Below are 57,671 nucleotides of genomic sequence, written 5' to 3' on the forward strand. Positions count from 1 at the left end.
TTGTGAAAAACACGGTGCCCTGCTGATTGTGGATGAGGTTATATGCGGCTTTGGCCGGACCGGTAAACCATTTGGTTTTATGAACTACGGTGTAAAGCCAGATATTATTACCATGGCCAAAGGGATTACAAGCGCCTATTTACCACTTTCAGCAACTGCCGTTCGTAAAGAGATTTACGAAGCCTTTAAAGGGACGGAAGAATATGATTACTTCCGTCATGTGAATACCTTCGGTGGAAATCCAGCAGCTTGTGCACTTGCTTTGAAAAATCTTGAAATTATGGAAAAGGAAGAACTGTTTGATCGTTCAAGAGACCTAGGGGAACAGTTATTAAATGATTTAACTAATCTTCTCCAGGATCATCCCTATGTAGGGAATGTGCGTGGAAAAGGATTGTTAGTTGGGATTGAACTAGTTAAAGATAAAAATACAAAGGATCCTTTGGACGCTGAACTGGTCAATCAAGTTATTGCACATTGTAAGCAGGCGGGGATTATAATCGGTAAGAATGGAGCAACGGTAGCTGGTTTTAACAATGTTTTAACCCTGGCTCCACCATTGAATATTGAGCACAAGGATTTACAATTTATCACTAAAACACTAACAGAGGCCATTGGAAAGCTTGAATAGAAGATATATGAGAACATTTGTCACCTTACATTTTGTAATTGACAAATGTTCTTTTTTTCATGAAAGAAAATGTTCACGAAATGGACAATACAGGTAAAATCTAGTTCAATTCTATAATCAAGAGAAAAAAATGTCGAAATACTTCGAAAGAGTGATTGACAGAAATGGAGCATCGGTTATAATTGAATTAGCAAATGTTCATCCAAGATTTACATAATTTCATTTATCTTTATTTTTTTATCAAAGATGTAACCGTTTACTTGTTTGAAAAGAAAGGGAGTTTCAAATTTTCATATTATTTAAGATTAGGTGAATGTACTTATGGCGGATGAAAAAATTTCGCGCCTCGTTGAAGTGGCTAAATTGTATTACCAATTAGACTATAGTCAACAGGACATCGCGAAAAAGTTAGGTATTTCCCGCCCCACCGTCTCAAGGCTTTTGATGCAAGCCGTCCAGGAAGGCGTTGTTCATATTAAAATATGTGATCCGGCTGAGGATGTTCAGGAACTCGCAGCACAGGTTAAGGAGCTTTTTCAATTAAAACATTGTATTGTTGCTCCAATCCCTGAGTACGAAGATGAACTGATAAAAGATAAGCTAGGAGAAGTTTCCGCGGGTTACTTAAATGACATTGTCCAAAGCGGCGATACCATTGGAATTACTTGGGGAACAACCCTTTTTCAACTAGTGAAAAATTTGCAGCCTAAGAACGTGAAGGATGTCACTGTTGTCCAGCTTAATGGTGGGGTGAGTTACTCAGAGTCAAACACTTATGCTTCAGAAATTATCAATGGATTAGCCAATGCATTTCATACGACACCTCATTTTTTACCTGTTCCTGCTGTAGTTGACCACATTGTTGTCAAGCAAGCAATCATTGCGGACAGGCATGTCAACAAAATATTAGAACTAGGGAAACAGGCAAATATTGCTATTTTTACAGTGGGTGAGCCGGGGGAAAACTCTACTTTGATGCATGCAGGCTATTTTTTAGACAATGATGTAGAAATTCTCAGATCGAATAATACGGTTGGGGATATATGCTCTAGATTTATTGATATTGATGGGCGAATAAGCCATGAAGCTTTAAATGATCGAACAATCGGTATTGAACTCTCCCATTTAGCGGAAAAAGAGTTTGGCATTCTTATTGCAGGAGGAAATTCAAAAATTGATGGGATCTTTGGCGCCTTAAAGGGCAAGCATGCAAATGTTCTCATAACCGACCAATATACTGCCAAGGCTTTACTCGAAATGGGAGGTGATTAGCATTAATGGATAAAGAAAAAATTAGAGTACTTGTTGAAGAGATTGTCAAAGCCACTCTAAAACAACCAAAGCAAATACCTATAGCAACTTCGAACCGGCATATTCACTTATCTCCAGAACATGTGGACAGATTATTTGGAAAAGGCCATCAATTAAACAAGCTGAAGGATTTGTCACAACCAAATCAATATGCAGCAAAGGAAACAGTCACATTAATTGGTCCTAAGGGTAAGATTCAAAATGTCAGAGTTCTTGGCCCTGCTCGGGGAAGTACACAAGTGGAAGTATCCTTATTTGATGGTTTTACATTAGGTGTAAAACCTCCTATTCGTAACTCCGGCGATATTAAAGGATCAGGGGCTATTACGATCCAAGGACCACGAGGACAAGTCACGATTAATGAGGGTTTGATTTGTGCAGCTCGCCATATTCATATGCATACAAGTGATGGTGAAAGTTTTGGTGTTTCTGACGGAGATCGTGTTCAAGTAAAAGTCGAGGGTGAACGCGGAGTTATTTTTTCAAATGTACTCATTCGTGTTTCACCAAAATACAAACTTGAAATGCATATCGATATTGATGAAGCAAATGCAGCAAACATCAAAAATGGACAGATTGGTGAAATTGTAGCCATTGAAAGTCGAGTGCAAGTGAGCGGGGGTTGATGCTGGTGGATATCCAATCACAGGTTAAAATATTAGTCCAGCAAGTGGTCGAAGCTTACTTAAAAGATAAAATACTAGAGAATGAGAAAAAGCCGATTGCTATTCTATTAGGTTATCAATCTCCAAATCCTACTTGTGTTTTGGAAGCGATTACCCCGCTCCTTAATACTTACGAAGTAAAATTGATTGTATCAAAAGAGTGGGCTAACTCATCTTCAACTTTTAACAATCGACCATTTGTTTTATTAGAAGAGATTAATCAGCAAGAATTGACTGCGATTATTGAAGAATCATCCGTACTTGTTATTCCTGCTGCATCTTATCAATTGTTATCCAAGCTGGCATTAACAATGGACGATGAACTGGCAGTTTGGGTTGCTATTCAATATCAATTACTTGGAAAGCCGGTTGTTATCGCAAACAATGGAGTAGAACCCAATGTTTATCAACAAATTCATGCTCCACATACTGTTCAGGAGCGCATACAGTCTTACATAAGACAAATTCAGACCGACCAGGTGAAATGGGTACCGTTAAATAAGCTTACTCAAACGGTGGAACATCAATTTACTGCTTACGAAGAAAAGCAGTCTCTTATTCTAGCGAAGCATGTGGAAAAGGCCTTTCACACAGGATTAAAGGAACTGATTGTTCCGCTAAAGAGTAAGATTACTCCTTCAGCAAAGGATTTAGCGAAAGAATTAAAAATTGTGATTACGAAATCAGACGCTTGAAAGGAGGGACGCAATGATTATTTGTAAGGTAATTGGTTCCATTGTATCCACCACTAAAGCAGAGAAGTTGACTGGGAAGAAACTTCTTATTGTACAGCCATTAGATATGAAGAGTATCGAGGAAGACGGAAAACCACTCGTTGCTATTGATACTGTAGGATCTGGCGTCGGAGAAGTTGTATTACTAGTCAGTGGAAGCTCAGCAAGACAAACAGAAATTACAAACGGTGTCCCCGTTGATGCGGCAATTGTAGGGATTGTCGATCAAATTGAAATACAAGGGTCATTAACCTTTAATAAAGGAGGTAATTAATTTTGCAGATAAATGAAACCGATATCAAAAAAATGGTTGAACAAGTGCTTCAGCAATTAGGTCAAAATCAAACAACTGATGCACCTGCTTCCCAACAAAATGATATTAGCTTAGGCGATGGAGTGTTTGCTACTGTTGACGAAGCTGCAGATGCAGCAAAAGTTGCATGGGAAAAGCTTCGTAAACTTCCATTGTCAACAAGAAGACAAATGATTGAAAACATGAGAGAAACAAGCCGCAAGCATGTTAATGAATTGGCACAGCTTGCAGTAGAAGAAACAAAACTTGGTAGAGTCGGAGATAAAGTTGCCAAAATTCTTTTAGCAACAAATAAGACACCTGGTGTGGAAGATTTAGTTAGCACCACTTATTCTGGTGATGATGGTTTAACACTTGTTGAATATGCACCAATCGGAGTATTTGGTTCCATTACACCTTCTACGAACCCGGCAGCAACCGTCATTAACAATTCGATCTCATTGATTGCAGCAGGTAATACGGTTGTTTACAATCCACATCCAAGTGCAAAACAAGTTTCAATTAGAACACTTAAACTTTTAAACCAAGCGATTGTAGCTGCGGGCGGTCCTGAAAATACTCTAACATCTGTGGCAGCACCTAATTTAGAGACGTCAGCACAGGTCATGAACCATCCAAAGGTTAACGCACTTGTGGTTACAGGCGGAGGACCTGTTGTAAAGGCAGCGATGTCTGTTGGTAAAAAAGTAATTGCAGCAGGGCCAGGTAATCCTCCTGTTGTTGTAGATGAAACAGCGATTATTTCAAAAGCAGCAGCAGATATTGTTAAGGGTGCAAGCTTTGATAACAATGTTCTATGTACTGCTGAAAAAGAAGTATTTGTTGTTGACAAGGTGGCTAATGCACTTAAGGCAGAAATGGTAAAGAATGGGGCTATTGAACTTAAAGGCTTCCAATTCGAAAAACTACTTGAAACAGTCCTTGTGAAGAAAAACGATAAGTTTTATCCAAACAGAGACTACATTGGAAAAGATGCCTCTGTTATTTTACAAGCTGCTGGCATTCAAGCAGGTCCAAACGTGAAGCTCATTATTGCTGAAACGTCAAAGGATCACTCATTAGTGATGACAGAAATGTTAATGCCAGTTTTACCGATTGTCAGAGTTCCTGATGTCGATAAAGCGATTGAGTTAGCCGTTATTGCTGAAAAGGGTAACCGTCATACAGCGATTATGCACTCACAAAATATAACCAACTTAACAAAAATGGCACAAGAAATTCAAGCTACGATTTTTGTTAAAAATGGTCCGTCTGTTGCTGGACTTGGCTTTGAAAGTGAAGGATTCACCACACTAACCATTGCAGGCCCAACAGGTGAAGGATTAACCAGTGCTAAAACATTTACACGCCAGCGCCGCTGTGTTTTAGTTGATGGATTTAGAATCATATAGTGGGGTGTTTGTAATTGGCTAAGGCAAAAGAAGAAAAAACCGTCACTTCACAAGAAGAAAAAGTAAAAAAACAAGAAAAACCAAAATTAGAGGTTATAACTAAAGGAGGAAATAAAATGAGTCAAGAAGCATTAGGAATGATTGAAACAAAAGGTTTAGTAGGTGCAATTGAGGCAGCAGATGCTATGGTTAAAGCTGCAAACGTAACGTTAGTTGGAAGAGAATTAGTTGGTGCTGGTCTTGTTACTGTAATGGTTCGCGGTGATGTAGGTGCCGTTAAGGCTGCAACAGAAGCTGGTGCAGAAGCAGCTCAGCGTGTGGGCTCATTACTATCTGTACATGTCATTCCACGTCCAAACGGAGATGTAGAAGGTATCCTACCAAAGACTGAATAAGGGGCAACATGATGGAACAATCCATTGAAAGCTATATCAAAAATTTGGTAAGAGATGTCATTGGTCAGTCTCTAGGTGAACTTCAGCTTCAAAACGATCGGCAAACCTATGTCATTGCCAATTGGAAAATGAATAAAAATCTAGCTGAGACTGCTGAATTCTTCCAAAAAATAAATAGTAGTAATGAAGTTTCAGTAGTTGTTTGTCCTCCGACACAGCTCCTGTATCCAGCCCATCTGTTTATCAACCAATCAAAGAAGTCCATTGGGTTGGGTGGGCAAAACGTACATTGGGCAGATAAAGGTGCCTATACAGGGGAAACATCCATCAGTATGTTAAAGGATGTGGGCTGTGATTATTGTATCATCGGGCACTCCGAAAGAAGACAATATGCAGGTGAAGATGATCAACTAATTAATCAAAAGGTTAAGCAGGCGATTCAGGCTGGTATTACCCCCATTATCTGTATTGGCGAAACACTAGAAGAAAAAAATTCAATGCAAACAGAACAAGTTTTATCAACTCAGCTATTCGGTGCATTGAAAGAAATTGCTTCAAGCAATTTTATTCTAGCGTATGAACCGGTATGGGCAATTGGAACAGGTCAATCTGCTACAGCTCAACTTGCCCAGCAAACCCATGCTTATATTCGATCAATTTTAACAAATATGATTGGACAAAAAGCAGAAAGCATCTCGATTCTTTACGGTGGATCTGCAAATGAAAGCAATGCAGCCGAGTACAGTGCAATGCCAGATATCGATGGCGTACTTGTAGGAGGAGCTAGCTTACATGCACATTCATTTGATGAAATTATCAATGTATTTGCCAAAGGAGAACAAAATCAATGAAAAAAGTGGCAATCGGTTGCGATCATGGTGGATACGAACTTAAAGAAAAGTTAAAAGCCTATTTAACGGAATTAGGCTATGAATATTTAGATTATGGATGTAAGGCTAATGAATCAGTAGATTATCCAGACATTGCTTTCCTTGTAGGTGAAACAGTCGCTACAAATGAAGAGTATGTAGGGATTATGATAGATGGAGTTGGCGTTGGTAGCGGAATGGTATTAAATAAAATACCAGGTGTACGCGGTGCTGTTTGCTGGGATTTATCATCGGTAATAAACAGCCGTGAACATAATAATGCAAATGTGCTTTCCATCGGCGGTCAATTTATTGGTGAAGGTCTTGCCAAGCAATTAGTAAAAACATGGTTGGAAACAGATTTTGCTGGCGGACGTCATGATCGTCGAGTAACGAAAATCATGGAAATAGAAAGCCGTTTCTTAGGGCGTTAATTTTTCGAAATGGCTTGTTAAAGAACATTTTTGGTTTTTATACCCTGTTGATTGGAGCGGAAGGCGCGAAGACTCCTGTGGGAGTATGGTTCAGGGGAGACCCCGCAGGCGCAAGCGCCGAGGAGGCTCGCCGAAACACCCACGGAAAGCGAAGCTCCTGGAGCGGAAATCAACAGACATGTTTAATAAAGCCTTCGAAATAGACTTTTAAGGAATTCTAGAAAGCAGGTTTTAAAATGTTTGTAGCCAAAGTGATTGGAAATATGGTCTGTACACATAAAAATGAAAATTTAAAAGGGTTAAAGCTTCTGATTGTTCAACCAGTAGATGATCAATTGAATGATAAAGGCAAACCACTTGTGGCTATAGATACGATTGGACAATCAGGAGAAGGAGATCTCGTTTACTTAGCAAAAAGCAGAGAATCTTCCTTACCACTTAACAAAGATTTGGTCCCGTCAGACGCGGGGATATTAGGAATTATTGACTACTATAATGTGACTAAATGAATGGAGGAAATATAAATGAGTAACGCATTAGGAATGATCGAAACTAAGGGTTTAGTAGGAGCTATTGAAGCAGCAGACGCAATGACAAAAGCAGCAAACGTGACATTACTTGGAAAAGTAAATGTGGGCGGAGGCTTAGTATGTGTAATGGTTCGTGGTGATGTTGGTGCAGTAAAAGCAGCAACTGAAGCAGGTGCGGATGCAGCTGGGCGTGTTGGAGAATTCTTATCAGTTCATGTAATCCCAAGACCACACTCAGATATCGAGAAAATTCTTCCTGTAGCAAAATAATGAAACTAGCAAAAGTAGTAGGGAATGTCGTTTCAACGATTAAAACACCCAGTCATCAAAATAAAAAGCTCATGGTTGTCATCCCAGTTGACGCATCAGGTAAAGAATGCGGTGATGCAATGATTGTGTTTGACCGCTTTCATGCAGGGGTTGGCGATTATGTGCTGATACTAGAAGAGGGTGGATCGGCAAGAGATATTTTAGAAGACCCAAAAGGTTCTTTTGATGCGGTCATTGCCGGTATCATTGATCGATTACATTAATGTGAGGTGAGCACGATGCAAATTGAAGCATTGGTTGAACAAATAACAAATCAAATTATGCAACAATTAACGAATAAAGAAGAGTTAAAAGAAGTAAAACAAGTTTCTTCTGGAAACGTAACATATAAAGAAGGTTCTTCATCTAACATCATTACAGGTCCTTCTGTAGCTAGAATGATTGACCACACACTATTAAAGCCTGAAGCATCTAAAGAGCAAGTTGTGAAGCTTTGTGAAGAAGCGAAAGAACATAAATTTGCCACAGTATGTGTAAATCCTTACTGGGTTTCCACAGCTGCAAAAGAACTTAAAGGCTCTAGTGTAGGTATTACAACAGTAGTTGGCTTTCCATTAGGTGCAACAAGCACATTTGTCAAAATCGCTGAAACTCGTGATGCGATCGCTAACGGAGCAACAGAGATTGATATGGTCATCAACATTGGTGCACTTAAATCAGGTGATTTCGAAACAGTGAAAAAAGACATCGAAGGTGTTGTGTTAGCTGCGAAAGGTCATGCTCCTGTAAAAGTAATCATTGAAACAGGACTTCTTGAAATTGAAGAAAAGAAAAAGGCTTGTATTTTAGCAAAAATGGCTGGCGCGGATTTCGTTAAAACCTCAACTGGTTTTGGCCCTGGTTGTGCTACAGCAGAAGACATTAAGTTAATGCGTGAAGCTGTAGGTCCAGACTTGGGAGTAAAAGCATCTGCTTGTGTTAGAGATTTAGATACAGCTAGAAAACTAATTCAAGCTGGTGCAACGAGAATTGGTGCTAGCTCAAGTATTGCCATCATTACTGGCGGTCAGGGAACTGGATACTAATTAATTAACGAGTAAATGAAAGTTGTCATGTTCAAAGAATAGTCGAGAGGCGGATCTTCTTTACATTTGGGTCTGTCTCTCAACTTTCTATTCCTCTTAATCTAAAAAGTATTGAAAATTTTTAGATTGTTTACTATAATTATATTTACAAAATGTAATCGCTTACATACACGAGGAGTGTTTATAATGAACAATATTGGACATCAACTAAAGAAAATAAGAGTAAATCGCGAAATTGAAATAGAAAGACTTGCCTCTTTATCTGGTTTAGATGCCGATCTGATTACGGCAATAGAGGATGGCGAGCTTGATGTACAAATATCAACCTTAGCGAAAATTTCTGAAGCATTAAACTGCTCGTTCTCCATTGGAGATGTATCAATCTAATCCACTTAAAATCGCCCTTAAGGCGATTTTTTTATGTAAAAAACAAATTGACTCATATGGTTGAGACCGCTATGAGTCAACTTGTTTTCGATTATCTAAATCTTTTCTTTCTTGGTCTAAAGCGATAATTATCATCACTTTCAAACACATTGATATTACCATCTAGATTTTCCTTATCTCTATATCCCATATCTGAATCTAATTTTCTATCTTCTTCTTCAACAAAATTAGCGTCGTCGCTTCCATCTTCAACTTCAACTTCAAGCTTCATATTGTCAATTTCTTCTTGTGTATGGTCTTCAACTATAATACTATCAGTTTTGTCATCTACAGGTACGTCAGATTCGCTAACCTCTTTATTAGTCAAAAGCTCATCATCAATATTAGTAGAATGATCACCTTCTTCCTCAATTACCTCCTCGTTTTCAACAGAGGTTCCAAGTTTTTCTTTTTGAATTTTGTCAAGAGTGTCCTTTCTCCTGACTGCTATCCCAATTATCTCATCAATCAGAGCTGCGAATTGCTCAAAGTCGACATTATTTTCACCACTGTTTTGTATTACACTAAGAAAATCATCATAAAAAATTAGAAATTCTTTTTCGTACTGTTCTCGATCCATCTCTCTAAAACTTTTTCCATTAGTCCTAATAAAACCAAGGATTAACTTTGAAATGACTGAAGATGTTGCTTGTAGTTTTACCTGGTCAACTTCAGAATCACTATTTAAATAGTAATTAATATCTCGAAGTGTTTGATAATAGCTCTTAAAATTCCGAGTAATTTCTAAGTATTTTAATTTACTCATTTGGACATTCCTCCTTTTTTTACAACCGCCAAAATTATCTTTTTGTTTTAGGGCTATAAATAGACTATTCTTATTAAGAGGTAAATGTTAAAGGAAGAGAAAAATGACTAATACAATATCATACATAAAAGAATGGCAGCAGGCACTGCAAAATGAAATAAATTATTTGAAAAAATACGGTAGTAATAAATTTCTTGTCACAAATGGGAGACTGCTGTCTACAGAAGGTTCCTATACGTATTACTTTGATACATCAGGACCTTTACAAATTCCTGTGAGTTCTACCATTAAGATTGAATGGGGAAGCATGAAACAAAATGGACGTGTGCTTTCCTCTGAGGGAAGAGGGGTGATGGTTGACTTAGAAAAGTCATTTGGTGATTTAATCCCGGAAGCCTATTTGTGTCATGATCCGTGGGAACTGCTTGAACAGCTTATCGAGAGGCTAGATGATATCAAAAAAAACAAACAAAAGCGTCTTCGTGTCAAAAAATTGATGGATCCCTCCATGCCAGCGAAACATCCTGTTGAAAAGATAAAAAGCAATGTACACGAGTTAGTTCTACGGTCAAAATATAATCCCATAACTTTTGTTTGGGGTCCCCCGGGAACAGGAAAAACCTATACCTTAGCACGTGTGGCGGCTAATAAATACTTTCAGGATAAACGGGTGCTGGTTGTATCTCATAGTAACCAAGCAGTAGACGTGTTAATTAGTGAAGTTACCTCTTTTTTAAAAAAGAAAAGTCGTTTTCGTGAAGGAGAGGTACTACGCTATGGGGGAAATACAGGTGGACTACTTTCCAATCATGAAGCCATCACTACGAGTCAACTTCTTCAGCTCCATAGTCCTATGCTAGCTGAAGAGAAGGATATGCTTACAGAGGAAAGAAGGAAGCTAAAGCAGGATTTGGCCAGTTCCTTTAGTAAGCGAGATACAAATTACCTTTTAGAGTTAGAGACAAAAATGGCACGAGTGCTTGATAAAATCCGACAAAAAGAAATCGAATTCATAAAGGATGCATATGTAGTTGGGGCAACCCTTGCAAAAGCAGCATCTGATTCCGCCATTTTTGAAAAGGAGTTTGACGTTATCATCCTTGATGAAGCCAGTATGGCCTATGTACCCCAGGCTGCCTTTGCTGCTTCACTCGGGAAACGTGTGATTATTTGCGGTGATTTTAAACAATTGCCGCCGATTGCTTCTTCACGGGATCACCTGGTAAGCACGTGGCTAAAGGAGGACATTTTTCATCGATCTGGTGTTGTTGAATGGGTAAATAATGGCAGGATCCACCCCCATCTTTTTTTATTAAAAGAGCAAAGGAGAATGCATCCAGATATATCAGCCTTCACTAACAAGTATATATATCATTCACTAGTTGGTGACCATGAGAGTGTCCGCTCCAGCAGGAATAGTATTGTTGAAAAAGCCCCTTTTCAGGGCAGAGCCTCTGTTCTTATTGATACAAGTTATACTGGTGGGCATTGTATACAAGAGCGAACCTCTCATTCTCGAATGAATCCATGGCAAGTATTATTGTCGTTTCAATTAATTCATGAATCCTACCAGGCTGGTTTAAAGTCGATTGGTTATGTTACTCCATACCGTGCTCAAGCTCAGCTGATGAATCTTTTATTAGAAGATATTTATGAAAAAGAACGAGTTTCAGCCGATATTATTGCAGCAACTGTCCATCGCTTTCAAGGCAGTGAACGTGATGTGATGATTTTTGACTCCGTCGATAGTGAGCCTCAAAGCCGTGCAGGCATGCTTCTTACCGGCAAAGATAGTGAACGATTAATCAATGTAGCAATCACAAGAACAAAGGGTAAGTTTATTCATGTTAGCAATCGGTCATTTATTCGTAATCATGTGTATTCTGGGAAAACACTGAGACAGTTGGTGGAACACCAAGAACTTCACCAACAATTGGTTGGCACAGTGGATATCGGTAAGTGGCTTCGGAATCAGCACCCACGATTGCAATGGATGCACGGACGTAAGCTTGATAGGGTATTTAAAGATATCGAAATGGCTAGGTCGTCAATTGTGATTTCTTTACCATCCCAAACGGTTCTAACGGAAGAATGGAGGGAGAGGTTAAGAAACCGAGCACAACAGGTGAAATTAACGATAATTTCGGATGATGAATGGCCGGAGCTTTTGGTAAATGAAAGAGTAGACGAGGGTTTGTCGTTTCCATTTATCGTCATCGATCAACGGTTTCTTTGGTTGGGGTTGCCTTTAGAAGGGCTGAAAGGTGTTAGACCGCCATACATTGCGGTAAGACTTGATTCCGAGAAAGTATCTGAATATCTTTTAGGGCAGTTTATGAAAAGAGAGTAGAAATTGCGGCGTTTTTAGCTTCAGTTTCTACTCTTATATACAAATTTTCTGTATTTGAGGTAATCCAGCCAGAAAAATTCTTACTTCCGATTAAAATGTTAAATTTATTATCGAATTTTGAGAGTTTATTCGCGAATCCAATTTTACTGTGTCACTCGTTCACTTATTTCACCATGAATCGTTGAATTTACTCTAACATGTTGTTCAGAATTTCTTACCTTAAACGTCAGCATTAAACCTACAACTAAACACAGAGAAGAAAATAAAAAAGCGCTTTTGAAGCCGCCGAAATCCTCGATCAACCAGCCGGCCATGGTAGGACCAATAAATTGTCCCACTGCAAAGTAAAACGTAACATAACTAAAAGCTAATGGCATGTCAGTAGGCCGAACATGGTCCATACTTGAAGCCTGTGTTAACGTAAATAATCCGGTAGACGTGCAGCTTAATATAATGATATGGAGGGTAAAGCCTAGGAGCGTGGTAAAGAAAATAGGCAGTGCCATAGAAAATAAGGTCAGGCCCATTGTTAAAATGAGCGACGTTCTCCGTCCGATTTTATCAGAAATAAATCCCCATATTGGTCCGCTAAAAATAGACAAAATTCCATTCAATGCCATTAATTGCCCGGCAAACTTTATGTTAATGCCTGATTCAATCATAAAGCTCATGATAAAAATCATCTGGACAATGTAAGTTACACCAACAATTCCATAGATTAATCCAACATTAATCACTTTCGGATTTTTATAGATTTCTTTTGGCGAATCTTTCAGGCTGTTCTGTTCAAAAGCCAATTCAACTGGTGGGTTTTTTATAAATAATAAAGTTAGCAATACAACACTTAACCCAATAACTGCGAATACTCCCCAGGCTATTCTCCAACCTATCTCGGAATTTAAGCTACCAAGGTAGGGAACGATGATTCCCGCAAAGAGGATACCAATACCTGCCCCGCTCGTTGTTAAACCAATGACAAATCCCTTTTTTTGCGGGAACCAGGCAACAAGTAAGGAGATAAAAGGGGTATAGGTAAAGGAGGTTCCAATCCCTAATAACAGCATAAAAAGAAAGGTTACAAGGAATGAAGTAGTAAACGTAAGCCCAGCTAAGCCTAGCGTAACCAGAGAAATTCCAAGTAAAATAGTCCGTTTACTACCCCATCTCGATGCAAGGATACCTGCAAAGATAATGGTACTTAAATACCCTAAGGAAGTGGTGGTACCGAGGTAACCTGCTTCCTTATAGGTTAGATGAAGGCCTTCTCGCATAAACGGAAGAATCACTCCATAAGAAAGTCTTGCAAATGCTAGAACAACAACAGTTGTTAACATTCCAATAATGGCATAAACCAATAAACGTTTATAGCTGCTTTTTTCCATTAAATAACCTCCTATTTCCCAAGACCCAATTCAACTTATTTTACTTATCATTTTATTCGGGTACCTAAATTTCTATGTGAACAATTACCTGTTAAGCCTCCGAAGAACTATTACCTTATTAATCTAAAAAATCTGTCTTGACAATTTACCAATTTCTATGGATAATCAAATAAATTGAAAAATTGAAAAAAGGTATGGGATTAGTAAATCATTGGAACGTGTTAGAGAATGAAACCCACTGGCTGAAAGGTTTCTCACGGAAAAATAATTGAACCTGCCCTCACATGCTGCTTATGCAAACATAAGCCGTCCTCCCTCGTTACAGGTTCAAGTGGATGTAGGCGCAAGTTTCCTGCATCAATAAAGGTGGTACCGCGGAAACGATTCTTCCGTCCTTTTATAAGGACAGGAGAGTCGTTTTTTTATTTTAATAAGGAAAGGTCCGAAGACAGATGAAAAAACAGCTGGTGGTAGTGAAGATTGGAAGCAGCTCACTAACAAGTGCCTCGGGGCATATTTCAGAAGAAAAAATACATGATCATGTGAAAGCACTGTCCTATTTAAAGGAACAGGGGCATGAGGTTATTCTCATTTCTTCCGGAGCTGTTGCTGCAGGCTTTGGAACGCTTGGATATCCAACACGACCTAAAAGTACAGCTGGTAAACAGGCAGCTGCAGCTGTCGGGCAAGGTCTACTAATGCAACATTACATTCAACTGTTTAAAGAGTTTGGTATCATTCCAGCTCAAATTTTATTAACACGAGAAGATTTTTACAGTCAGGTCCGGTTTCAAAACTTATTTTCAACGATGACAGAGCTTCTTCAACGAGGCGTTTTACCAATTATTAATGAGAATGATTCCGTGTCAATTGAGGAATTGACCTTCGGAGACAATGATTTATTGTCAGCACTGGTTAGTGGTTTTCTACATGCCAATGCATTAATTATTCTAACGGATATCAATGGACTCTACGATGGAAATCCAAAAGTGAATAAAGAGGCAAAAAAATATCATTTTATCCCAGAAATATCCGAACAACTCATCGCAGTTGCCGGAGAAAGTGGGTCTTCTGTCGGTACAGGAGGGATGAAGTCAAAGCTGCTTGCTGCAAAAAAAGCATTATCCCTTGGCGTCAGTGTTTTTGTCGGTACCGGCACGGGAAAGGAAAAACTGGTCGATATCTTAACTGGGAAAGGAGACGGGACATATATTGGAGGACCCTTCCAAACACAAATGCAAATGAAAAAGCAATGGATTGCTTATCATTCGCAAGTCGGCGGTGTAATTGAGATTGATGAAGGCGCAGAAAAAGCCATTGTGTTTCATGGAAAGAGCTTGTTGCCTGTTGGAGTTACTAATGTCATCGGCGAGTTTAATGCCTTAGACGTTGTCATGGTTAGAAACAAAAAAGGGAATGTCATAGGCAAGGGGCAAATTTATTATTCTTCTAAAAATCTATTAAAAGTGAAAGGCTTACCTGGTGAACAATCGAAAGGGTATTCAATCAATAAAAAAGTAGAAGTGATACATCGTGATAATTGGGTCATTATGCCAAAGGAGTGAGTGGGAGTATGAGTGAATTACTAGAGAAAGCCAGTCTTTTAAAAATTGCTTCGAAAACATTAGGAATGCTTTCATCCATCGAAAAAAACGAAGCGTTAGAAAAAATCGCTGATCATATACAATTTAAAAAGGAATGGATTGTCAGTGAAAATGCAAAGGACATTGAGGCCGGGAAAAAAAACGGACTATCAGACTCTTTAATTGATCGACTCTCATTAACAAACGAGAGAATTGAACAGATTGTGGCTGGAGTTCGTCAGTTAATACATTTAGAGGACCCAATCGGTGAAACGATTGACGCTTGGGAACGACCAAATGGACTTCGAATTGAAACGATTAGGGTTCCACTCGGGGTTATCGGGATGGTATACGAGGCTCGACCGAATGTAACGGTTGATGCAGGGTGTCTTTGTTTGAAAGCTGGAAATGCGGTTCTTCTAAGAGGTAGCTCTACCGCTATTCATTCCAATAAAGCCCTCGTCCATACTATGCAAGAGGCACTCGAAGGAACGGCGATTCCAAAGGATGCGGTCCAACTATTGGAAGATACAAGCCGTGAGACAGCCTCTGAAATGTTTAAGTTGAACCTATACCTAGATGTCCTCATTCCTCGAGGCGGAGCAGGACTTATTCAATCCGTTATCCAAAATGCTACTGTTCCAGTTTTAGAAACGGGCGTTGGAAATTGCCATGTGTATATTGACGAATCAGCTGAAGAAAAAATGGCAATTGATATTGCTATCAATGCCAAATTACATCGGCCTTCCGTATGTAATGCTGCTGAAACGTTGTTAATTCATGAAAAATGGCCTTATAAGTCGGAACTCTTAAGAGCCCTTTATGACCAGGAAGTAGAACTTCGTGGGGATGAAGGATTAGCAGCTACTTATCCGTTTGTACAGCAAGCCTTAGAGGAGGACTGGCACAAAGAATACTTAGCACCAATATTAGCAGTTAAAGTGGTTAGCGATGTAAAGGAAGCGATTGAACATATTGATCGTTATGGTACGAAGCATTCGGAAGCGATTATAAGTGATAATGAGGCAAATGTTCATTTGTTTTATCAATCGGTTGATGCGGCGGTTTTATACCATAATGCTTCTACCCGCTTTACAGATGGGGAGCAGTTTGGCTATGGGACAGAAATCGGAATTAGTACGCAAAAGCTTCATGCAAGGGGACCAATGGGCCTAAAGGCAATTACAACGACAAAAACAATTGTCCGTGGTACAGGTCAAATTAGGTTATAAATCTAAGATACCCTAAAAATATCAAACAAGTAAGGGCGATGTAGTCCTTACTTGTTTTTGTTATGAATTCATTTCTGCTATACTTAAAATACAAACATACATTCTTATATTATTATTAGTTGGTGATCATGTGACAAATACGATTCAACTATCTGTTCGGAAGCTTGTAGAACATGTTTATCTGGCTGGTAGCATAGATAACCGTTTCCGCTCCCAATCTTCTCTATTAGATGGAACAAGAATTCATCAATCAATCCAGAAAACTTATAAAGATGGTGATCAGAAAGAAGTGTATCTTCGTTCAGAAATTCCCTTTGAAGAGTTTACCTTTCTTATTGACGGCCGTTGTGATGGACTTTTGTTTCAGGATCATGTCGTTACGATAGATGAAATTAAATCTTTTTCAAGACCACTTGAAGAACTGAACTTGGAAGGGGTCCCTGTCCACTGGGCACAGGCAAAAATGTATGCCTATATGTATATGCTGGATCATGAATTACAGGAAATCACCGTTCAGCTTACCTATGTACATGTGGATACCTTAGAAAAAAGGCAGTTAAAAACCAATTGTCATTTTTCAGAGCTTGAGGCGTTTGTCTTTTATGTGATAGAAAAGTACGCCCCCTATGCAAGATTGATGCACATCCATCGATTAAAGCGAAATGGGAGTATAAAAGATCTCTCTTTCCCTTTTGAAACGTATCGTGCAGGACAAAGGAAATTAGCGGGAGCAGTGTATAAATCCATTTTAGATGAAAAGAATCTTTTTGTTAAAGCACCAACCGGAATTGGCAAAACGATATCTACCCTCTTTCCAGCAGTTAAGGCTGTAGGGGAAGGGCATCTAAGCCGTATTTTTTATCTTACAGCAAAAACAATTACACGATCAACGGCAGAGGAAGCTTTTGCAAGGATGACATCACACGGGTTATGTATGAAAACTGTCACGATTACGGCTAAGGACAAAGTTTGTTTTAAGGAAGAGACCAAGTGCCAAAAGGATTATTGTGAATTCGCTGACGGGTACTATGACCGCATCAACGTAGCTATTCTTGATATATTATCCAATGAAGACAGACTGACCCGTGAAGTGATCGGTGACTATGCACGTAAGCATTCTATTTGTCCATTTGAATTTTCGCTTGACCTTTCCTATGCCGCTGATGGTATTATTTGTGATTACAATTACATTTTTGATCCACGAGTATCCTTAAAACGCTTGATTGAAGAGCAAAAGAAAACGACTGTTTTACTGGTAGATGAAGCACATAACCTCGTTGACCGGGGGAGGGATATGTTCTCAGCATCACTAAATAAAGAAATGTTTCTACAATTGAAAAAAAATTATAAAGGGATCGATAAAGAAATTTACGAGTCTGCCAACAGGATCAATACCATCTTTATTTCAATGAAAAAGGATATGGACAGAGAGAATGAAATGGTGTTAGAGGTTTTAAATGAAACCTTCGTAAGTCATCTTATTGATTTTGTAAAAAAGGCAGAAGAAATGCTTATTAAAAATGCATCTCCTGATTTATTGGAAGCCTATTTTAAGGTGAATCAATTCATAAAAATTGTTGACTTTGTTGATGAGCATTATGTCATTTATGCAGAAAAAATTAAGAATGATTTGCTGGTCAAGCTCTTTTGTATGGACCCGTCTAAGCTCCTTGCACAAATGGGGAAAGGTTATCGGACAAAAGTATACTTCTCAGCTACCCTTTCACCGTTACCTTATTATCATGAAATTCTTGGCGGAAATGAGGGGGATTATCTACTCTCTATTCCTTCTCCTTTTTCAAAGGAACAGGTGGATATTTTTATTAAACCATTATCCACCAGATATCGTGACCGCGAAAAGACAAAAGAGAAAATCATTCGTGTGTTACTGGCATTGGTAAAACAACGACCGGGTAACTATCTTTTCTTCTTTCCTTCCTATGATTACTTACTAACTGTCTATGAAGGGTTTAAGGCAGAGGACCAAGAAACACAAACGATCATTCAGGCTTCAGGAATGTCTGAAGCAGAGCGGGAACACTTTCTAGAAACCTTTAAACCTGAATCAGAAAAGGGAGTCCTAGGATTTGCTGTTCTCGGCGGTATTTTTTCAGAGGGAATAGATTTAATCGGTGATCGATTAAACGGTGTTGTCATCGTAGGAGTCGGATTACCTAAAATAGGTTTTGAGAAAAATCTCATTAAGGATCACTTTAATAAAAAGAACAAGAGTGGATATAATTATGCCTACATTTATCCAGGAATGAATAAAGTGTTACAAGCTGGAGGAAGATTAATTCGCTCTGAAAACGACCATGGAACCATCGTCCTGATAGATGATCGATTTTTGCACAACCACTACCAGAGCCTTCTGCCCGAGGAGTGGAATGAGTTTACTATTTTATAATAAAGCGATAGTTGATAAGCTGCCTAAAAATAGGCAGCTTATTTTTTAAAAAAAGGTGACAAATAGGTGAATCATCACATATAATTAAACAAAAGTTGCGCGAGGTAAAAACTTTGAAAGTGGGGAAAGAGAGATGGATAAACCTAAAACAATGAAGTTGGTTCAAGGGGAAAAGGGAAATTTAATAAAAATAACATCCTTAAATTTAGATGGTGTGATGAGACGAAGACTGTTAGATTTAGGCTTTGTGAATGGAGCGTTAGTAGAAGTCGTTCGTAAGAGTCCATTAGGAGACCCTATTGCTTTTCGTGTGAGCCAAACAACGATTGCCTTACGAAAAGAGGAAAGTTCCAAAATCGAGGGGGAGCTGATTTCTGATGCGGGATGAATATCGCATTGCATTAGCAGGAAATCCGAATACGGGTAAAAGTACCTTATTTAATGCTCTTACTGGGCTTCGTCAGCATACAGGGAATTGGGCAGGAAAAACAGTTTCACATGCACAAGGAAGTGTTCAGTATAAAGACAAAACCTTTCATCTGATTGACCTTCCTGGGACATATTCACTTTTTTCTAACTCAACAGATGAAGAAGTAGCACGCAATTATATTGTTTTTGAGAAACCAGATATTACGCTTGTAGTTCTAGATGCCACCTCATTAGAAAGAAATTTCAATTTGGCATTACAGGTGCTAGAGATGACAAAAAACGTAGTGATTTGCATAAATTTAATCGATGTTGCAGAACAGCGTGGAATTCATATAAATGAAAGATTGCTGACAAATCGATTAGGTGTACCAGTTATTAAAATTTCTGCAAGGAATAAAAAGGGGTTTCCTATGCTCCTAGATACGATAGACCGGATTGTGACAGGAGCAATAGAATGTAATCCGGTACAAATCACGTATCCTGATGAAATAGAAGAAAAGATCAAACAAATTGAGCCAAAAGTTCAGGGAATTGTCGGGAATCATCTTTCTGCCCGCTGGGTTTCTTTAAGATTACTAGATGGTGATGAGGCTTTACTCAATGAACTAAGTAAGCGGTTAGTGGTAGCTGAGGAGGTATAGAACATGAGTCTTCAAGAGCTTTATTCAGAAGCACGAAGTTTGTCAACATCAGAGCTTAGAGATGAGATTGTCCAACATCTATACGACCGAAGTCATAAATTATGTCATGAAGGCATTTCTTACACGAAATCAAAACAGGATTTGCGTACGGAAAAACTGGATGCAATCTTTACCTCACCGATATTCGGATTCCCGATTATGATTACCATGCTAGGTGTATTGTTCTATTTAACAATTGCTGGAGCGAATATTCCTTCATCAATGTTAGCAGAATTTTTTGGAATCCTTGAGGGGTATCTTACTTCATTCTTTCAGTTCATGCATGCACCTGATTGGGTTCACGGTATATTAGTTCTTGGGTTGTATCGGGGAACCACGTGGGTCATCAGTGTGATGTTGCCGCCAATGGCAATTTTCTTTCCAACCTTTGCTCTCCTTGAAAACTATGGTTATCTGCCAAGAGTTGCCTTTAATATGGATCGTTTGTTTAAGCGGGTTGGAGCACACGGTAAGCAATCCTTAACGATGGCAATGGGCTTTGGCTGTAATGCAGCAGCTGTTATATCGACACGAATCATTGAATCTCCAAGGGAGAGGATGCTTGCCATACTGACAAATAACTTCGTACCATGTAACGGCCGATGGGGAACATTGATAGTATTAGCATCTCTGTTCATGGCTGCTAATTTTACAGGTGGATTAAAATCGCTAGTTACCACAGGGGTTATTGTAGGAATTGTATTATTTGGAATTATCGTCACATTTTTTGTCTCATGGGTTTTGTCAAAAACTGCTTTAAAGGGAGTACCTACACATTATACTCTAGAGCTCCCACCCTATCGTAGGCCAAAGATTTTTGATACGGTGATACGTTCCTCTTTAACTAAATCGTGGTCGGTATTAATACGTGCGGTTAAAGTGGCTGCGCCAGCAGCCATCCTCACATGGGTGTTCGCAAACATCTATATCGGTGATACAAGTATTTTGATGTATGCGGTGGAATTTCTAGACCCGTTTGGAAAAATGCTCGGCCTTGACGGGTATATTATGATGGCATTTATTCTTGGTTTACCAGCTAATGAGATTGTCTTACCTATCCTTTTAATGGGATATTTATCTACAGGTTCCTTAACTGAAGTTGATAATTTAGCGGACTTAAAGAATATTTTCCTTGATCATGGATGGACGTGGCTGACCGCGTTAAATATGATGTTATTTTCACTATTGCACTATCCATGCGGAACTACCTTGCTTAATATTTACAAAGAAACAAAAAGTAAAAAATGGACCGTCATGGCTTTCCTTATCCCAACAGTCATCGCCATCTTGGTCCCATTAATCATTACCCAAGCGGTAAGAATACTTGGAATTCTATAAAGTAAGAAAGACACCTGAATGAACTCTCAGGTGTCTTTCTCATGAAATGGCTATTTTCTTTTTTTTATCTCTTCCGTCACTACGAATGCAAGGTCATCATTTCCAAACAAGGATAATACACCTAGAAGAGTTTCATCTGGCACTTCACCAGCTTCTTCCTTCGGTACGGTTAACTCAAGGGCTTCCCTCAATGCAGGGTTGGTTGCTTGGTTAGGGTAAGCCCTTATGTATAATTCTTCCGGATTAAGGTTGTGATTTATGCACCATTGGGCAAATACGAGGATCATCATTTTCTCTTCCCCGCGATAGTTTTCAATGATCTTTTCTTCTACCTCTTTTTGATTCATTTGAATTCTCCTTACAAAAAACTTACTACCCCAATTATATCGGATTTTTAACTATGTTGCTGAGATTTTTGATAAGTATCATTACTAACTTAGATTAATTTCAATGGTTTTATGAGATACTGTTTGAAGGTAGAAAATTTTCCTTAGGGGTGAAATGAACATGAGTAAAATTGAAATTGGTGAGATTTTTACAATTAGTGATGAAAATGACGATGAACAGGAAGTAGAAGTACTTGGAGTTATGACGATTGAAGGCTCAGAGTATGTGGCCGTCGCATTTGCTGACGAAGTGAAACAAGAAACGGAAGAGGATATTGATATCTTCTTTTTAAAAGTTGATGAGGATGGAGATTTTACAGCGATTGAAAGTGATGAAGAATTTGATAAGGTATCTGAGGCTTTTGATGATATGATGGAAGAAGATGATGAATAGTTTACTTTGGGAGAGAGGTATACCTCTCTTTTTTTGATTGGCTTTGTTAAAGAACAGTGTTGATTTTTATACCCTGTTGATTGGAGCGGAAGGCACGAAGACTCCTGTGGGAGTACGGTTCAGGGGAGACCCCGCAGGCGCAGGCGCCGAGGAGGCTCGCCGAAACGCCCACGGAAAGCGAAGAGCCTGGAGCGGAAATCAACAGGCAACTTTAATAGAGCCTTTTGATTATAAATCTGCTGGAAAATTTATGTATGTAAATATTTTTATTTGGCATACTAACATGGAGAATATCTACAAAGGAGACTTTCATGTTTATTGAAGAGGGTTCAAAGTATCAAATTTCCCAAAGTATCAAAGGTTTTTTCAATTCTGCTGAATTAATGACAGTGAAAAGTAATAATGGTATCACGGTCCAATTCATTCTTGGCGATAGTAAGGGTCATGGGTCCATGCCAGTTGAACATATGAATTACTTATTGAAAAGGTCTAATTTAACGCAAATCCCGAGTAAACGAGCTTTATTGAATACGGACCAAAATGAGGAACAGATTGGATAACATGTATATAAAAATAATTATGGCATTGCTCTGAAAAAGCAATGCTTTCTTTATGGTAAAATTGGGTATATATATGACAAGAAGAGTGGAAATGGATAGGAGTGAGGATGATGGATGTAAAATTTCAAAAACTTGAAGGTTCATCGATTTCATATGTGGATAAAGGAGAAGGAATGCCAGTTGTTCTTCTTCATGGTTTTTGTGGTAGTTCTCGTTATTGGGAAGAGGTCATACCAGAATTATCAAGAAACTACCGGGTAATTGCACCAGATTTGCCTGGGCATGGGGAATCAGAAACACTTTCAAATGGTTCGACGATTGAAGCGATGGCAGATCGGATAAAAGAACTTATCAATGGTCTAAATTTAGAGAAGGTAACGATGTTCGGGCACTCTTTGGGAGGTTATATTACCCTTGCTTTTGCTGAGAAATATAGTGACCAATTATATGGATTTTCTTTAGTTCATTCCACTGCATATCCAGATTCAGATGAGGCTAAAAAGGGAAGACAAGGAAACATTGAAAAAGTGATGCAGCAGGGAGTCCGTCCTCTAATTGATGGGCTAGTACCGAAGCTTTTTTCTCCTGAACATACGGATGAAAAATATGTAGAAACGGCAAAAGAGATTGGTTACGGAACGACACAAGAGGGTACCATTCATGCATTGCAAGCGATGAAAGATAGATCTGATCGTATTCATGTATTAGAAAATACAGATTTACCTGTCCTATTATTAGCAGGGGAACAAGATCAAATCATCCCAGCAGAGAAAACATTTTCAGTAACCAAACCAAATATTACCCATTCATTGATTCAAGGTTCTGGCCATATGAGTATGTACGAGAATTCAAAGGAATTAATTAGAGAGATACAAGCGTTTTTGTCCAGGGTTTAAAAGCAATAATAAAGGTTCCCGTAACTAATGGGAACCTTTATTTTAAAAGAGTGCAAATATAGCTTGTAATTGTGTTTCCTTTTCTTGAGGAAGTAGTATAGGTTCTTCGGTCGTCGGATTGACAGCTCCTTTAAATTCACCATTAACAAATCCAGCAATAATCGTTTGTCCTTCACTAGTATAAAAAGGAACAACAGTAATAATAATTCCTTCCATTTTTGCTACTTTGATGAGAGATGCTCCCCTGTAAGAATAACCAGCTGATGTTAGCGCTGCTTTAGCTGTTTTAAATTCTTGACTGCTTAGTAAGTCAGCCACAATTTTATTCTTTTCCGCACCTACTAGTGTCCCAGTGCATCCACAATCATCCCCAGGTTTAGCTGCTTTTGCCGTATTCCCCGTAGTGACAAAGAGGGATAAAGCGATTAATGCACCAAATAATATTGTTAATAATTTCTTCATCTGTCTTCCTCCTTTTTTCAACTCCTTATTTCATTCTCCTTTTTTCGACAATCTCCTTCAAAAAACTTGGAAAAATATTCGACAAATACCATATTTTGTGACGAATTTATGTCGTGTATAATGTAGAGGCTAAAAAGTAAACAATAAAAAAAGCTGAACCAACTTTTTAAGAGAGTTCAGCTTCATATCCTTAATCGTTCTTAACCGTATAGTATTTAACCGGTACCTTATTGGAATCCTTCAAAACACTGTAAATAGATGAAGTTAAACTATGAGAGCCTTGTGCATCGAGACCCGCTTCCCAGAGCATCATCCCACCAAAGCTGTGGTCAAGTGCCAGTTTTGTTTTCTTTTTCATCGTTGCATCACCATTATAATAATAGGTTGTTCCGTTCATCTTTACTGTATCACTATTTGCATTTGCAGGGTTTTCGTTAATGATCGCCCCATAAGATACCTGTTTAATTTTTGGATCAGCAGGTTGTGCGTAAAGCGGTACACCTAATACTAGCTTTTCTGTTGGGTAATGGTATGTTTCAAACAAATGAGTCCAATAGGTTACAATTTTTTCAGTAAACGGGTACGGTGATAAGTTTGCTCCATTATACCCACCATCCCACTGTCCGTCATATGCCATGATATTGACATGATCCACATCGGCGAACATCGATGGCTCATACACTACAAAGCCAATTTCTGTAAGAGTTTGTGCATGGATTTTGGAGTAAACAGCAATTGATAATTCCTTATTTTTTGCATGTAACTGGGAACTTAATTCCTTTGTAAAAGCAGCTAGATTTTTTGCATCTGCTTTGGAACGGGGATGTTCAAAATCTATATCAATACCATCTAGCTTTTCTCGTTCAGCGATACTAGTAAGCTCGTTAGCTAACCTTGTTCGGCTAACAGGATTAGAAATTGCAGTTTTAAAATACTCATACGATTCGCCCCCGTTTATATGAAACCAACCACCAACGGCCAGCATCACTTTTGTATCATATTTATGAGCTTTAGCAACCATTGCCCGAAGGTTCCCTATAGCAGAATCACCATTGAGCAAAATCCCTCCGTCTTTTGTCGGATGGGCAAAAGAAAAAATCACATGTGTTAATTTTTTGTAATCCACGATATTTGGATCGCGAAAATCCTGGACATAACCAATAAGGACTTTCGAAGAGGCTTTTTTCACTTCTGGTAAGTCCTTAGTCTGGGGCTTTATCTCAGACTGCGCTACTTTTTGTATATTCTTAGATTGTGAATGTTTGTTGTTTGTAGAGAAAAATACTCCAGTAAAAAATCCTCCAATGAAGGTAATAGTAATTACCAGGGCAAGGAGGCTATAATGTTTTTTCATTAGTTGGGTTCCTCCTCCGTTTTCTTCAATGAAAATTGTAACAGAAAAAGCAAGGAAGATAGGTTGGTAATATCCACCTTTTAGTGGGAGGAGGTTCAAACATTTGAAAAGCAGTTCGAGTTTTTGATATAGTAATAAGGTTAATGTTAAAAACACGTATGTTTAATACGTTTTATTATAGGAAAGTGCAAGGTGGTAAATATGAGTCAAGAATATAGAGTGTTATTATATTATAAATATGTTGAGATAGAGAACCCTGAAGAAACAGCGAATGAACATCGCCAATTCTGTAATGAGGTAGGCTTAAAAGGCCGAATTATTATTGCTGCAGAAGGAATTAACGGAACTGTTTCCGGTACTATTGAGCAAACAGATGCCTATATCCAATACATGGAGAAGCACCCACTGTTTTCCGGTACAATTTTTAAAATAGATGAAGCATCTGAACATGCTTTCAAAAAGATGAAGGTACGTTCTAGATCAGAGTTGGTTACTTTACGTCTAGAGGACGATATCAATCCTAATGTTTTAACAGGGAAACACTTAAAACCGAAGGAATTTTTTGAACAAATGCAGAGTGAAGACACTGTGGTTATTGATGCTAGAAATGACTATGAATATGACTTAGGACATTTCCGAGGAGCTGTTAGGCCGGATATCTTAAATTTCCGTGATCTTCCGCAATGGATTAGAGAGAATAAGGAACAGTTTGAAGGTAAAAAGATTCTTACTTATTGTACTGGTGGCATTCGTTGTGAAAAATTTTCAGGTTGGATGCTTCAAGAGGGATTTGAAGATGTATCACAGCTTGATGGCGGTATTGTTACTTATGGAAAAGACCCAGAAGTACAGGGAGATCTTTGGGATGGCCAACTCTATGTGTTTGATGAACGTATTAGTGTCCCTGTAAATCAAAAAGAGCATGTGGTGGTAGGAAAAGACTACTACACTGGAGAGCCATGTGAACGCTATGTCAACTGTGCAAATCCAGAATGTAACCGAAAAATCTTATGTTCAGAAGAAAACGAGCACAAACATTTACGTAGCTGTTCACATGAGTGCAGGGTTCACCCAAGAAACCGTTATGTTGCGCAACATGGATTAAGCGAAGAAGAGGTCAACGAAAGATTAATGGCTCTTAAGTAATAAATAATTAGAAGCAGGTCAGATTATTAGCTGACCTGCTTTTTATTTTTCGAAAAAAGGGATATTTAGACACTTATGGTATATAATTGTGAAAATGATTTTCGAGGAAGGAGTTTTATATGCAAACCTATACAAGTCGAAAAGAAGTACCCGTTTATGAGAAGTGGAATCTTGCAGATATCTATACGAATGTTAGTAACTGGGAAGAAGAGTATCAATTAGTGGAACAACTTGCTATACAATTGAAGAATTATGACGGAAATATAAATGATGGCCCCACCTTGCATAAGTATCTCCAGCAAAAAGAGGTTTTATCGTTCCATTTTAATAAGTTGTACGCCTATGCCATGTTATCAGTGGATGAAAATACAAGGGATACCAATGCCCAATCTCTATTAGAGCGGGCGAAACAACTCAGTGTGAAGGTTAGCTCCTCCACCTCATTCTTTATGCCTTATTTATTAAGCTTAGATGAGACAACTTTAGAAGGATACTTGGAAGAAGAAGAAAAGCTAGAATACTTTGCAGAAGATTTATGGGAATCCTTTCGCTATAAGAAACATGTACTTAGTAAGGAAAAGGAAGAACTACTATCACAATTAGGTGATGCATTGTCTGTTCCTAGTCATACGTTTGGGATGATTAATAACGCTGACATTAAGTTCGGAGATGTAACGAATGACAACGGGGAACGTGTAGAGTTAACCAGGGGAATGTATGCAAAGCTCATTGAGAATGAAAACCGTGATAAGCGAAGAGAAGCTTATATGGCATATTATCAGCCATATGTTCAATTAAAAAACTCCATTGCATCCACTCTTGCAGCTGCCATTAAAAATAATGTTACTTTAGCTAAAATACGTCAATATCCATCTGCACTTGAAAAGTCTTTATTTGGTGATAAAGTTCCGAAGGATGTATATGAGAACTTAATACAAACAACAAAAAAGAATATTGCACCATTGCATCGATATACACAAATCCGTAAGGGAAAATTAAAGCTAGATGAAATTCGCCAATACGATATGAGTGTTCCACTTGTAAGTGGAGTGAAGCAAGTAATCTCATATGAGGAAGCTTATGAAACCATGTGTAAGGCATTATCTCCGCTCGGAGAGGAATATATTCAAATTCTTAAGGAGTTTAAGGATGCTAGATATATCGATGTTCGGGAAACGCCTGGCAAACGATCTGGTGCCTACAATTTAGGTGTCTATGGGGTGCATCCCTTTATCCTTTTAAATCATCAGGATGATTTGGATAGTTTATTTACCTTAGTGCATGAATGCGGTCACGGAGTACACAGCAGACTTAGTTCCGAGCATCAGCCACAAATAACGGCGAGATATAGCATTTTTGTAGCAGAGGTAGCTTCTACAGTTAATGAAGTGCTTTTAATTAATTATTTATTAAATAATGAGCAGAATGTAGAGGCTCGCAAACATTTGCTCAATCATTTTATTGATCAATTTAAGGGTACTTTCTTTACACAGGTGATGTTTGCTGAGTTTGAAAAGATAACCCATGAGATGGCAGAAAAAGGGACACCGCTTAATGTTGAGGTATTTAATCAAACATACGAAAGCTTGTTTAGAGAATACAATGGGGATGAACTTGTTTTTGATGAGGAAGTGAAATATGGATGGTCAAGAATACCTCATTTTTACCGTCCTTTTTATGTTTATAAGTATGCAACTGGTTTTGCGTCAGCGATTCATTTGGCCACAAGGATTCTTGAAGGTGACCAGGATACACTTCAATCCTACTTGGAATTTTTAAAGAGTGGCAGTTCCGATTATCCATTAGAGTTATTGAAGAAGACTGGTGTAGATTTGACGTCACCATATCCAATTGAAAACTCATTAAAGAAATTTGAAGAATTAGTTGAAGAGTTCTCCAAACTGTAAATTTACCAAAAAACTGTGATCTTTCCTTTTATTAGGGGATCACTTTTTTTTAATAGAGTATTGTAAGAATTTGTTATAGAATTAAGAAAGTTAGAAAAATATTAAAGGGGTTAATTGCATTTATGAATGAAGAGTCAGATAAAAAAGGGACAGATACCAGATTACTGCGCCATCGATCTCCAAAAAAAAGACGGAATATGATCCTCATGATCCTCTTAATTTTGATTGCTTCCGGTGGAACGTATTATTTCATTGGCTTAAACTCAGAAAAAGCTTCTTCAAAATTAGTGAAAAAAGAGCCCGTACGAACGGAGCAGGTTACAAAAGCTAAGACGAAGGAAGAAACTAAACAGGAAGAAAAAACAGAAGATAACCAAACTGCTACTCCTGAACCTGTTACAGAAACTAGTATTAAAATTAGCGCAGCCGGTGATTTTACGCTTGGAACAGATGAAAGCTTTACTTATAGCGATTCCTTTGTCAAGACGGCCTCCGCAAATGGTCTGCCTTATTTTGTAAAAGGATTAAATGATATTTTTAAGAATGACGATCTCACAACTGTCAATCTAGAAACAACCTTAACAAATGCTACCCAAAAAGCACAGAAGACTTTCCGCTTTAAAGGTGACCCATCGTACGCACAAATTTTAGAGCTTGGTGGGATTGAGGCTGTCAATCTAGCAAACAATCATATCCATGATTACCTTGATAAAGGGTATACTGATACAATTAATACACTGAAAAATCAAAAAATCGGTTATTTTGGTTACGATCATCAATTTATAACAACGGTTAAAGGTGTGAAAATTGGCGCTATAGGATATGAAGGCTGGAATGACACTCCAGAAGTTCGCAATAGAACGGCTCAGGATATTAAAAACCTAAGGAATCAGGGTGTGCAGATTATTCTTGTCCATTATCATTGGGGAAATGAGGGGCATTATGTACCAGAAGGATCACAGAAGTCATTAGCCCATTTTACCATCGATAGTGGTGCGGATTTGGTATTGGGTCATCATCCGCATGTTGTACAAGGTATAGAAGAATACAAAGGTAAGTTTATTGTCTATAGTCTTGGGAATTTCATGTTTGGTGGGAATAGAAACCCAAGAGATAAGGACACATTTGTGTATCAACAAACGTTTCATTTGAAGAATGGGGTTCTTACAGACCAAAAAGAAATTAATGTCGTTCCATTTTCTATATCATCTGTTTCCTCAAGGAATAACTATCAACCTACTTTATTAACAGGTGCTGAGCACGACCGTGTGAAGAACAAGATAATTGATGCTTCAAATAAAATTAATGGCTCTGATTGGTTAGTATATGAAAATAAAGACCAGGTTGCAAAAAAGTAACGAATAATTAACTCTTTAAATTAAGCTGTGTTAAAGGCCTATGTTGTTTTATAGACAATGTTGATTGGAGCGGAAGGCACGAAGACTCCTGCGGGAGTACGGGGCAGGGGAGACCCCGCAGGAACGAAGCGACGAGGAGGCTCCCCGGCACGCCCGCGAACCGCTCGTGCCTGGAGCGGAAATAAACAGGCATGTTTAACATAGCCCAAAATTAAGGTTTGCCATTTCATACTAGGAGGGTTCAAATTGGATACAAAGTTTAATAAACCAAAAGGATTTGGCGAGATTCTTGATCATACCTTTAGTATAAGTAAAAGCCGCTTTAAGGATTTTTTCCGTATTCTACTATTAATAATGGGACCTATATATTTACTGGAAGCTATTGTCCAGTTGGCTTCTGGAACTAGTTTTTTTAGAGCAGTTGGTTCTGGTGGTGCTTGGTATGAACAAATGCTATCTCGCTTTGAAGAAACAGGAACACTTGACTCAAGCAGTTTGGGAGCAGACGTTGGCGTGATTTTGGTGGGACTGATTAGCCTCATACTAGGTCCGGTGGCTGAGGCTGCTATTCTCTTTGCGATTGATCATGTGCGAAGAAATGAAGAATATACGGTTGGTTCTGTTATTAAACAGGCCTTTTCCCGATTTTGGCCGATGATTGGAAGCAGCATTTTATTTGGATTGATCGTTTTTGCTATCATCTTAGTTCCGATTTTAATTATTACTTTAGTAGTAGTTATTGGCGTTGAAATTCATCCTGTAATAAGTATACTAGGTGCCATCTTATTGTTTTTGGGTTGTGCAGTTGGAGTTGGGCTGCTTTTGACTCGTTGGAGCTTTTATTTTGGTTCTGTGGTATTAGATAAAGAATCACCAGGGATGGCCAGAAGCTGGAGACTGACGAAAAAGAGGACATGGCCATTAGTGGGGCTATATCTCGTATTTTATTTGATTATTTCAAGTATCGGTTTCGCTGTTCAAATGACCTTTGGTCTCTTTTTAGGCAATAGTGTACTATTAAGCATTATTTCAAACATTGCAACTCTATTTACAACCTTGATTTTTACAGTTGGCTATGGTGTCATGTATCTTGATTTAAAGCTGAGACATGATGCCGATGATTTAAAAGAAATGATTGATGATTATAACCTGGTAAAGTAAATACCTAAAGTAAGCTAGGTGATGAAAATGCTTGATCCAAGCAAAGCTCGTGACACGTTGGAAAATATATTAAACCGTAAAGAATATAGAGTCTACCAAACTGATACCAAAGGATTGATAGAGACCTGGTGGGAAAAAGCAAAGGAATGGGTCGCTGACCAATTGGCTAAGCTGTTTCCTACCATGGAATCAGCAAGTAGCGCTTCAGGACCCGTCCTTATTGGTATTATCGTAGTAGTTTTTCTTTTTATGTTAATTTTTACATTTTTTATGGTACGTAACATTAGACGGAACCGGACGTTTCGAGAAAAAAAGCCTCTGCGATCATTAAAGGAAATGAATTGGTCCTATCAAAAACATATAGAAGAGGCGAAAAAACAGGAAGAACTGGGAGAATACACACTTTCAACCCGTCATTTATTTTTGGCCTTACTTTTATTTCTTCATGATAAGGAATGGCTTGAAGCAAGGATTTGGAAAACAAATTGGGAGTATTATGAAGAACTTGGGAAAATACAGCAACAGAGAGCGGACCAATTTTTCCTCCTAGCCAATTTTTTTGATGAAGTGACTTATGGTGAAAGAAAAGTGATCAAAGAAGAATATAGTAAATTTTCGAAAGAAATTAACCAATGGCTTGCTGAACATGAAGTTGAACACCTTGGAGAAAGGAGATAGGAGAGCTTTGAAAAAACTTCCAACTATTAGCCGTTCATGGATTGGGCTGACTGTTTTACTCCTTTTATTTATTCTTATAAGTTTTTTCATTTATTCGCAAAAGCCGAAGAGTTATCCAAGTTACGTTTCTGACTCTCCTGCGCCAACCGGTGTGAAGGCATTTTATACATATGTAAAGAATGAAATAGGAGGAAAAACCTGGTCTTATTCCCCTGACCTACTGCCAAAAGGAGAAAGCAATCAACTTCTTGTTATGGTCGAACCGTTTTTTACTCCAGATCAAAAAGAAACGAAAGCTTATTTAGATTTTATGAAAGCTGGAAATACCATTTTATTATTTAAAAACAATCCAAAAGGAATGTTTGATTTAAACACTGGGCCATTTGAAGAGTCTCCTTCAACATCTAAGGACTTAATGAGTGTGACAAATCAAAATCATGTCTCCTTTAAGGCAGAAATAAACTCATTTATTCGATTATATCCCACGGATAAGGATCAGCTTTTACTAAATGATGCTGCAGGAGCTGTTGCACTAAAACGAACGTATGGACAAGGTCAGTTAATTGTTACTATTGAACCTGAATGGATAACAAATGGTAAGCTGTTAAACCATGATCATTTGCCACTTATTTTAAGCCTCTTAGACGAAGCTAAACCTCAAAACATATTGTTTGATGAATACCTGCATACTGGCAAAAGTACAGCTGGCCAATTAGCGGTATATCCAATGTGGTTCTTAATATTGCTGTTACAAGGCATTCTCATCATGGTTCTTTGGCTTTGGTATAAAGGAAAACGCTTTGGACCTATTTTTACCCCAAGAGAAGAATCTGTTCGATTTAGTGATGAGGGAATTCAAGCCTTGACCGCTTGGTATTTACGTGGCAGTAGGTATCAAGACTCCATTAGGATTCAGGCTGATTATGTGAAACACTTGCTACAGGAACATTGGCGGATCCCATATAGCAAAGAGTGGAAGGATTCCATTAGTTTGTTGGAGAAGAAATGGAAGCAAATGCCGAGTAGTGAAATTCATTCCTTTATAAACGGATTAGAAATAATATTAGAAAAAGAAAAGCTGAGTAAACAAGAATTTTTGCTTTGGTCTAAAAAGCTTGATCGATTAAGGAAAGAGGTGAATGAGGGATGAAAACTGTTTTAACATCCTTCTTAGAAAAATATGAAGAACGAATTTTAGGTCAAGGACTCAATCTAAGACTCTTATTGTCTGCTGTTTTAGCTGGAGGACATGTCCTTCTAGAAGGAGTTCCAGGTACTGGTAAAACACAAATGGTAAGGACACTGGCGAGTCTCCTTGGAGGAAACTTTAATAGGATTCAATTTACGCCTGATTTACTTCCAAGTGATATTACCGGAAGTACCATTTACAACATGAAAGAAAGTACGTTTCAAACATTAAAGGGACCTATTTTTACAAATATTCTCCTAGCAGATGAAATCAATCGCACACCTGCAAAGACACAGGCCGCTTTGTTAGAAGCGATGGAAGAAAAACAAGTGACGATTCAAGGTGATACGTATATATTGCCGGAAGTATTTTTTGTCGTCGCCACCCAAAATCCAATTGAATTTGAAGGTACATATCCGTTGCCAGAAGCACAGCAGGACCGCTTCCTCTTCAAACTACAAATTAACTTCCCGTCGTTTGAGGAGGAAAAGAAGGTATTACAACAAGTGATTGAAAAGCGATTTGTTGAAAATCAAGTAGAACACTTCCTAGATATGAACTCTTTTCAAACGATTAGACAAGAAATTGAGCAAGTTACAGTAGGAGAGAATGTCTTAGATTATATTATGCAGATTGTCAGGAGATCACGGGAGTCAGATTCCATTCGTTTTGGGGCAAGCACGCGTGCTGGAATATCTATTGGGAAAGCAGCTCAGGCTTGGGCATACATACATGGTCGGAATTATGTAACGCCTGATGATATCAAAATGGTGGCAAAGCCAGCTTTAAGACACCGAATACAGTTATCTCCACATGTGGAATTGGAGGGAGCAAACGTTGACCAAATCATTGAAGAGCTTGTGGGGTCGGTTCCTGTTCCAAGATAGAGGGATTCTTCCAACGAAAAGATTTATTCTCATTGTGATGATCTTATCGATTCTGTTGGTAATTGGCAGCGTATTAGAAATATCATGGGTATCTATTATTACGGTTGATATCATGATGATAGTAGCGAGTTTCCTTGATTTGTTTTTTTCTCCTAAAAAGGCTCAATTAACTTTTAAACGATCTTTACCAGAGGAGTTAGAAAGAGGCTTGAATTATAAGACAGTGATCGAGGTAACAAATGCATCAAGCTGGCCTCTTACCTATCGAATAATTGATGGATTACCACAGTCATTCATCACATCGTTTCCCCTCTTGGGTGAGATACCAAGAAAAACTACTGTACAGGTAACCTATGAAATGACAGCTACAAAAAGAGGAAATTATGATGTTTCTAAATTATATTTTCGCTATAATAGTTTCCTTGGATTATGGCAGAAACAGATTACTCTAGAGATGAATGACTCAGTAAAAGTGATACCAGATTTAACAGAGACAAAGCAATTTTTAGCCAATGCACAAAGGTTTCTTGTGAATGAGGGTTTGCAAATTCGTAAACATCGAAGTGGTGTGGGTGATTTTTCAAAAATAAGAAGTTATGTAGTAGGCGACGATCCGCGAAAAATCAATTGGCGTCAAACTGCAAAGCTACAAGAAGTAATGACAAATGATTATGAACCGGAGCATGGAAAGTATATTACTTTATTAATTGATTGCGGACGAATGATGGGAGCAGAACTAAAAAAGGGAAATCGGTTAGAAAAATCGTTAGAGGCTGCATTAACTGTAGCGGCGGCTGCACTAAAAAAAGGCGATTATGTTTCTGTCCTTGCTTTCTCAAAAAAGATAAAGGTGTTTGTGCCTCCTGCCAAAGGGATGGCTCATTTACAAGTGATTCTAAAGGCCGTCTATGATATAAATGTCGAAGCAACCGAATCTAATTATGCTTCAGTACTACAGTACCTAGAAACGGTACAAAAAAAACGAAGTCTCTTGCTTTTATTTAGTGATGTTCGCACCTTTCTACATGAGGAGAGTGCACTTACATATCTAAAGCGTCTTAGGCAACGTCATATGTTTTTAATGGTAGGTATTGAAGATGAGACCCTTTTAAAAAGAAGGAACGAAGAACCTAAGGATGTACATACTGCCATGGTAAAAAGTATGGCCCAACAGCAGTTACTTTTTAAGAAGAGGGAGAAAATCAAGTGGGAAAAGCAGGGCCTCCAAATGATTGAGGCCCCAGAGGAAAAATTGGCGATTACTGCAGTATCTCAGTATATCGACATTATGAATCAAAACCTTTTGTAGGCTGATTTTTTATGAGTAAGAGCTTACCTATAACAACATATAGAACTAAACCAAGCACAGTTAAACAAGCAACCATATACTTAGCTTCTAATGAAATGGCTGCTGGTGTGATAAAGCCTTCGATTATTCCAGCAATAACAAATAATGGGATTGTACCAAGCAGTAGCTGAACAGATCGTATCGCTTGCTGCTTCAATTGAAAGCCCCTTGAAAAATGGCCTGGAACAAAGAGCTTATAGCCCATTAATAAACCAGCACCGCCAGCAATAAAAATGGCTGTAAGCTCAATCATTCCATGTGGAACGATATAGGCCCAAAAATCATAGGACTTATTGTGATGCCAAAAAAGTGCGGCTAATGAACCAATGATGATGCCATTATAGATAAGTAAATAAACTGTCAAAAGACCAAATGTGATTCCTCCAGCGAAGGCTAAAATGGCAACCTTTATGTTGTTCGTCATTATACTTGCTGACATTACCGAGGAATCAACCGCACCATGTCCATTTCCAAGTTGTTCAGGGTCAACTCCTTGAGCGATTTCTGCTGGGAGAATGGAATAAATATGTAAGGGATCATTCAATACGGATAGAAAGCTGCCAATGGCACCGATAGTAAAAAGAATCATGGCAGCGACAACAAATCTCCATTGTTCGATTAATAATCCAATAAACTTCGTGCTGAAAAAATAACGAATTTGCTTCATACTCGATACTTGATCCTTATACATAAGGTTATGTGATTTCGCTACTAATCCATTTAGATAAAAGGTAACATCATCATTAGGAAAGTATGTTTGACTATACGAAAGATTTTGAGCAGCTTTTTGATAAAGCTGATGAAATTGAATAATGGTCTCACCGGTAATTCTTTTTCTACTTTTATTTATAGAAGTAACCAAAAGTTCTAGTTGGTTCCACTCATCACGGTGCTTTTTAACAAATTGCTTAACATTCATATTGACACCTTCTTGGTTTGGCATTTTTGTAAAGTTATCATACTATTTAAACTTTCATATGCACCTAATTATAGTAATTTTGTTAGTAAATTGAAACAGCTATAGAAATATTCTAGATAGAGATGGGGGATTCCTGTTGAATGGAGACCATTTAGATATAAAAACACCTGAATACGTATCCCTTCAGTTTCAGCTGGCAGGATTGGGAAGCAGGTCAGCAGCTTTTATCATTGATCAATTACTATTAATGATCATCAATGTCATCATTTTAGTTGTCTTCTTCGTAGTTATGAGTGGAATGTCATCCTTGCCGTTTTTTATTATGGATAATTCCATTCCTCTTGCTATTACAATGATTCTCCTGTTTATCTTGAATGGGGGGTACTTCTTCGCTTTTGAGTTCTTTTCAGGGGGACGGACGATTGGGAAGAAATTAATAGGGATTCGAGTCATTCAGGAAAATGGTCACAGTATCACGTTGCTTTCGAGCTTTATTCGAAACCTGATGCGCATTGTTGACTCATTGCCAGTTAGCTATTTTCTTGGTATGATCATGATTTTTTTCCATTCCAAGCATAAAAGGCTTGGAGATATTGTTGCGGGGACTATGGTGGTTCATGAACGGAAAGCAAAAATGAAAAGAAAACTTTCACCCATTGAGAAGGAAATACAAGCCAGAGGATTAACAGTAAATGACCTGTCTATAGATGCTTGGTCATTGAACTCTTTAGGTATGAAAGAATGGAAGCTTATCAGTACATACTCCCGCCGATTTCATCAATTATCGTTAAATGACAGGCATGATTTTACTAAACAAATTGCAGATATTCTATTACCCAAAATCAGGTTAGAGACAGAAGGGAAAACGGAAGAGGAGTTAGAAAATACGCTTCTTGTCCTTTATTTGATTCTTAAGGATGAATGGGAATTTGAATTATAAAAAATGGAAAGAAAAACCTCGGCATGTGTGAAGCTGCCGAGGTTTTTCTATACCTTTATTCAGTTGCTTCCTGCCCATGTATGTTAGCTTGAAGTTCATTTTCTTCAGTTAGTTCTTTATCTCTCTTAATACGTCCTTTTCCTACAGATAACGCGACTAATATTCCAATCGAAATAAAGATAAGACCTGATAAAAATACAGTTGTAAACGATTCTGACCATGCAGTTTGAATACCATGAATAACCATCTTTTGAATGTCACTTGGCAATTTTAACAAACCAGGGTTGATCAATAAACCAAATAATACATCCGTTTTTTCAGAAAGCTTGGTTAATGCAGCCTGGGCGATTGGATTATCTGCATTATTTGCAGATTCAACCATTTTTGTTCCTAATGAATGATTCATAACAGAATTTAAAATGGTGATTCCGATCGTGCCACCAATCGAACGGAAGAAGGTGGATGCCGAAGTAACCGTTCCGAGCTGAGATTTTGGAAATTCATTCTGAATAGCAATCATCAATGTAGGCATGACTAGACCCATACCTAACCCCAAAACAACCATATATGCATAGGCAGTAAACTCACTAGATTCAAGTCCCATCGTACTCATTAAAAAGAACCCAGCAGATGCTAGTAACATACCAGCTGTTAACACCGTACGGAAAGTGAATCTAAGGAGCAGTTGTCCGCCAATGACACTGGCAGCGATCATAGCGATCATCATAGGTGTCATTGTCGAGCCCGCTTGAGTGGGAGAAACACCTAAAATTCCTTGCATAAACATTGGAACGAACATAATGGCCCCAAACATTCCAAGACCTAACAAGAACCCTAACCCATTCATCGTTGCAAAAATTCTATTTTTAAACAAAGAAAGATCTAAAATCGGTTCTTCCGCTTTTTTCTCAATAAAGCCAAAGAGAATAAACAGCACAATGCTTCCGCCAAAAATTAAGTAAGATTTCGTTGACAGCCATTCAAACTTATCGCCACCAAAGGTTAAACCAAGCAACAATAAAACGATTGCTGGTATCAAGGTAACAATACCTAAGTAGTCGATACTTACCTTATCCTTTTTCCCAACATTTTCATGTTTAAGTCCAGCAAAAATCAATAAAGCAGACAATAATCCGAAAGGTACATTAATAAGGAAAATCCAATGCCAACTGATATGATCCACAATAAGTCCGCCTAGGAAAGGACCGATGACGGAACTTAATCCAAAGAGACCGCCAAATATTCCTTGCCATTTTGCACGTTGTTCTGCTGTGAAAATATCCCCAATAATAGTTTGTGAAAGTGGCATAATCATCCCACCGCCAAGTCCCTGAAGACCTCGATAAAGGACTAATTGTTCCATGGAAGTAGCTGTTGCACATAGACCAGAACCAATAATGAAGATTATGGTCCCAAGTAAATAAAGAAAACGCCTGCCATAAAGGTCTGATAATTTACCGACAACAGGTACGATGGTTGTCGACGTTATCATATAGGCTGTTGTCACCCAAGCAAAAATTTTAAATCCATTGAGTTCAGCAATAATCGTAGGCATGGCAGTTCCTACAATTGTTTGTTCAAGAGCACTAAAGAACATACCGATAATTAGTCCAGTTATGACTAATCGTGTATTGATCCCTTTTTGTTGTATTTCCATCTTTTTTTCTCCAATCTAGTTGGTTTTATATTGTCATCTATGGGTGACCTCTCAGTCAGAAATTATACCTCTGAATGTCCAGTCAGTCAATAGCGTGCATTAGGCATGTTAAACTCCACCATTTTAAAGATTGTAAAAGGAAGAGATCACTCTCACATACCCTTTAAATGACTCGACTTCCTTAAAATTTGTGAGCATTCCTTTAATAACCGGTTTTCTAGGATTCTCTCGCTTCATTTCCTCTTCTAATACGTCAATTGATATTTCTAGTGCTTCCTTATTTTCGAACTGCTCTAATTCATTTCTCATTTTTTGTACAATTTCGTTGATATCTGTACTACCAAATAGGTCCATGGATTTTTGAATTACCTTTTCCAATTTCTCCTCAGATATAAATGGTTTTTCAGCAGTAATATCCTTTACAATGCTATCCATTCTTCTCATAAGAAATTGTGTTAGACCCTCTAATTCAAACTCAGCTGGTTCAAATATGATTAGCCTCATATAGGAATGAAATAGTCCTTCTAATATCATTGAAAGGTCCGTTGAAAATGGCACGACATTTTTTCCATAGATGGACACTAATCCATTTCGAAAAAGCTGGTGTGTTTCGGATTGCTTTTTAAATAATAGCTTTTTTATTTCATCATTTCGAGGTATGGCTTGTTCTTTTGAAAGCATGATAAAAAATTCTTTATGTCCCATGAAGGTCCCCATGAGAGAGGATAGCTGCTTACAAAACCTTTCACGCGATGGTAAATCTGTATGTTCGAACTTCAGGATGTTTGAATGAACTGTCTCAAAGATATACTCAAGTATTGCAAATAATAACTCATCCTTAGATTTGAAGTGTAAATAGAAAGCTCCTTTAGATATACCGCTATCAGTTGCAATTTCTTGAATTGAAGTGGAGGAGAATCCCTTCGTTGCAAAAAGTTTCATTCCCGATTCAATTATTAATTTTTCCTTCTCATTCAAAATAAACCCTCCAATTAAACAGCATAATACTATTTAAAAACAACTTTATTTCTTGACTTATGACTGTCCGGTCAGTAACATTAGTTTTGTTCAATATAGTCAAATGCTAGACGAATTCATTTTAATTGTCAACAACATTACAAATAAGGAGAAATATATGAAAAAAATCATTCAATTTTCATTGAAGAATAAGTTTGCTGTATGGTTATTAACGATTATTGTGACAGTAGCCGGTTTGTATTCAGGTATGAATATGAAGCTTGAGACTATTCCAAATATCAATACACCACTTGTTACAGTTTTAACCGTCTATCCAGGAGCTACTCCTGAGCAGGTCGCAGAGAAAGTTACAGAACCAATTGAAAGTAGAGTACAGAATTTAGATGGTGTTTCAGTTGTAAGTTCATCTTCATTCCAAAATGCTTCTTCCATTCAAATAGAATACAATTTTGATAAAGACATGGAAAAGGCACAAAACGAAGTAAAAGAAGCATTAAATGATCTTTCTTTACCAGATGGTGTGCAAGCACCAAAAGTATCACGTTTAAGCTTTTCATCCATACCTGTAATGTCATTAAGCATTTCCAATAAAAAACAAACATTAGCTGAATTAACTGATACGGTGGAAAAGAAAATCGTTCCGGAACTTAAAGGGATTGATGGAGTTGGTTCAGTTCAAATCTCTGGCCAGCAAATAGATGAAGTTCAGTTAAGATTTAACCAAGATAAATTAAAACAATATGGATTACAGGAAGATACGATTCGCAATTTAATTAAAGCATCTGATATTTCTTTTCCATTAGGCTTATATACCTTTCAGGATACCCAAAAGTCTGTAGTTGTTGATGGAAATATTCAAACGCTTGAAGACTTAAAGTCATTAAAAATACCGGTTATTCCATCTTCAGTTGGACAACAGCAAGGGATGACGGGAAATACCTCCCCCACACAAGGGAAACAGCAAAACCCAACTGGGGTATCATCCATTCAAGGGCAAAATACCCCAACACAGGCTGGTATTCCAACAATTGAATTAAGGGATATTGCTTCGGTTGAAGTAGTTGGGAAAGCAGAATCCATCTCAAAAACAAACGGCCGTGAATCTATTGGATTACAAATCGTAAGCGCACAAGATGCCAATACAGTCGATGTTGTCAATGCGGTTAAGGACCAGCTAAGTGAGTTGGAAAAGAAGATTGATGGTTTAAAGGTAACACCAATATTCGATCAAGGAAAACCAATCGAAGAATCTGTTTCAACTATGTTGGATAAAGCCATATTTGGTGCTATCTTTGCGATGGTTATCATTTTGCTTTTCTTAAGAAACTGCCGGACTACAATCATTTCAGTGGTATCTATTCCGCTATCACTACTTATTGCTGTATTACTGTTAAAACAAATGGACATCACACTTAATATGATGACACTCGGTGCCATGACCGTTGCAATTGGTCGCGTGATTGACGACTCCATTGTTGTTATTGAAAATATATTTAGAAGAATGTCCTTACAAAATGAAAAGTTTACTGGTAAAGAACTTATTGTAGAAGCCACAAGAGAAATGTTTATGCCAATTATGTCTTCTACCATTGTTACTATTGCCGTTTTCCTTCCATTAGGTTTAGTTAAGGGACCAATCGGAGAAATGTTCCTGCCATTTGCATTAACCATAGTTTTCTCGTTACTCGCTTCTTTATTAGTAGCGATAACCGTAGTTCCTATGATGGCTCATTCCCTATTTAAGAAAGGTGTTAACTCAAAACACATTCACGAGGAAGATAAGCCAAATAAATTAGCTTCTGTTTATAGAAAAGTTTTGAGATGGGCGTTAAATCATAAACTAATCACTTCTGGTTTGGCAATATTGATGTTGGTTGGAAGTTTGTTCCTAGTGCCTGTCATTGGAGTGAGCTTTTTACCTTCTGATGAACAGAAAATGATTGTGGCGACTTACAAGCCTGCGCCAGGACAAACAATAGAAGATGTAGAGCGAATTGCCACAGAAGCAAATGAATTTTTAAGTAATAGAAAGAACGTAAAAGATATACAGTTTTCTGTTGGTGGAGAGAATCCAATGAATCCTGGTGAAAGTAATTCTGCCATGTTTTTCGTTGGTTACGATAAAGACACGAAGAATTTTGATAAAGAGACAGAAAATGTAATTAAGGCCTTAAAGGAAAGAAACGATAAAGGTGAGTGGGGGAAACAGGATTTCTCTGGTATGGGCTCAAGTAACCAGCTGGCACTTAATGTTTATGGAGATACCATTGATGACATTAAACCTATTGTCAGCCATATTGAAAAGATCATGAAAGAAAATAGCTCACTTACGAACGTAAAAACAGGTATTTCTGCTACCTATGATGAATATACGCTCGTTGCCAATCAAGAAAAGCTCAGTCAACTGGGTCTAACAGCAGCCCAAATTGGCATGGAGCTTTCAGCTAATGGACAACGCCAGGTATTAACAACTATTAAAAAAGATAATAAAGAATTAAATGTATATGTAGATGTGGAGAAGAAGGGCTATTCTGATATTCATGAACTAACAGATAAGACCCTAACATCACCACTTGGAGTGAATGTTCCAATTAAAGACGTTGTGGAAATTAAAGAAGGAAATACGTCAGATACGATAAAACGTCGAGATGGTCGTATCTATACGAATGTAACGGGTGAGATTAAAACGAAGGATGTAGCAAAAGTATCAACTGCAGTACAGAAAAAGGTAGATAAGCTTGACATTCCAGCGAATGTGGATGTTTCAATGGGCGGTGTAACGGAAGATATTAATGACTCTTTCAAACAACTTGGACTTGCGATGCTTGCAGCAATTGCAATTGTTTACTTAGTCCTTGTAATCACATTTGGAGGCGGATTAGCTCCATTTGCTATTCTGTTCTCACTGCCATTTACAATTATTGGTGGTTTGATGGGGTTACTGATTGCTGGAGAAACCTTGAGCGTATCTGCAATGATAGGCGCACTCATGTTAATAGGAATCGTAGTAACCAATGCGATTGTCTTAATAGACCGTGTCATTCATAAAGAAAACGAAGGTTTTTCTACAAGAGATGCTATAATTGAAGCAGCAGGAACGCGTGTTCGTCCGATTCTCATGACTGCTATTGCAACTATTGGTGCCCTTATTCCACTTGCGGTAGGTATCGAAGGAAGCGGTTTGATCACAAAAGGCTTGGGTGTAACTGTAATTGGTGGGTTAACAAGTTCTACATTACTCACTTTGTTGATTGTTCCGATTGTGTATGAAACATTAATGAAATTGAAGAGAAAAGTGAGAAAGCACGCAGTAAATGAATAAAAGTAACAAAAAAACAACTCGGCACTCTATCAAAGAGGCCGAGTTGTTTTATTTCATAGCTTTGTTAAACTAGTCTGTTGATTTCCGCTCCAGGCACTTCGCTTTCCGTGGGTGTTTCGGCGAGCCTCCTCGGCGCTTGCGCCTGCGGGGTCTCCCCTGAACCATACTCCCACAGGAGTCTTCGTGCCTTCCTCTCCAATCAACAGGGTATATAAATGAACAATGTTCTCTAATACAGCCTATTTCATAAAGAGCTTTATTTTTTGTAGTCCATTTTTAACATTCGGGTAGCGAAAGGGGATATCGAATAAGGTCGTTTGCTTAAGTACACTCTTATTATGGGAGAAGGTATCAAAATTTCCTTTTCCATGATAAGCACCGATGCCGCTATTTCCCACTCCGCCAAATGGGAGGTAAGGAGAGGCAAAGTGGTACACTGTATCGTTTACACACCCTCCACCAAATGAAACGCTGTTTAAGACCTCTTGTTGGAGGTTTTTGCTTTCTGTAAAAATATAAAGGGCGAGCGGTTTCGGGTGACGGTGAATTCCCTCAATCACCTCATGTAAATCACTGTACTCTAGCACAGGAAGGATCGGACCAAAAATTTCATCCTGCATAACCGGATCTTCCCAAGTGATTTGAGTAAGAACGGTCGGCTCTATACTTAATTTGTCTTTATTTGTTTGACCTCCCATGTACTGCTTTCCGTTATCTAAGAAGGAAGTTAATCGTTCAAAATGACGTTCACTTACAATCCGAGTAAAGTTTGGATTGTTTAAAGGTTGAATTCCATATAACTCCATTGTTGTCTCTTTAAATTGTTGAAGGAATTGATCTTTGATGTTTTTATGAATGTATAAGTAGTCGGGTGCAATACATGTTTGACCGGCATTAGTGAATTTTCCCCAAGCAATTCGTTTTGCAGCAAGTTTTATATTGGCATCTTCATGTACAATACAAGGGCTCTTACCACCAAGCTCTAATGTAACAGGAATCAAATTTTTCGCAGCAGCTTCCATAATTACTTTTCCCACAGGGACACTTCCGGTAAAAAAGATATAATCAAACTTCTCCTGCAGTAACGTCTGACTAGTTTCTACACCGCCTTGAACAACTGCAACAAATTCCTCGGAGAATAACTCTTTTATCATTGTACCAAGTAATTCAGATGTTTTCGGTGTTAACTCTGAAGGTTTAATGATGGCGCAGTTTCCTGCCGCAATGGCGCCGATTAAAGGTGCAATGGCTAACTGAAACGGATAATTCCATGGAGCGATAATCAACGTCACACCATATGGTTCCGAATAAATGTAGCTAGTTGAACCGATATGGGTAAGCGGTGTTTTTACTCGTTTTGGCTTCACCCAAGAACGTAAATGTTTAATCGTAAATCGTAATTCCTCGAGAACAAAACCAATTTCAGAGGTATAGGCATCGAACTCAGATTTGTTTAAATCTGCTCTAAGTGCTTCCATTAGTCTGTTTTCATTATTTTTAATAGCTGCTCGCAGCTTCTGAAGTGCATCGAGGCGGAAAGTAAGGTCTTTTGTCATTTCCGTTCGAAAGTAAGATTTTTGTTTAGCTACTAGGGAGCTATAGTTTTCCATTTCTTCAACCACCTTGCTATATTTGACATTACAGCAGTAATGAAATACATCTTATTCCTTAATTAGTTGATAAAGTGTGTTTAAGTCCTGTTTATAGAGAATTTTCGGCACAGGGTAGAGGGGATTGGCTTCCTTAAAAGCTCGTTCCACCATCACAGAGATATCATTGTCGATAATTCCGCTGATTTTTTTGGGTATTTCTAATCTCTCATTAAGTTCCTTTATGGCATCAATGAACTTACGTGCCTTTTGTTCAATAGTATCTCCAGGTTGACTGAGTCCAACTAAATCAGCAAGCTCTGAAAGCGGCTGATAGACTGAATCCCCATAATAATCTAGTACATATGGTAAAATGACTGCATTTGCCAGACCATGCGGTACGGAATAAAAACCACCTAGTGTATGTGCGATTGCATGGACATAACCAACATACGCTCTAGTAAATGCCATTCCTGCCAAATAGGCCGCTTTTTGCATATTTTTACGTGCATTTATGTTTGTCCCATTAGAATAAGCTTCATACAAATTTTCAAAAATTAATTTTACGGCTTGAATACTGTATTTCTTTGTTTCCTTGGTGTTACCTCTCCCTATATAGGCTTCAACCGCATGTGTCAAAGCATCAATTCCCGTAGCGGCAGTGATATGTGGGGGCAGGTTAACCGTTAGCAAAGGATCTAATACAGCCACATGAGGGAGAAGAGAAGGATCCATTAATGCATATTTTTCATGCGTATCACTGTTCGAGACTACCGCTGCAATAGTGGCTTCACTTCCTGTACCAGCCGTAGTAGGAATGGCAAAAAGGGGGGGCATTTTCTTTAGAATCTTTAATATACCCTTCATCTGGGGAATGCTTTTATTAGGTCTAGCCACCCGTGCACCAACACCTTTAGCGCAATCCAAGGGAGAGCCCCCGCCGAAAGCAACAATCCCGCTACAATGGTTAGAATGATACAATTTCAAAGCTTCCTCGATGTTATCTATGGTTGGGTTCGGTACGGTTTTGTCATACACAACGAATTTAATTTTTTCTTTACGTAGGGCTTCAAGAAATTCATCTATTAATCCAACAGATACAATACCTTGGTCGGTAACGATTAAAACGCTTTCAATATTTTGACTTTTGATTCGTAGCGGCAATTCATATAAACTATTTTCACCCTCTAATAATTCAGGCTCTTTCCAGGGTAAGAAGTACGATGTAGTTTTCATCACTCCCTGAAAGGTTCTGCAATAGACTTTATACATAACATTACCTCGCTTTTATAAAAATATAGGATTGCCTTTTATAGTAGTCTACGAAGTAGATGTAAATCTGGAGGATACACAAAAGACCCAAAAAGAGGGTTTATTCATACCCAAAAGACCAAAAAATAAATAGGTATACAACATATATAACGTGATTATTTGATAATTGTCAAGAGAGTCTTATGAATATAATTAATATTCAGAAAATTATATGCGCAGAATCAATATAAATTCCTAAATAAAGAAGAATAGTCAGACAGTGGAGTCCTGACTGACTAACAATAGTAATGAGGGGAAGGGAGTTATTAGCTTTGCTCGATAAACGCGATAAGTAACTGTAGTTCCTCTCCATTTAGTTGATTAACATTTTCGAAAAATTGTTGTACTAATGTAATCATTTCAGGACTTAATTCATCACCGACAGACTGAATAATCATACCTATAACCGCACCGACAAATACTGTAAGTTTGACTTTGGTTTCTGGTGACGCATTGACCATGTTGACAGTGAGACTCTTAACAGTTTTTCCTAAGCTATTTAAATATAAAATCAGGACACATAGAAAGTAAGCACAAAATTCCAGCTTAACGTCGACTGTTTTCATGAGAGTGATAATATTATGAATCGCATCCATTAAGGGTAGATTTTGATGATTTTCAATTAATTCTGTCATATGGTTTAGAATTGCTTCCCATTCTTCCATATTAGATGTTTCTCTTCGTTCTTTTTGGAACATTTCCTCTGCCATTTCAGTAGGGGAGAAGACCACAACTGAACGCCCTGTTTCATTTTCATTAGTAGAATAATTTCGTTTTACAAGACCTTGGCTTTCAAGGGTTTTTAGCACATCGTACGCTGTCCATTTACTCACACCAATTGCTTCGGCCACCTCTGAATAATGTACAGGAAGATTGGTTGTATGATATTGTAGGCAAATTTGATCCAAAAATTCACGTCTTCTTTTTGTTAAGATCATTGCAGCAGCCCTCACGATCTGTTTTTCATTATGTTATTTATAAGATATCAAATATAAGGGGAAAGAAATACTAATTTTTTTCGGTTAAAAGAACAATAGTCGACAAATTACACCATTAAAGTATAATATGGAATCAGTGTGAGATTTTGAATAGAAAAGAAAAGGTAACGAAGATGAGTATAATAAAGGATTTTTTGCTGCAATTAACGTTTATGGTCGTACCCATATTTATTTACTATACATTTATTACTGAGAGGGTAAAGACTGATAAGAATCGAAACTTAATAATGACCATTTTGTGGGGAATATCAATCTTATTTTGCATGTCCTTTCCAGTGAGTTATGGGCAAAATGCTAGATTGGAGTTAAGAATTATTCCTCTTTTATTTGGAACCTTATACGGCGGATTTTGGCCTGGCATCTTTCTATCAGCCCTTATCATTATCTTTCGGCTATATTTTGGGTTCAGTATAGGTTTTTATAATACTGTTCTTGTCTTATTATTCTCTCTGCCTGTAATATTGTTTTTTCAAAAACCATTTGTAAATTCGAAAAAAGATAAAAGGGTAAAAGTTGCTGTTAGTCTTTCCTTTTACTACTGTATGTTTGGCCTTATTTTTTTTGGTATTCTAAGAGATTTTTCCACAGAGTACATTAAAGTACAGTTGATTCATCTTATTTTTGTAGTAGTCGTTACATGGGTCTTCACTTTGTTAATTGAAAATATAAGGGAGATTCACCAGCTACGGTTAGAGATGCAAAATTCGGAGAAATTACGAGTTATAAGTGAGTTAACAAGTGTTTTCGCACATGAAATTAGAAATCCGTTGCAAGTTACTCGTGGCTTTTTGCAACTTTTAAACGAGCCTGTTTCACCTAATAAAAAGAAGGAATATATCCAATTATCCATAGAAGAATTAGATCGTGCAAATGAAATTATAAATGATTTTTTATCTTTTGGAAAACCTTCCATAAATCATTTCGAAAAAATTGAAGTTGGTTATCAGCTGCAGCGTGTAGCAAATATCATCCAAGGGTATGCCAAGAACCATAAGGTTGACGTTAAAACTGATGTTCGTGATAACTGTTGGATCTATGCTAATCCCCAAAAACTAAACCAATCTTTGATAAATATTTTAAAAAATGCGATAGAGTCAATGCCGGATGGCGGGACTGTTTGGATTTCATGTAATTCAACGAATGATGGATATATAAAGATTATCATTAAAGACCAAGGAATCGGCATGACTAAAGAACAAATTGATCGGCTTGGATCTCCATTTTATTCCTTAAAGGAAAGTGGAACTGGATTAGGGATGATGGTCAGTTTTCAAATTGTCCGCTTATTCAAGGGTAAAATATATGTAAACAGTGAAAAGGATAAGGGGACAGAATTTATTATTCTTTTACCTGAGATAACCTAAGTGTAATGACACAAAATTCCTGGAACACAGGATTTTTGTGTCATTATTTTTTTGTTGTATAAAGACACAAATCTGCCAACATAATTAGACGAAAAAAATGTGCCACTGCAATAGCGAGATTAAGGCTGTTTAGGGATAGTTCACTTTCATAAATATAATGAACAATTTTTACTAGATTTGTTAATTAATAAACAATTATGTCGTTTGTATATCGAATGAAAGTTTAAAAAAATGGACAAGGGACGAGGAAGTTCAATAAATGTGTATGTCTTTAAAACAAGACATATGGACAAATTGGTAATTCTTGTCGTAAACTATAGAAGAGAATAATAACGTTTAACCTCTCGTTCCACTGTTTTAATGAAAAGAACAGTTGCGAATAAAATTAATCTTTCGTATAAATCCTCTAAGACTAAAGCTCAGGTATGGAACCGTTCTTAAGTAGAATATTTGTAATATTTCCCGAAATAAAATAATGGACAAGCAAAATAGGAGCAGGACTCGCATAATCAAATGAGTCTATGCTCTTTTTTTCTTCTTTAGGTTTTTACAAAACTATAAGTAAAAAAGTGTTAGGTAAAAAAGTTTTAGGAGTGGAAAATAAATGCGAAAATTTACTTATGAAGAGGTAAAACAAGCGTTTGAAGAAAGGGGCTATGAATTGTTGGAGCAGGAATATATCAGCACTCGAGTGAAAATGCGTTTTCGCTGCCCAATTCATCCGAATGATGAACAGAATACAACTTTTGATAACCTTATAAGAGGAAAAACAGGTTGCATTTGCTGTTCAGGTAAAAAATATTCAATCGATGAAGTTAGATCAGAGTTTGAAAAACGTGGATATCAATTATTAGAAACTAGTTACAATAATAGTTCTTCAAAAATGAAATATAGATGTTTAAAGCATCCAGACAAAGTCAACAAAATGGAATTTTATGCTTTACTTAATGGGAATGGTTGCCCTTATTGTTATAATCAGATAAAAAGCAAATGGTATAGCGGGGATAATAATCCAAATTGGAACGGTGGAATTACATCTTTAAGTATGGCATTAAGAGAAAGTACGAAAAATTGGAAATATAAAACTTTAATTAAATATGATTTTAGATGTGTAGTTACTGGTGAACGAACAAATGATTTGCAGATACATCATACTGAATCATTTGCTGCCATACGTGATGAAGTATTAAAAGAATTAAATTTTGACAAAAGAAGGAATAAAAATGATTATACCGAAGATGAATTGCAACTCATTTTTGAATGTTTAGAACAAAAACATGACGAAATAGTTGGTATACCATTAAGAAAGCATATTCATCAATTATTCCATAAAATATTTGGTAAAAAAAATAATACGTTAAAACAGTTTCATGAATTCAAGGCTCGTTGGGATAGAGGGGAATATGAAGAACAATTAGAGTTGGAATTATTCTAATTGTCTTATTCTGATAAAAATTACGTAAAATATAAATTTGACGTAATAATAGAAGGATTTTAAAAAGGGGAGGGCGAATATATAAATGATGAGGTGAATTTATGGCGAATCAAATAAAACAATTAAATTATAAAAAACTGCAGCAATTATTAAATGAATTGCCTTGGTATGTGGCTGAATATATCAATCACAAACAACGAAAGCTTTCGGCAGCATCCTTATTGAACTATTGTCATGATTTTAGGATCTTTTTTAATTGGATGATCAGTGAGCAATTGTGGTCCGGCGATGTTAAAGATATTCCACTTGAACAATTAGAGAAAATGACTGTAATCGAAGTTGATAATTTCTTAAACTTTTTACATTATCAATTAAATAACAAAGAAATTACCGTCAATCGTAAGCTTTCGGCGCTGAAATCCTTATTCAACTATTTGCAGAATATCGCTGAAACACGTGATTTACAGCCTTATATTCAACGAAATGTTATGGCTAAGATTGAATTTAATGAGATTAAGGAAAGCATGGAAACAATCGCCAACAAAATGGAAGGCAAAATCCTTCTTGGAGATGAATATGAGAAGTTTAGAGCGTTTATTGCGCATGATTACGGCGAATTAAACAAGGATAATAAGAGAATCTATCATTTTTATAAAATGAATCAGCAGCGTGATACGGCTATTGTATCGTTGATTTTAGGCTCCGGCCTCCGTCTATCTGAGTTGGTCGGATTAGATGTAGATGATATTGATTTTAGTAAATTCACAGCAAGAGTGATTCGTAAAGGAAATAAAGAACAATATGTGTATTTCAGCCAGGTGGCGATGGCGGATTTACAAGAATATTTGGCTGTCAGAGTTTCAAAATACCAGATTGATAAGAATAATAAAGCGCTATTTATTTCGGCTCCCATGGGCCCTATAGGTAAATCTCGTAGACTGACAGCGCGTGCGGTGGAAAAATTAATCGAAAAATATGCTGCAGCATTTGGTAAACCAGCGTTATCGGTACATAAGCTGCGGCATTCATTTGCTACCAGATACCATTCAGAGATTAATGATGTACCGAAATTACGACGCCAACTAGGCCATTCCTCGATCCAAACGACAATGATTTATACACATATACGGAATGATGACCTAAAGGATGCTGTTGATAAGATGGATATGCCGAAGGATTAAATTTGACTTTTATTTTTTACTGGTCTGTATTTGTTACGATTATTAGACAAATACAGATTTTTTATTTGATATTATTCTCTTGTTTTTTGACACAAAGAACATTTGTTCGTATAATTAAATTAGGGTACTTCTATATTAGGAGGATGTTCAAATGCCTAGAAAGCAAGATATTACTAACGAGCAAATCATTGAAATGTACTTAAATGGTCTATCCTATAAAAAGATGGTTGAGGCTACTGGATTAACAGATCGTGGAATTAGAAAACTTTTAAACAGGCATGATATTGAAACAAATAGAACAGTTCGAATTCATAAGGTGAATGAAGATTTCTTTAAGGTATGGACAAATAAAATGGCATGGGTATTAGGTCTATTTATTACAGATGGATGCGTTAATAAAGATACTCAGTCCATTTCGTTTACTCAAAAAAACGAACAGATATTACGTCTAATTGCAAGTTATATGAGTGCGGATTATATTTTATCTCCAACTGCAAAAACAAAACTGACCCCTACTTTAATTATTAACTCAAAAACAGTAAAAAAAGACTTGGAGGATTTAGGGATCTATCATAATAAATCTTTAACAGTGTCCTTTCCAGATGTTCCTAATAAATACTTACCTGCATTTATAAGAGGTGTGGTTGATGGTGATGGTTGGGTTCAAAAGACAGGATATGTAATGAATATAACAACAGGAAGTATTGGATTTGCAAACGGACTTCTATCTGTATTTCAATCTTGGAACTTACGAACAGAGATAACATCCCAAATTAGTAATGCTGGTAATCAGATATACCGAGTTTGGGTTAAAGGAAAATACGAACTTCCTAAACTAGCAAAAATTATTTATAATGATGAAATGGATTATTACACTTCATATAAAAAGGATTATATGACACAACGTTTAAATGAAAAATAAGTCAATATTAAATATTAGGAGTGATTGCAATGTGGGTATCAGTAAATGGAAAGTTGATTCAAACAACAGATAATTCGAGAATTAAATTCAGAACAAACATTAGTAGATCTTTAATAAATGATTTAAATGAAGTAGCAGCAAACAATAATACACATATTAACTACTTAATTGAAAGTGGATTACAAAATGTTTTATCTAAAGGCTATATTAGCTTTAACAAAGAATTAAGACCTACTGACAGGGTTCAATATAAAACAACCTATGACAAAAACCTATTAGAAAAAGTAAAAGAATTTGCCAAAAGTCATGGTTTATTTATTAATGATGTAATCGAATATAGTGTTAATTTTGTTGATGTGGAAAAGGCTAAAAAAAGTAATTATAAACATCGGATAGAGTAAAATTTTAGGATTCTATACAACGCCCCGAACATAATACATATTCTAGGAACATATAAAAATGGGATTAAAAACTGTCTCAATACTCAAGTATACTTATGATATTGAGACAGAATGAATTTTTTTAGTTTAAATTGATTTCAATCTTAGGATTTATTTTTTTGATCATCTTACAGAATTCTTTTTCATGTTTAGGTGAAATTAAAATTGTGTTGTATTTACCATATCGTATTTGAAGTCGTTTTATTGATAATGCTGGGCTTGATAATGGATTTAATGATTTTCGAATACTATTTAATTAACATAATATCAATTTTCCAACGAAATGGTCCACCGACAACGATTAATTGTTTTCCTTTAATTTCATAATACGTTCCGAACCACACCCAGCTAATAAATGTGGTTAATAAAATAGTAGTTAATATGGTTGTAGTGGTCTGCCCCATCCCCTCTGGTCCTCCGGGGAGAAAAATGAATGATCCTATTAAAAAGAGTATGGTACCCCATATAAGAACCCCGGTGATAAGCCCTTTTTTTGAATAGAACCGCATATCGTTAGGCCTCCCTTCTACTATTTTTTATCCTTATTGGTTGCCATGTCATATGCCTTTTTTAAAAACTCCTCTTCTTTGATTTTTCCTTTAAGTCGATCCCGTACCAACTGAATTTGAGCCTCTGTTAGAGATAATCCATCGATTTCTAACGAAGCTCGAGCATTTTTCATCGCATTTTCGATTCTTTCATTCATAATGGGCACCTCATATAATTTTTTTATACAAAATTAAAAGATTTCTACACGAAATTGTTATTATTCTACATAAAATTAAAAGATTTCTACACAGATTTACGCTTTTTCTACACAAAATCAATGGATTTCTACACAAAATTGATTTTTATCTTCAAATGGCATATAGGCTGCATAGGAATTCTACAAAATCCATACTCAATTCTACAAAACTAAAGAAGAATTCTACAAATTTACGAGTTATTCTACAAAATCACAGAGGAATTCTACAAAATATGGATAATACCCCCAAATCTACGCACAACTCCCTACCTCTTATCTACGACCCACCACTACAAAAGTTACAAAAAAAACGTCTAGAAAGTCCACTAGACTCCCTAAACGCCTCTATCAACTACACTATCCTACATTTATTATTCCACCACTACCAGTAAACTGACTATTATACAAATCAGCATAAAAGCCACCACTTGCTAACAACTCTGCATGATTCCCTTTTTCAATCACACTTCCATTATTCATCACAAGAATCTGATCAGCATCTCGAATCGTAGATAACCGGTGTGCAATAATAAAGCTCGTTCGTCCCTTCATCAAATGATTCATGGCCCGCTGAATCTGCACTTCAGTCCGAGTATCTACACTGCTAGTTGCTTCATCTAAAATCAAAATAGCAGGGTTTGCTAAAATCGCCCTGGCAATCGTTAATAGCTGCTTCTGTCCTTGCGAGATATTGGATGCTTCTTCATTCAAAATCGTATCATAACCTTCAGGTAGTGTGCGGATAAAATGGTCGGCGTTAGCCGCTTGTGACGCTGAAATAATTTCCTCTTCTGTTGCTCCCTCTCTACCGTACGCGATATTGTCACGAATCGAGCTATTGAACAGCCAAGTGTCTTGCAGCACCATACCGAAAAAGCTTCTAAGGTGCGCACGTTTTAACAGTCTAATATCAATGCCATCTATCAAAATTCTACCCTCGTTGATTTCATAAAATCGCATCAATAAATTAATAAGGGTTGTTTTACCAGCACCTGTTGGCCCTACAATCGCCACCTTTTGGCCTCTTTCCACTTCAATATTCATGTCTTCAATTAACAGTTCTGTTTCTTTATATCCAAACGAGACATTTTCAAATGCTACGTCACCCTTTGGAGAATCAATTACGAGAGCTTCAACCGCTTCAGGCACCTCTTCGGTCTCGTCTAATATCTCGAACACCCGCTCCGCACTCGCAACTGTTGACTGAATAACGTTTGCAATCGATGCTGTTTGAGCGATTGGCTGGGAAAATTGTCTAGTATATTGGATAAAAGCTTGAATATCACCGATCTCAATCGCCTTTTTTGTAACTAAGATACCGCCAGCAACGGATACTAAAACATACCCAATATTATTAATAAAAGACATTAAAGGCATAATCATGCCAGAAACGAATTGTGCTTTCCAGCCTGCTTGATAAAGCTTTTCATTTATCCCCTCAAATTGTTCAATAGACTTTTTTTCATGCCCAAATACCTTAATGACTTTATGACCTGTATACATTTCCTCTACATGTCCATTAAGTTGTCCCAACGATTTTTGCTGACCTTTGAAAAACTGTTGGGATTTTTTTGCGATTTTTGCAGTGGCAATAAAGTTCAACGGCAGTGTAACAACCACGATTAGTGTCATCAACGGACTAATTGAAAGCATCATTACAATCACTCCAATTAACGTGACAACCGAAGTAATGAGCTGGGTTAAGCTTTGCTGTAAAGTAGTACTAATATTATCTACATCATTCACTGCACGGCTGAGAATCTCCCCATGTGTCCGGGAATCAAAGTATTTTAGCGGCAGTCGGTTAAGTTTTTCTTCCACTTCATTACGCAGGTTATAGACGGTTTTTTGAGCGACTCCTGCCATTATATACTGCTGAATATAGGCAAATATCGCACTCAATAGATAAAGACCAATTAATAAAATAATGATATGACCAATATAGTCAAAATCTATTTTTGCTCCAGGCACACCTTTAAGCTTCATCATTAAGCCCTCAAACAGTTTGGTTGTTGCCTTACCCATAATTTTGGGGCTGACAATAGCGAATACAGTGCTGATCATTGCGGTAAGTAATACAGAAAGAAGCTGTAGTTTATATGGTCTTAAGTATCCTATTAATCTTTTAAGTGTTCCTTTGAAATCCTTTGCTTTTTGGACAGGCATCCCCATGGCCATAGGCCCGAATCCGCCTCCAGGCCCCGGTCTCCGAGGACCATCTGGTACGCCGTCTTGTTTTTTCGGCTCTCTACTCATGCTATCTCCTCCTCGGAAAGCTGAGACATTACGATTTCACGATATACCGGACTTTTATCCATCAATTCTTTATGTGTACCAATTCCTGAGATTCGGCCATTATCTAAAACAATAATTTGGTCTGCATCCATAATTGTACTGACACGCTGCGCAACAATTAATACGGTGGAATCAGCAGTTTCCTGTTTTAATGCAGACCGCAGCTTAGCATCTGTTTTAAAGTCCAATGCAGAGAAACTATCATCAAAAATATAAATCTCTGGTTGTCGCACAAGTGCACGGGCGATGGATAAGCGCTGTTTCTGACCACCCGAAACATTTGTTCCCCCTTGAGCAATCTTCGCATCAAAGCCCTCATCCATTGCAGAAATAAAATCAGTTGCTTGTGCGATATCAGATGCATGCTTTACCTCATCCTCTGTTGCATTTTCTTTACCGTAACGAATATTTTCTGATATCGTCCCAGTAAAAAGCACAGCCTGCTGCGGAACAAAGCCAATCTTTTCACGGAGTCGTTCCTGTGTCATTTCTCGCACATCTACACCATCTACTAAGACTGTGCCACTGTCTGCATCATAAAAACGCGGGATCAAATTAATGAGTGTTGATTTACCAGACCCTGTTCCACCTATTATGGCAGTTACCTCACCAGGCTTCATTTTAAAAGATATATTCTCGATCGCTGGCATTTCAGCTCCAGGATAACTAAACGTGACATCTTTAAATTCTACCCGACCCCGGACACTTTCTACGGACATAGACACAGACTGATCATTAATATCTGCCACAGTCTCAAGGACCTCGTTTATTCTGACAGCTGAGACGGAGGCCCGTGGTATCATCACGAACATCATAGATAGCATGACAAATGAGAACATTATTTGCATGGCATATTGAATAAATGCCATCATATCTCCGACCTGCATATGACCACTGCTAATACGAAGACCACCAAACCAAATAATAGCAACGGTTGAAAGATTGAGGACGAGCATCATAATTGGCATCATTGCTGCCATAAGTTTGTTTACTTTAATAGCGGTTTGCGTTAAATCCCAGTTGGCTTCATTAAACCTCTTTTTCTCGTGATCAGTCCGATTAAAGGAGCGAATGACGCGAATTCCTGTTAAGTTTTCTCGTAAAACCCGGTTAAGTTTATCCAGTTTTACCTGCATGGCTTTAAATAGCGGGATCCCTTTTCTAGCGATGATGACAATGGCAATTACAAGAACAGGCAAAGAAACGGCCAGCACTAGCGTCAATTTGGTATCCTTTGAATAGGCCATAATAATCCCACCAATGCACATCATTGGTGCCATGGCCATCATTCTCAGCATCATTACAAGCACCTGTTGGATTTGAGTAATGTCGTTCGTTGTTCTTGTAATCAATGAAGACGTACCCAATAGATCAAATTCATGTAAGGAAAATTTGCTCACATGAGAAAATACGCTAGAACGCAATAATTTTCCAAAACCTGATGCGGCCTTCGCCGAAAAATAGCTAGCTACTATGGAACAAATCATTCCTCCAGCCGCTACGAGCAACATAAAACCGCCAATTCTCCATATGTAGTCCGTATCTCCTGTTACTACGCCCTTGTCGACTATATCGGACATTAACGTTGGCAGATAAAGCTCAGCTAATGACTGTAGAAGGACAAGGAAAAGTACCAGATAGATTGGCTGCTGAAATGGTCTTAAGTATTTTGTTAATTTTAACAAAAATCTTCCCTCCCTTTTTACTAAAAAATTAAAAAAATAATGTTATTACTTCCTTTTTCAGCATTAGTGAATTAAGTATATTCCCCATGAAAAATTTGGTCAAATTTTACCAAGATTAGTTGTTTTCCCACAAAAAAACACAGGTTTACCTGTGCTTAAAATTAATATCTTAATTATAATCAAATCAAATAGTTCCTCGGTGTACCGTAAAATATAACCTGATTAAATTGAGGATAAATAGATTCAAAATGAACATAGATTGGGGCATCCAACAGCCATGGGAAGTTTGAATAGAATGCTTGGTCCCCATTAACAATTGCTTTTAATGCTAAATTTAATTCCTTTTGAAAAATCATAAAACGGACTTTTGTGTAATTTTCATCATATTCCCCACCGCTTACATAAACACGAGCACACAATGAATATTCCCCTAATTGGGGTATCCACTCAGCCAATACCTCATCGCGCATACTATAGTTAATAGCACTATAATTGTATTCACAACCTATTGTTAGAAATAGCTGTCCAGTGGTATCGGAATGTGTGAGTGTATATTTTCTTCCCTCTACAGGACGAAAAGGGGTAGCAGGGGCAAGATAGGTAACTGATAGTTTTGAAGGAATGAAGACACTCATCAAAGCTTCCTCCTTTCAAAAGAGCTACCTTAGTATATGAAAATGCAATTTTTTTCGTGACAAATGCCTAGTGCATGAATAAACAGTTTAGTTAATTTGGCTGGTTCTTCTTTACATCGCTAAAAAGCAATCTCCAATGACCCTTGTCAAATATCCAAGTAGATTCAACCAATGCAATCGTGTCACCATTTGCAATACCAGTTACGCGTTGTATTCCTTTTAGCCCCTTTATCTCTCCTTCAAGTGTAACTGGATTCAAACTATTAAATGTATTGACGGTTAATTCGGTTGGTTCATTTAATTTTCCT

Annotated in this window: 57 protein-coding genes (2 of these 57 cut by a window edge); 39 read left to right on the forward strand and 18 right to left on the reverse strand. The window is 37.5% G+C overall.

Going from position 1 to position 57,671, the window contains the following annotated elements; genetic code table 11:
• The 14 genes from AC3A54_RS10265 to AC3A54_RS10330 form a co-directional block, all read left to right on the forward strand.
• A protein-coding gene (locus tag AC3A54_RS10265; protein WP_487654386.1) for an aminotransferase crosses the window boundary here: on the forward strand, positions 1–631 show its 3' portion. The gene continues 725 nt to the left of window position 1, outside the view; the window shows 631 of its 1,356 coding nt (coding positions 726–1,356); its start codon lies beyond the left edge, outside the window; its stop codon occupies positions 629–631.
• Between the two features lie 321 nt (positions 632–952).
• Positions 953–1,903 (forward strand): DNA-binding transcriptional repressor DeoR, encoded by a 951-nt coding sequence (deoR, locus tag AC3A54_RS10270; RefSeq protein ID WP_335548997.1) that lies wholly within the window; start codon positions 953–955, stop codon positions 1,901–1,903.
• A gap of 5 nt (positions 1,904–1,908) precedes the next feature.
• Positions 1,909–2,568 carry a phosphate propanoyltransferase gene (gene pduL, locus AC3A54_RS10275; RefSeq protein WP_487654387.1) on the forward strand — a complete coding sequence of 220 codons (660 nt, stop codon included), beginning with the start codon at positions 1,909–1,911 and terminating at the stop codon, positions 2,566–2,568.
• Between the two features lie 5 nt (positions 2,569–2,573).
• Complete coding sequence (locus AC3A54_RS10280; RefSeq protein WP_487654388.1) at positions 2,574–3,302, forward strand: hypothetical protein; 729 nt, start codon at positions 2,574–2,576, stop codon at positions 3,300–3,302.
• Between the two features lie 13 nt (positions 3,303–3,315).
• Positions 3,316–3,615 (forward strand): EutN/CcmL family microcompartment protein, encoded by a 300-nt coding sequence (locus tag AC3A54_RS10285; protein ID WP_308083961.1) that lies wholly within the window; start codon positions 3,316–3,318, stop codon positions 3,613–3,615.
• A 2-nt stretch (positions 3,616–3,617) separates the two neighbouring features.
• Positions 3,618–5,045 (forward strand): aldehyde dehydrogenase family protein, encoded by a 1,428-nt coding sequence (locus AC3A54_RS10290; RefSeq protein ID WP_487654389.1) that lies wholly within the window; start codon positions 3,618–3,620, stop codon positions 5,043–5,045.
• A gap of 116 nt (positions 5,046–5,161) precedes the next feature.
• Positions 5,162–5,440, forward strand: a complete 279-nt coding sequence (locus tag AC3A54_RS10295) for a BMC domain-containing protein (RefSeq protein ID WP_308084172.1) — start codon at positions 5,162–5,164, stop codon at positions 5,438–5,440.
• An 11-nt stretch (positions 5,441–5,451) separates the two neighbouring features.
• The gene (tpiA, locus tag AC3A54_RS10300) at positions 5,452–6,291 is read left to right on the forward strand and encodes a triose-phosphate isomerase (protein ID WP_487654390.1); all 840 of its coding nucleotides are present in this window, start codon (positions 5,452–5,454) and stop codon (positions 6,289–6,291) included.
• Positions 6,288–6,743, forward strand: a complete 456-nt coding sequence (gene rpiB / locus AC3A54_RS10305) for a ribose 5-phosphate isomerase B (RefSeq protein ID WP_308083964.1) — start codon at positions 6,288–6,290, stop codon at positions 6,741–6,743. Before tpiA ends, rpiB begins: the two co-directional genes overlap by 4 nt.
• A gap of 236 nt (positions 6,744–6,979) precedes the next feature.
• Positions 6,980–7,252, forward strand: a complete 273-nt coding sequence (locus AC3A54_RS10310; protein WP_308083965.1) for a EutN/CcmL family microcompartment protein — start codon at positions 6,980–6,982, stop codon at positions 7,250–7,252.
• Between the two features lie 15 nt (positions 7,253–7,267).
• Positions 7,268–7,543, forward strand: a complete 276-nt coding sequence (locus tag AC3A54_RS10315) for a BMC domain-containing protein (protein WP_308083966.1) — start codon at positions 7,268–7,270, stop codon at positions 7,541–7,543.
• Positions 7,543–7,806: a EutN/CcmL family microcompartment protein gene (locus AC3A54_RS10320; protein WP_487654391.1), complete on the forward strand. Its 264-nt coding sequence runs from the start codon at positions 7,543–7,545 to the stop codon at positions 7,804–7,806. The genes AC3A54_RS10315 and AC3A54_RS10320 overlap by 1 nt, the downstream gene beginning before the upstream one ends.
• 174 nt (positions 7,807–7,980) lie before the next feature.
• Complete coding sequence (gene deoC / locus AC3A54_RS10325) at positions 7,981–8,628, forward strand: deoxyribose-phosphate aldolase (protein ID WP_308084173.1); 648 nt, start codon at positions 7,981–7,983, stop codon at positions 8,626–8,628.
• A 186-nt stretch (positions 8,629–8,814) separates the two neighbouring features.
• Positions 8,815–9,015: a helix-turn-helix domain-containing protein gene (locus tag AC3A54_RS10330; protein WP_308083968.1), complete on the forward strand. Its 201-nt coding sequence runs from the start codon at positions 8,815–8,817 to the stop codon at positions 9,013–9,015.
• 91 nt (positions 9,016–9,106) lie between these two features.
• Here the strand turns inward: AC3A54_RS10330 and AC3A54_RS10335 are convergent, their stop codons facing one another.
• Positions 9,107–9,820, reverse strand: a complete 714-nt coding sequence (locus tag AC3A54_RS10335) for a hypothetical protein (RefSeq protein WP_487654392.1) — start codon at positions 9,818–9,820, stop codon at positions 9,107–9,109.
• Between the two features lie 103 nt (positions 9,821–9,923).
• Here AC3A54_RS10335 and AC3A54_RS10340 point away from each other — a divergent pair, with 103 nt between their 5' ends.
• Complete coding sequence (locus tag AC3A54_RS10340; protein WP_487654393.1) at positions 9,924–12,170, forward strand: AAA domain-containing protein; 2,247 nt, start codon at positions 9,924–9,926, stop codon at positions 12,168–12,170.
• A 143-nt stretch (positions 12,171–12,313) separates the two neighbouring features.
• Here the strand turns inward: AC3A54_RS10340 and AC3A54_RS10345 are convergent, their stop codons facing one another.
• The gene (locus AC3A54_RS10345) at positions 12,314–13,552 is read right to left on the reverse strand and encodes an MFS transporter (protein ID WP_487654394.1); all 1,239 of its coding nucleotides are present in this window, start codon (positions 13,550–13,552) and stop codon (positions 12,314–12,316) included.
• Positions 13,553–14,004: 452 nt separating this feature from the next.
• On the opposite strand from AC3A54_RS10345, the gene proB reads away from it, so the two are divergent.
• The 6 genes from proB (at position 14,005) to AC3A54_RS10375 (ending at position 21,221) form a co-directional block, all read left to right on the forward strand.
• Positions 14,005–15,117 carry a glutamate 5-kinase gene (gene proB / locus AC3A54_RS10350; RefSeq protein ID WP_487654395.1) on the forward strand — a complete coding sequence of 371 codons (1,113 nt, stop codon included), beginning with the start codon at positions 14,005–14,007 and terminating at the stop codon, positions 15,115–15,117.
• A gap of 8 nt (positions 15,118–15,125) precedes the next feature.
• Entirely contained in the window at positions 15,126–16,367 is a 1,242-nt protein-coding gene (locus AC3A54_RS10355) for a glutamate-5-semialdehyde dehydrogenase (RefSeq protein ID WP_487654396.1), read from the forward strand.
• Positions 16,368–16,497: 130 nt separating this feature from the next.
• The gene (locus tag AC3A54_RS10360) at positions 16,498–18,774 is read left to right on the forward strand and encodes an ATP-dependent DNA helicase (RefSeq protein WP_487654397.1); all 2,277 of its coding nucleotides are present in this window, start codon (positions 16,498–16,500) and stop codon (positions 18,772–18,774) included.
• A 151-nt stretch (positions 18,775–18,925) separates the two neighbouring features.
• Positions 18,926–19,162, forward strand: a complete 237-nt coding sequence (locus tag AC3A54_RS10365; protein ID WP_374121079.1) for a FeoA family protein — start codon at positions 18,926–18,928, stop codon at positions 19,160–19,162.
• A complete protein-coding gene (locus tag AC3A54_RS10370; RefSeq protein ID WP_487654398.1) occupies positions 19,152–19,844 on the forward strand; it encodes a FeoB small GTPase domain-containing protein in 693 nt (230 codons plus the stop codon). The genes AC3A54_RS10365 and AC3A54_RS10370 overlap by 11 nt, the downstream gene beginning before the upstream one ends.
• Positions 19,845–19,847: 3 nt before the next feature.
• Positions 19,848–21,221 carry a nucleoside recognition domain-containing protein gene (locus AC3A54_RS10375; protein ID WP_487654399.1) on the forward strand — a complete coding sequence of 458 codons (1,374 nt, stop codon included), beginning with the start codon at positions 19,848–19,850 and terminating at the stop codon, positions 21,219–21,221.
• A gap of 50 nt (positions 21,222–21,271) precedes the next feature.
• Here AC3A54_RS10375 and AC3A54_RS10380 read toward each other — a convergent pair whose 3' ends face one another.
• On the reverse strand, positions 21,272–21,568 hold the full coding sequence (locus AC3A54_RS10380; protein ID WP_335532521.1) for a hypothetical protein: 297 nt from the start codon (positions 21,566–21,568) through the stop codon (positions 21,272–21,274).
• A 154-nt stretch (positions 21,569–21,722) separates the two neighbouring features.
• Between AC3A54_RS10380 and AC3A54_RS10385 the strand changes: the two genes are divergently transcribed.
• From AC3A54_RS10385 to AC3A54_RS10395, 3 genes are all read left to right on the forward strand, one after another.
• Positions 21,723–22,001 carry a DUF1292 domain-containing protein gene (locus tag AC3A54_RS10385; RefSeq protein ID WP_308083978.1) on the forward strand — a complete coding sequence of 93 codons (279 nt, stop codon included), beginning with the start codon at positions 21,723–21,725 and terminating at the stop codon, positions 21,999–22,001.
• A 311-nt stretch (positions 22,002–22,312) separates the two neighbouring features.
• Positions 22,313–22,561 carry a hypothetical protein gene (locus AC3A54_RS10390; RefSeq protein ID WP_308083979.1) on the forward strand — a complete coding sequence of 83 codons (249 nt, stop codon included), beginning with the start codon at positions 22,313–22,315 and terminating at the stop codon, positions 22,559–22,561.
• Positions 22,562–22,671: 110 nt separating this feature from the next.
• On the forward strand, positions 22,672–23,457 hold the full coding sequence (locus AC3A54_RS10395; protein WP_487654400.1) for an alpha/beta fold hydrolase: 786 nt from the start codon (positions 22,672–22,674) through the stop codon (positions 23,455–23,457).
• Between the two features lie 42 nt (positions 23,458–23,499).
• Here the strand turns inward: AC3A54_RS10395 and AC3A54_RS10400 are convergent, their stop codons facing one another.
• Positions 23,500–23,919, reverse strand: coding sequence for a hypothetical protein (locus AC3A54_RS10400; RefSeq protein WP_487654401.1), 420 nt, complete (start codon positions 23,917–23,919; stop codon positions 23,500–23,502).
• 190 nt (positions 23,920–24,109) lie between these two features.
• Positions 24,110–25,273: a glycoside hydrolase family 18 protein gene (locus AC3A54_RS10405; protein ID WP_487654402.1), complete on the reverse strand. Its 1,164-nt coding sequence runs from the start codon at positions 25,271–25,273 to the stop codon at positions 24,110–24,112.
• A 201-nt stretch (positions 25,274–25,474) separates the two neighbouring features.
• Between AC3A54_RS10405 and trhO the strand changes: the two genes are divergently transcribed.
• The 8 genes from trhO (at position 25,475) to AC3A54_RS10445 (ending at position 34,908) form a co-directional block, all read left to right on the forward strand.
• The gene (trhO, locus tag AC3A54_RS10410; RefSeq protein ID WP_487654403.1) at positions 25,475–26,419 is read left to right on the forward strand and encodes an oxygen-dependent tRNA uridine(34) hydroxylase TrhO; all 945 of its coding nucleotides are present in this window, start codon (positions 25,475–25,477) and stop codon (positions 26,417–26,419) included.
• Between the two features lie 119 nt (positions 26,420–26,538).
• Positions 26,539–28,326: an oligoendopeptidase F gene (gene pepF / locus AC3A54_RS10415; RefSeq protein WP_487654404.1), complete on the forward strand. Its 1,788-nt coding sequence runs from the start codon at positions 26,539–26,541 to the stop codon at positions 28,324–28,326.
• Between the two features lie 122 nt (positions 28,327–28,448).
• Positions 28,449–29,684 carry a CapA family protein gene (locus tag AC3A54_RS10420; protein ID WP_487654405.1) on the forward strand — a complete coding sequence of 412 codons (1,236 nt, stop codon included), beginning with the start codon at positions 28,449–28,451 and terminating at the stop codon, positions 29,682–29,684.
• A 246-nt stretch (positions 29,685–29,930) separates the two neighbouring features.
• Positions 29,931–30,845 carry a hypothetical protein gene (locus tag AC3A54_RS10425; RefSeq protein WP_487654406.1) on the forward strand — a complete coding sequence of 305 codons (915 nt, stop codon included), beginning with the start codon at positions 29,931–29,933 and terminating at the stop codon, positions 30,843–30,845.
• 27 nt (positions 30,846–30,872) lie between these two features.
• The gene (locus AC3A54_RS10430; protein ID WP_487654407.1) at positions 30,873–31,523 is read left to right on the forward strand and encodes a DUF2975 domain-containing protein; all 651 of its coding nucleotides are present in this window, start codon (positions 30,873–30,875) and stop codon (positions 31,521–31,523) included.
• Between the two features lie 7 nt (positions 31,524–31,530).
• Entirely contained in the window at positions 31,531–32,673 is a 1,143-nt protein-coding gene (locus AC3A54_RS10435; protein WP_487654408.1) for a DUF4350 domain-containing protein, read from the forward strand.
• Complete coding sequence (locus AC3A54_RS10440) at positions 32,670–33,599, forward strand: AAA family ATPase (protein ID WP_487654409.1); 930 nt, start codon at positions 32,670–32,672, stop codon at positions 33,597–33,599. The genes AC3A54_RS10435 and AC3A54_RS10440 overlap by 4 nt, the downstream gene beginning before the upstream one ends.
• Entirely contained in the window at positions 33,550–34,908 is a 1,359-nt protein-coding gene (locus AC3A54_RS10445; RefSeq protein ID WP_487654410.1) for a DUF58 domain-containing protein, read from the forward strand. The genes AC3A54_RS10440 and AC3A54_RS10445 overlap by 50 nt, the downstream gene beginning before the upstream one ends.
• Here AC3A54_RS10445 and AC3A54_RS10450 read toward each other — a convergent pair.
• Entirely contained in the window at positions 34,886–35,866 is a 981-nt protein-coding gene (locus AC3A54_RS10450) for a stage II sporulation protein M (RefSeq protein ID WP_487654411.1), read from the reverse strand. The genes AC3A54_RS10445 and AC3A54_RS10450 overlap by 23 nt on opposite strands.
• 136 nt (positions 35,867–36,002) lie before the next feature.
• Here AC3A54_RS10450 and AC3A54_RS10455 point away from each other — a divergent pair, with 136 nt between their 5' ends.
• Positions 36,003–36,806, forward strand: coding sequence for an RDD family protein (locus AC3A54_RS10455; protein ID WP_487654412.1), 804 nt, complete (start codon positions 36,003–36,005; stop codon positions 36,804–36,806).
• Positions 36,807–36,861: 55 nt separating this feature from the next.
• Here AC3A54_RS10455 and AC3A54_RS10460 read toward each other — a convergent pair whose 3' ends face one another.
• Positions 36,862–38,463 carry an MDR family MFS transporter gene (locus AC3A54_RS10460; RefSeq protein ID WP_487654413.1) on the reverse strand — a complete coding sequence of 534 codons (1,602 nt, stop codon included), beginning with the start codon at positions 38,461–38,463 and terminating at the stop codon, positions 36,862–36,864.
• Between the two features lie 123 nt (positions 38,464–38,586).
• Positions 38,587–39,441 carry a TetR/AcrR family transcriptional regulator gene (locus tag AC3A54_RS10465; protein ID WP_487654414.1) on the reverse strand — a complete coding sequence of 285 codons (855 nt, stop codon included), beginning with the start codon at positions 39,439–39,441 and terminating at the stop codon, positions 38,587–38,589.
• 157 nt (positions 39,442–39,598) lie between these two features.
• On the opposite strand from AC3A54_RS10465, the gene AC3A54_RS10470 reads away from it, so the two are divergent.
• A complete protein-coding gene (locus AC3A54_RS10470) occupies positions 39,599–42,763 on the forward strand; it encodes an efflux RND transporter permease subunit (protein ID WP_487654415.1) in 3,165 nt (1,054 codons plus the stop codon).
• A gap of 239 nt (positions 42,764–43,002) precedes the next feature.
• On the opposite strand, the gene AC3A54_RS10475 is transcribed toward AC3A54_RS10470, so the two are convergent.
• The 3 genes from AC3A54_RS10475 to AC3A54_RS10485 all read right to left on the reverse strand — a co-directional run bounded on the left by AC3A54_RS10475 (position 43,003) and on the right by AC3A54_RS10485 (position 46,601).
• Positions 43,003–44,373 (reverse strand): aldehyde dehydrogenase, encoded by a 1,371-nt coding sequence (locus AC3A54_RS10475; RefSeq protein ID WP_487654416.1) that lies wholly within the window; start codon positions 44,371–44,373, stop codon positions 43,003–43,005.
• 51 nt (positions 44,374–44,424) lie between these two features.
• On the reverse strand, positions 44,425–45,624 hold the full coding sequence (locus tag AC3A54_RS10480; RefSeq protein ID WP_487654417.1) for an iron-containing alcohol dehydrogenase: 1,200 nt from the start codon (positions 45,622–45,624) through the stop codon (positions 44,425–44,427).
• A gap of 305 nt (positions 45,625–45,929) precedes the next feature.
• Positions 45,930–46,601 (reverse strand): helix-turn-helix domain-containing protein, encoded by a 672-nt coding sequence (locus AC3A54_RS10485; protein WP_487654418.1) that lies wholly within the window; start codon positions 46,599–46,601, stop codon positions 45,930–45,932.
• 173 nt (positions 46,602–46,774) lie between these two features.
• On the opposite strand from AC3A54_RS10485, the gene AC3A54_RS10490 reads away from it, so the two are divergent.
• The 5 genes from AC3A54_RS10490 to AC3A54_RS10510 all read left to right on the forward strand — a co-directional run bounded on the left by AC3A54_RS10490 (position 46,775) and on the right by AC3A54_RS10510 (position 51,964).
• Positions 46,775–48,025: an ATP-binding protein gene (locus AC3A54_RS10490; RefSeq protein ID WP_487654419.1), complete on the forward strand. Its 1,251-nt coding sequence runs from the start codon at positions 46,775–46,777 to the stop codon at positions 48,023–48,025.
• A gap of 604 nt (positions 48,026–48,629) precedes the next feature.
• Positions 48,630–49,460 carry a hypothetical protein gene (locus AC3A54_RS10495; protein WP_487654420.1) on the forward strand — a complete coding sequence of 277 codons (831 nt, stop codon included), beginning with the start codon at positions 48,630–48,632 and terminating at the stop codon, positions 49,458–49,460.
• A gap of 101 nt (positions 49,461–49,561) precedes the next feature.
• Entirely contained in the window at positions 49,562–50,641 is a 1,080-nt protein-coding gene (gene xerS, locus AC3A54_RS10500) for a tyrosine recombinase XerS (RefSeq protein WP_487654421.1), read from the forward strand.
• Between the two features lie 151 nt (positions 50,642–50,792).
• The gene (locus tag AC3A54_RS10505) at positions 50,793–51,563 is read left to right on the forward strand and encodes an LAGLIDADG family homing endonuclease (protein WP_487654422.1); all 771 of its coding nucleotides are present in this window, start codon (positions 50,793–50,795) and stop codon (positions 51,561–51,563) included.
• 29 nt (positions 51,564–51,592) lie between these two features.
• Positions 51,593–51,964 (forward strand): rRNA methyltransferase, encoded by a 372-nt coding sequence (locus AC3A54_RS10510; RefSeq protein WP_487654423.1) that lies wholly within the window; start codon positions 51,593–51,595, stop codon positions 51,962–51,964.
• Between the two features lie 121 nt (positions 51,965–52,085).
• On the opposite strand, the gene AC3A54_RS10515 is transcribed toward AC3A54_RS10510, so the two are convergent.
• From AC3A54_RS10515 to AC3A54_RS10545, 7 genes are all read right to left on the reverse strand, one after another.
• Positions 52,086–52,250, reverse strand: a complete 165-nt coding sequence (locus tag AC3A54_RS10515; RefSeq protein ID WP_487654525.1) for a PH domain-containing protein — start codon at positions 52,248–52,250, stop codon at positions 52,086–52,088.
• Position 52,251: 1 nt separating this feature from the next.
• Positions 52,252–52,512 (reverse strand): hypothetical protein, encoded by a 261-nt coding sequence (locus AC3A54_RS10520; protein WP_487654424.1) that lies wholly within the window; start codon positions 52,510–52,512, stop codon positions 52,252–52,254.
• 20 nt (positions 52,513–52,532) lie between these two features.
• Entirely contained in the window at positions 52,533–52,709 is a 177-nt protein-coding gene (locus tag AC3A54_RS10525; protein WP_487654425.1) for a hypothetical protein, read from the reverse strand.
• 396 nt (positions 52,710–53,105) lie between these two features.
• Positions 53,106–55,004 carry an ABC transporter ATP-binding protein gene (locus tag AC3A54_RS10530; protein ID WP_487654426.1) on the reverse strand — a complete coding sequence of 633 codons (1,899 nt, stop codon included), beginning with the start codon at positions 55,002–55,004 and terminating at the stop codon, positions 53,106–53,108.
• On the reverse strand, positions 55,001–56,728 hold the full coding sequence (locus AC3A54_RS10535; protein WP_487654427.1) for an ABC transporter ATP-binding protein: 1,728 nt from the start codon (positions 56,726–56,728) through the stop codon (positions 55,001–55,003). The genes AC3A54_RS10530 and AC3A54_RS10535 overlap by 4 nt, the downstream gene beginning before the upstream one ends.
• Positions 56,729–56,907: 179 nt before the next feature.
• Complete coding sequence (locus AC3A54_RS10540; protein WP_487654428.1) at positions 56,908–57,363, reverse strand: staygreen family protein; 456 nt, start codon at positions 57,361–57,363, stop codon at positions 56,908–56,910.
• 91 nt (positions 57,364–57,454) lie between these two features.
• A protein-coding gene (locus AC3A54_RS10545) for a hypothetical protein (RefSeq protein WP_487654429.1) crosses the window boundary here: on the reverse strand, positions 57,455–57,671 show its 3' portion. Its footprint extends 542 nt past the window's final position; 217 of the gene's 759 nt are visible here — the last part of the coding sequence; its start codon lies off the right edge, out of view; the stop codon is at positions 57,455–57,457.

The organism is Neobacillus sp. Soil_C_43, from assembly GCF_057656715.1.

Excerpts from the sequence above, each read along its gene's own strand:
- deoR (WP_335548997.1), top strand. The coding sequence starts at position 953 with ATGGCGGATGAAAAAATTTCGCGCCTCGTTGAAGTGGCTAAATTGTAT.
- pduL (WP_487654387.1), top strand. The coding sequence starts at position 1,909 with ATGGATAAAGAAAAAATTAGAGTACTTGTTGAAGAGATTGTCAAAGCC.
- AC3A54_RS10285 (WP_308083961.1), top strand. The coding sequence starts at position 3,316 with ATGATTATTTGTAAGGTAATTGGTTCCATTGTATCCACCACTAAAGCA.
- AC3A54_RS10295 (WP_308084172.1), top strand. The coding sequence starts at position 5,162 with ATGAGTCAAGAAGCATTAGGAATGATTGAAACAAAAGGTTTAGTAGGT.
- tpiA (WP_487654390.1), top strand. The coding sequence starts at position 5,452 with ATGGAACAATCCATTGAAAGCTATATCAAAAATTTGGTAAGAGATGTC.
- rpiB (WP_308083964.1), top strand. The coding sequence starts at position 6,288 with ATGAAAAAAGTGGCAATCGGTTGCGATCATGGTGGATACGAACTTAAA.
- AC3A54_RS10310 (WP_308083965.1), top strand. The coding sequence starts at position 6,980 with ATGTTTGTAGCCAAAGTGATTGGAAATATGGTCTGTACACATAAAAAT.
- AC3A54_RS10315 (WP_308083966.1), top strand. The coding sequence starts at position 7,268 with ATGAGTAACGCATTAGGAATGATCGAAACTAAGGGTTTAGTAGGAGCT.
- AC3A54_RS10320 (WP_487654391.1), top strand. The coding sequence starts at position 7,543 with ATGAAACTAGCAAAAGTAGTAGGGAATGTCGTTTCAACGATTAAAACA.
- deoC (WP_308084173.1), top strand. The coding sequence starts at position 7,981 with ATGATTGACCACACACTATTAAAGCCTGAAGCATCTAAAGAGCAAGTT.
- AC3A54_RS10330 (WP_308083968.1), top strand. The coding sequence starts at position 8,815 with ATGAACAATATTGGACATCAACTAAAGAAAATAAGAGTAAATCGCGAA.
- AC3A54_RS10335 (WP_487654392.1), bottom strand. The coding sequence starts at position 9,820 with ATGAGTAAATTAAAATACTTAGAAATTACTCGGAATTTTAAGAGCTAT.
- AC3A54_RS10340 (WP_487654393.1), top strand. The coding sequence starts at position 9,924 with ATGACTAATACAATATCATACATAAAAGAATGGCAGCAGGCACTGCAA.
- AC3A54_RS10345 (WP_487654394.1), bottom strand. The coding sequence starts at position 13,552 with ATGGAAAAAAGCAGCTATAAACGTTTATTGGTTTATGCCATTATTGGA.
- proB (WP_487654395.1), top strand. The coding sequence starts at position 14,005 with ATGAAAAAACAGCTGGTGGTAGTGAAGATTGGAAGCAGCTCACTAACA.
- AC3A54_RS10355 (WP_487654396.1), top strand. The coding sequence starts at position 15,126 with ATGAGTGAATTACTAGAGAAAGCCAGTCTTTTAAAAATTGCTTCGAAA.
- AC3A54_RS10365 (WP_374121079.1), top strand. The coding sequence starts at position 18,926 with ATGAAGTTGGTTCAAGGGGAAAAGGGAAATTTAATAAAAATAACATCC.
- AC3A54_RS10370 (WP_487654398.1), top strand. The coding sequence starts at position 19,152 with ATGCGGGATGAATATCGCATTGCATTAGCAGGAAATCCGAATACGGGT.
- AC3A54_RS10375 (WP_487654399.1), top strand. The coding sequence starts at position 19,848 with ATGAGTCTTCAAGAGCTTTATTCAGAAGCACGAAGTTTGTCAACATCA.
- AC3A54_RS10380 (WP_335532521.1), bottom strand. The coding sequence starts at position 21,568 with ATGAATCAAAAAGAGGTAGAAGAAAAGATCATTGAAAACTATCGCGGG.
- AC3A54_RS10385 (WP_308083978.1), top strand. The coding sequence starts at position 21,723 with ATGAACATGAGTAAAATTGAAATTGGTGAGATTTTTACAATTAGTGAT.
- AC3A54_RS10390 (WP_308083979.1), top strand. The coding sequence starts at position 22,313 with ATGTTTATTGAAGAGGGTTCAAAGTATCAAATTTCCCAAAGTATCAAA.
- AC3A54_RS10395 (WP_487654400.1), top strand. The coding sequence starts at position 22,672 with ATGGATGTAAAATTTCAAAAACTTGAAGGTTCATCGATTTCATATGTG.
- AC3A54_RS10400 (WP_487654401.1), bottom strand. The coding sequence starts at position 23,919 with ATGAAGAAATTATTAACAATATTATTTGGTGCATTAATCGCTTTATCC.
- AC3A54_RS10405 (WP_487654402.1), bottom strand. The coding sequence starts at position 25,273 with ATGAAAAAACATTATAGCCTCCTTGCCCTGGTAATTACTATTACCTTC.
- trhO (WP_487654403.1), top strand. The coding sequence starts at position 25,475 with ATGAGTCAAGAATATAGAGTGTTATTATATTATAAATATGTTGAGATA.
- pepF (WP_487654404.1), top strand. The coding sequence starts at position 26,539 with ATGCAAACCTATACAAGTCGAAAAGAAGTACCCGTTTATGAGAAGTGG.
- AC3A54_RS10420 (WP_487654405.1), top strand. The coding sequence starts at position 28,449 with ATGAATGAAGAGTCAGATAAAAAAGGGACAGATACCAGATTACTGCGC.
- AC3A54_RS10430 (WP_487654407.1), top strand. The coding sequence starts at position 30,873 with ATGCTTGATCCAAGCAAAGCTCGTGACACGTTGGAAAATATATTAAAC.
- AC3A54_RS10440 (WP_487654409.1), top strand. The coding sequence starts at position 32,670 with ATGAAAACTGTTTTAACATCCTTCTTAGAAAAATATGAAGAACGAATT.
- AC3A54_RS10450 (WP_487654411.1), bottom strand. The coding sequence starts at position 35,866 with ATGAATGTTAAGCAATTTGTTAAAAAGCACCGTGATGAGTGGAACCAA.
- AC3A54_RS10460 (WP_487654413.1), bottom strand. The coding sequence starts at position 38,463 with ATGGAAATACAACAAAAAGGGATCAATACACGATTAGTCATAACTGGA.
- AC3A54_RS10470 (WP_487654415.1), top strand. The coding sequence starts at position 39,599 with ATGAAAAAAATCATTCAATTTTCATTGAAGAATAAGTTTGCTGTATGG.
- AC3A54_RS10475 (WP_487654416.1), bottom strand. The coding sequence starts at position 44,373 with ATGGAAAACTATAGCTCCCTAGTAGCTAAACAAAAATCTTACTTTCGA.
- AC3A54_RS10480 (WP_487654417.1), bottom strand. The coding sequence starts at position 45,624 with ATGTATAAAGTCTATTGCAGAACCTTTCAGGGAGTGATGAAAACTACA.
- AC3A54_RS10485 (WP_487654418.1), bottom strand. The coding sequence starts at position 46,601 with ATGATCTTAACAAAAAGAAGACGTGAATTTTTGGATCAAATTTGCCTA.
- AC3A54_RS10490 (WP_487654419.1), top strand. The coding sequence starts at position 46,775 with ATGAGTATAATAAAGGATTTTTTGCTGCAATTAACGTTTATGGTCGTA.
- AC3A54_RS10495 (WP_487654420.1), top strand. The coding sequence starts at position 48,630 with ATGCGAAAATTTACTTATGAAGAGGTAAAACAAGCGTTTGAAGAAAGG.
- xerS (WP_487654421.1), top strand. The coding sequence starts at position 49,562 with ATGGCGAATCAAATAAAACAATTAAATTATAAAAAACTGCAGCAATTA.
- AC3A54_RS10505 (WP_487654422.1), top strand. The coding sequence starts at position 50,793 with ATGCCTAGAAAGCAAGATATTACTAACGAGCAAATCATTGAAATGTAC.
- AC3A54_RS10510 (WP_487654423.1), top strand. The coding sequence starts at position 51,593 with ATGTGGGTATCAGTAAATGGAAAGTTGATTCAAACAACAGATAATTCG.
- AC3A54_RS10520 (WP_487654424.1), bottom strand. The coding sequence starts at position 52,512 with ATGCGGTTCTATTCAAAAAAAGGGCTTATCACCGGGGTTCTTATATGG.
- AC3A54_RS10525 (WP_487654425.1), bottom strand. The coding sequence starts at position 52,709 with ATGAATGAAAGAATCGAAAATGCGATGAAAAATGCTCGAGCTTCGTTA.
- AC3A54_RS10530 (WP_487654426.1), bottom strand. The coding sequence starts at position 55,004 with ATGAGTAGAGAGCCGAAAAAACAAGACGGCGTACCAGATGGTCCTCGG.
- AC3A54_RS10540 (WP_487654428.1), bottom strand. The coding sequence starts at position 57,363 with ATGAGTGTCTTCATTCCTTCAAAACTATCAGTTACCTATCTTGCCCCT.